The sequence below is a fragment of the Arenibacter nanhaiticus genome, assembly GCF_900141935.1.
GTDB lineage: Bacteria > Bacteroidota > Bacteroidia > Flavobacteriales > Flavobacteriaceae > Arenibacter > Arenibacter nanhaiticus.
The window spans coordinates 1-57,671 of sequence record NZ_FQYX01000021.1; the positions used below are offsets into that span (position 1 = coordinate 1).

Here is a 57,671-nt window from a genome sequence, read left to right on the forward strand (position 1 = left end):
AAGAGGCCAGCTTGCGCGTTGGCGATTTTAGGCTGTCTGAGCTAAACGAATTATCTTATTTAGCTGTTTTTCAAAAGCGAGTTCCTAAAATTTAGGTGCTGACAAAAAAATATTCTGAATGAATCATTTCGCAAGAAAGGCCAACGCTACGGCTGGCTCCTCCAGCCAAAGGTACACTGTACCTTTGGTTCTCGGCCCTGGTTCGTTTTTTATTCATGGCTTGTCTATTGTTTTTTAAAGGAATTCATGAATGCTCCGCATTTCATCAATGGAAAAAATGAACAGAATTAGTATTTAGGACAGAACTGGTCAGGAATCATTATTCCTCTAGGAGGTAATATCCTCCTTGTATAAGAATTTGGTCGCTATCTTTTACCCCTCCTTTATCGACAACTTCGGTATAGCCATTGTAATTTTTTCCAACGATTATTTTTTCTATGGCAAAGGAATAGGATTCCTTGGTTTCGGAACTCAGACGGAATACATATTGGTTGTTTTCCCTGTTAACTATAGCATCGTTGGGTAGGGCGCTAACACTGTCAGAATCGGTTATAATGCTAGCTTCTACAAACATGCCCAAGGAGAAATTATGGTCTTGTTGATCTGTCAAATGCCCATGGACTTTTACCGTACGGGTTTTGGTATCTATTGCAGTGCCCACTAAATGTACTTTGGCCTCGAAAATATCCGTGGTGGCTTCGGGAATCCTAAATTGTATTTTTTGATCTTTTTTAATGTTCATAATATCCTTTTCATACACGGACAGTTCTAAGTGAATATGGTCTGTATTCACAATTTCCATAATTTTATCGGCCGGGGAAACATGCATTCCCGTGCTGATATAAATATTGGTTATACTACCGTTCATGGGGGCAAAAATGGAAACTTGGGAGTTTAATATACCCTCTTCCACTTTTTTGGGATCTATATGAAGCATTTGCAATCTCTTGCGCAATCCGTTATAAACGGCTAGATTAATTTTGTAGTTGCTCTCGGCTTTTAAAAAGCTTTTTTCCGAACTTATTTTCTCGGAAAAAAGGATTTTTTGTCGTTCAAATTCAGATTTAAGGTAATGGAGTTGCTCGGCAGCTTCTAAATATTGTTGTTGCATTTCTATAAACTCAGGGCTTTCTAAGGTAACCAAGAGTTGTCCCTGCTTTACTGTATCGCCAATAAGTAGGGGAGTATCTTTTATATACCCTCCAGAAAAAGCACTGACGACTGCTTTGTTTTGGGGTGGTACATCAATGGTACCCGAGACTTCAATAGTGGTAGGGATGTTTTGTGAACTAAAAGCTCCCAAGGACATTTTTCCTTCTTTAAATTGCTCTTTGGAAATAGTTACCACGGTGTCACCGCTTAGGGGAGCAGAATTGTTTTCTAGGGTTTCTTTGTTGTTTTTTGCATCACCACAGCTGGTTAAATTTAGAAATAGGAGTGAGGCTATAAAAAGGAATACGATATGTTTCATGGATGTGTTTTTAAATAGATAAATAATTGATAGCAATAACGGTCAGGTTATAGGCTTTAAGGCTTTCTAAATAGGAAAGGGTAATACCATAAGCGTTTTCTACACTTTGGATATACTGGAAAAAGTCTATTTCCCCATTTTTAAAACTTAAAGTGGCAGTTTTTAATATTTCTTCCCCCAGGACTAAACCTTCGGATTCATAGTATCTAAGGTTTTCTTCATGTTGCCTTAGTTTTGCCATAAGAATGCGCTGTTTTGTCTGTAAATGTATGCGGTAGTCTTGTGCTTCGGCAATGGTTGTTTTTTCTGCTATTTTGGAAGCCTTTATTTTGGCGGCGTTTCCGTTAAAGAACAACGGGATTTTCACCCCCACCTGAAATCCATATAAATGATCGCCTAATGAAGGATTGGTCCCCTGAAAATAATTGAAACTTAGGTCGGGGAGCAGCTGTTGGCTTTCCAAGCCTTTTTTTGCTTGGTACAAATTTTTCTTGTGCTCATAATACTCCAGTCCTAGGTTCTCATCGGTACTGCTTTGAACGACCACAAGTTTTTCTAATGGGACAGTCTTTACTGAAAAAAGCCTGTCCGCCTGAACGGTTTTTTGCAAATTTAGAAAAGCGATTTCGGCATCTTCCTTTACTGTTTTGTATTGAGAGTGAAGTTCTTTTTGTTTTGCTTGTGCGGTTATTTTTTCCAAATAATTGCTTTCTCCCAATTCAAATTTACGTTGGGCCGATCGGGAAAAATTAGTATACAAATCGTTTAATTCCTTTAAGGTATTTTCTTTTTGTCTAGCATATTGTAATTCCTGATAATTGGCTGCTATTTGTTGCTCTAGAAGCTGTCTTTTTAAACGATAATTACTGTTTTCTAATTGATAGGCAGCTTTATTAACCCGTTTTTCTGCAAAATAAACAGAAGGAAAAAGGAAGTCTTGCTGTATCCCAAAAATCCGTAGTGGCTCATTGTTATAGGCAATATTATTTTGGTCGTATTGATAATAGACTTCCGTTTTATCAAAGCTAAAGGCAGTGCCAATGAATGCTTTGGATTCGTCTGCCCTTAAATGAGCCGCTTTTAGTTCGGCATTATTGGCCAAAGCCATGCTGCGAATTTCTTCATAGCTCAAGGCTTTTTCCTGTCCAAACGAAAGTCCGGAAATTAGAATAAGCACTACGGTAGCCCCTATTTTTTTACTTTTTATTTTCGTTGTCCACCTACTTTTTAAGTCGTCCTTTTCAAATATGGCATATAGAATAGGCAGTACTACTAGTGTCAAAATAGTGGCCGAGATAAGACCCCCAACGACCACGGTCGCCAATGGTCTTTGCACTTCTGCCCCCACATTGGTAGAGATGGCCATTGGTAAAAAACCAAGAGCTGCGGCAGAGGCCGTTAATAAGACTGCTCGTAAGCGGTCTTTAGATCCTTGTACGATCAATTCATTAATATTTTTCATTCCAGGTTGCTTTAATTCCTTAAAATGTTCTATTAAAACAATTCCGTTAAGGACGGCAATACCAAATAGGGCAATAAAACCAACACCAGCGGAGATACTAAAGGGCATATCCCTGACCCATAGAAGTAAGATACCACCAACGGCAGAAAGCGGAATGGCAGAATATATGATTAAAGCCTCCTTTACCGATTTAAAGGCAAAATACAAGAGGATAAAAATAAGCGCCAGTGCTATGGGTACTGCAATTTTTAATCGGTCTTTGGCACTTTGCAAATTTTTAAACTGCCCCCCGTAACTAATGCTATACCCCGCGGGCAAGTGTAAGTTTTTATCGAGAATGGACTGCACATCATCAACGACCGATTGTAGGTCCCTATTTCGAACATTAACCCCAACGACGGTCCTTCGCTTGGTATCGTCCCTAGAAATTTTTGCCGCCCCTGTAGTATAGGTGATTTCTGCAAGTTCGCTCAATGGTATTTTTCCGCCACTAGGAAGGTCTACATAGAGGTTCTTTAAATTTGAGATGTCTTTTCTACTATCTTGGTCTAACCTAAGGGTCAGGTCAAAACGTTTTTCGCCTTCAAAGACACTGCCTAAATTAGTGCCAGAAAAGCCCATGGCAATAATTTTGTTCAAGTCGTCAATATTCAAACCGTATCGGGCGATTTTAGCTCTTAAAAACTTGACGTTCATTTGGGGCAGGCCGGCAATTTTTTCGACACTTATATCGGCGGCACCATCAACATTTTCGATCAATTTTCTTACCTCGTTCGCCTTGGCGTTAAGAATGCCTAAATCTTCTCCGAAAATTTTGATGGCAATATCGGCCCGGACTCCCGTAATTAATTCATTAAAGCGCATTTCTATAGGTTGGGTAAATTCTACTTCTACCCCCGGTAGTACAGAAAGCGCCTCTTTAAACTTATCGGCCAATTCGTCCTTGGTTTCTGCAGATACCCATTCCTTTTTAGATTTTAAGGTAATAATAACATCGCTTTCTTCCATAGACATGGGGTCTGTAGGCACCTCGGCAGCCCCAATTCTTGTAACGACCTGTTTTACTTCTGGGAAGTTTTTTAAAAGTATTTTTTCGATCTTAGTGGTGATGTCGATGGTGGCACTGAGTGAAGTTCCGGTTTTGAGTACTGGTTGTATCACAAAATCACCTTCATCTAAAGTAGGAACAAATTCACCGCCCATGGTGGTAAAAAGATAGATAGATCCGGCCAACAGAAACATTGCGATACCCAATACTAATTTCTTGCTTTTTAATGCCCAACGAATAATCGGGTCGTAGCTGTTATTTAAAAAAGTCATCAGGCGAACCGAAATATTTTTTGAGGATAATTCCGTTGGCTTAATAAAGGTTGCAGCCATGGCAGGGACATAGGTAAAGCATAATATCATGGCTCCTATTAAAGCAAAGCTAAAGGTAAGGGCCATGGGTTTAAACATTTTACCCTCTACGCCGCTCAAGGATAGGATAGGAATAAATACGATAAGGATGATCAGCTGTCCAAAAATGGCCGAATTCATCATTTTAGAGGCCCCTTTAAAGGTGATCTGATTTTTAAGGGATTGTCTGTCCGCCCTGCTAAGGGATTTTAATTCCTTACTTTTGGCAGTGATTTGGAAGGCAATATACTCTACAATGATTACTGCCCCGTCTATGATGATTCCAAAGTCTATAGCTCCTAAGCTCATTAAATTGGCATCTACCCCAAAAAGGTACATTAGGGATAAGGCAAATAACAAACACAAGGGTATTACGGAAGCCACTACCAATCCGGAGCGCCAATTCCCCAATAATAAAACCACTACAAAAATAACGATCAAGCAGCCTAAAATTAGATTTTCGGCTATGGTAAAAGTGGTTTTTCCTATCAGTTCGCTCCGTTCTAAAAAGGCGTTGATAAATACACCTTCGGGCAGGGATTTAGAAATTTCTTCGACCCGCTCATGAACGGCATCGATAACCTTTTTAGAATCGGCATCTTTTAGCATCATTACTTGGCCCAATACCTTTTCACCCTCGCCATTCCCCGTAATAGCGCCAAAACGAGTGGCACTTCCAAAGCCTACGGAGGCAATATCTTTGATGTATATAGGAATACCATCGACGGTTTTCACTACAATATTTTTAATGTCTTCTAGGGAACCGATGAGGCCTTCGCCACGAATAAAATAGGCCTGATTTATTTTTTCGATATAGCCGCCACCAGAAACACCATTGTTTTTTTCTAGGGCCGTAAAAATATCGGCCGTACCAATATTCATAGCCATTAACTTCTCGGTCTTTATGGCTACCTCATATTGTTTTAAATAGCCGCCCCAGGTATTTACCTCTACCACCCCTGGGATTCCAGAGAGTTGTCGTTTTACGATCCAGTCCTGTATGGTTCGCAGCTCCATGACGGAATACTGGTCTTTGTAGCCCGGTTTGGTGTCTAATATATATTGGTAGATTTCCCCTAAGCCAGTAGTTATAGGACCCATTTCCGGGGTGCCAAAACCATTGGGGATTTTTTCTGAAGCCGATTTTATTTTTTCGGCAATCAATTGACGAGGCAGATAGGTCCCCATCTTGTCTTCAAAAACGATGGTGACTACCGAAAGTCCAAATTTAGAAATAGACCGAATTTCTACCACCCCAGGCAAGTTGGCCATTTCCAATTCGACCGGGTAAGTGATGAATTGTTCCATATCCTGGGTAGAAAGATTCTGGGAGGTGGTGATGACCTGAACCTGATTGTTAGTGACATCGGGAACCGCACCAATAGGAATATGGGATAGCGCAAATATGCCGTACCCAGCAATTAAAAGAGTACCTAAAAAAACAATTAATTTGTTCTTTATACTAAATTGTATAATAGAAGATAACATAATTCTTAATTAAAATGTGAAACAAGTCCTGCCTATAGTAAACTATAGGTGTAGAAAATATGTACGATTAAAATTATGCTTGTTTGGGAGGCTGAAAAATATCGGATTCCGATATTTGGGAATAGGTGTTTTTATAAAAAAAATAGGAAGTGGTATCCGTTATCGGAAGGGATTTTGGAAGGAGTACATCGTAGGAATGTAATACAAATGCATTGGCTGTATAGCATGTATTTTGTTGGTTAAATGGAAGTTTTTCATGCTCCTTTTGTTCCTCTCTGTTTTCTAAATGGTGTTGCTGCTTCAGATCGCCGTAATGTTTGGAAATAAAAACCAACAGGCTATCACCATATTTTTCTTGGTGAAATTTGGCGTGTTTCAAAAAATCGTCCAATTGTGCCAAGTCCACTAGATTCAAGCTAAAGCTTTGAACCATAATGAAAAGGGCTAGTGCTATGGAAAATAGTTTCTTCATTTCGTGGCGAAATATACGAATTTAATAGAGTATAAATTAGTACATAGCATAGAATAATCGCCATTAAGCTAAAATAAATCTATTGTATATTGCAGCTTAAATCCTAAAACCCAACCATATGGTTCCAAACGCTTTTATGAGATTATTGTTGTTATTTTTGCTATCCAATACTTTTATCATAAGTATTTCTGCCCAAAACACCCCTGATAAAACCACGGATCCTCCCAATATTTTATTTATTCTGTCAGACGACCATACTTCACAAGCATGGGGCATCTATGGAGGTATTTTAGAGGACTATGTTGTTAACGACAACATTGAGCGATTAGCACAAGAGGGGACTGTTCTTAACAATGTGTTTTGCACCAATTCTATCTGTACCCCCAGTAGGGCGAGCATCCTTACCGGGCAATACAGCCATAAAAACGAGGTATATACCTTAAACGAGCCACTACCTCGCAATCATCCTAATCTGGCGCGTACGCTTTCCCAAAACGGCTATGAAACCGCAGTCATAGGAAAATGGCATCTGGTGGGCCAGCCAGAAGGGTTCGATTATTTTAATGTCCTCCCGGGCCAGGGAAGGTACTGGAATCCTATTCTTAAGGAAAAAGAAAATTGGACCGATGGCCATGATGGGAGCAAAGGGAAGGTCCACCCAGGGTTTTCTACCGATGTTATAACCGACTTAACCATTGCCCACCTGGAAAAAAGAGACAAGGAAAAACCCTTTTTGATGTTCTGTAATTTTAAAGCTACCCACGAACCTTTTGATTACCCCGATAGGTTTAAGGAGCTTTATAAAAATATAGAAATTCCCGAACCGGCCTCTTTGATGGATTTTGGTCCAGAAACCACAGGGCGTACCTTTAAGGGACAGGTGTTGGAGAATTTGGCCGATCGCTGGGAAACGGCTACCAAGGATAGTACCTACTGGACAAATTACCCTGGACTTCCCTATGATTTGGAAGGCTTGGACCCCATACAAAAACGCAAAAAAATCTATCAGAAACTGGTGAAGGATTTTATGCGTTCCGGCGCAGCCATTGACGATAATATAGGGAAGCTTTTAGATTATTTGGAGCGAGAAGGACTAGCCGAAAACACCGTGGTGGTATACGTGGCAGACCAAGGTTACTTTTTGGGCGAACATGGATTCTTTGATAAAAGACTTATTTACGAAGAATCGTTGCGGATGCCTTTTGTTATCCGATATCCCAAGGAAATTAAAGCGGGGAGGCGTTTGGACGATCTAATTTTAAATATTGATTTTGCCGCATTATTGGCCGATTATGCAGGCTTGGAAAAGCCAGATTATATGCAAGGGCGCAGCTTTCGGGAAAATTTAAAAGGGGAAACTCCCGCAGATTGGCGCAATAGTATCTATTATAGGTATTGGTTGCATCACCCCGATAGGCCTGCGCATTTTGGAATCCGCAATAAGCGCTATAAATTGGCCCTGTTCTATGGCCAGGGACTGCAGAAAAAAGGCAGTTCCCAAGAAGTAACATCGCCTACATGGGAGTTTTATGATTTAGAGAAAGACCCTAAGGAAATACATAATGCTATAAATGACAAAGCTTATAAGGAGCAGATAGCAGACATGAAAAAAGAGCTTATTAAGCTCCGTGAAAAGTATGGGGATAAGGACCAAGAATTCCCAGAAATGCACAAGTTATTAGCAAAGGAATTTAAATAAAAGGAGTACCAAGAATTTGCTAATATCAAGGCCCGGGGCAATTTTAATGAACGGTGGTTATCGGTGACCATAAGTACTTTTTAAAGCCCCCCGAGCCTTGATATTTATAGCATTGCTATTAGCAGTTCTAAAACGGATTACAATTGAAAGACCTTTTCCATTGGAATCCATTTTTCACCTTTTTTGGCCCATGGCAAGGCTTGTTGAAAGGTCCACATAAGATCTTCCCACTCTTGTACCTTGGGGTTGTTGGCGTCCATGGCTGCTTTCTTTTCGGCATCAAAGGTTTCATCGACCTCCATGATCATAAACATGCGGTTTTCTACCAAGTAAATTTGGAGATCTACAATTCCGGAAACTTTAATACTTTTTATCACTTCGGGCCAAACATTTCCGGCCGAATGGTATTCTTTGTACTCTGCAATGAGTTCGGGATTATTCTTTAAATCCAAGGCAAAACAATGTCTGGTCGTTTTCATATGTAAATATTTATGGTGTTTTTAACGGTCATACTTCGGCTGCACGCAGTACAAGCATGTAAATGGCATAACTTCATTCGTCTTTGCGAGAGGTTTTCGTTCATGCTCATGTTATATTATTAATAGTACAAGCAATACCTTTAGGCGATTTAAATAGGATTTTTTTAAGGGTGATATATACTTTTCTCGAGGTATAAGCTTATTATAGATTATAAAAAGAAACAGCATTTTTTCCCATTATTTCCGCTTGTTCGTGGGGGCTGAGATTACTGATAAAATTAGTTACCACCGCTTTTGTCTTTTCGTAGTTTCCGGCGACTAGGCATACGGGCCAATCCGAACCAAATAGAAGTCTGTTGCTGCCAAAAGCATTAAGAACCAATTCCATATAGGGGGTAATCTGTTCGGCTGTCCATTGCTTATAATCGGCTTCCGTGGTCATGCCAGAAAGCTTACAGTACACATTTTCATGTTTACCGATTTCCTGCATCAACAAGGCCCAACCATCATAAAAGCCATCTTTTATATAAGGTTTGGCAATGTGGTCGATAACAAATTTTTGATTGGGGAATTTTTTGACGAATTCTAGCACCGCTCCCAATTGGTGCGGAAAAACAAGAATATCATAGGTGGCCCGATATTTTTCTAATAGGGAAATTCCTTTTAAAAAATTGGGACGCAATATAAAATTAGGATCGGCTTCGCCCTGAACTATATGTCGATAGCCTTTGAGTTTTGGATGTTTTGCATATTTAGAAAGATCGTCTTCTATTTCAGCATTTCTTAAGTCTACCCAACCTACGACTCCCTTAATAAAATCGTTTTCTTGGGCCAGGTCCAATAAAAAATCGGTTTCCTCCAAAGTTTGATCGGCTTGTACGGCCACACAGCCATCGATGCCATTGGCGCTATACACATTTTTGAGTTCGGCGGGTAAAAAATCTTTCCGGATAACAGACATGTTATCATCTATCCAAGTATGTTTTACGGCCTGGTACTTCCAAAAATGTTGGTGTGAATCTATTGTCATTATGGTTCAAATGTTTTTATATGGCCTTGTGCTAATTTCGTTAGGCGATTTTGCTTCTTTTATAGAAAACCACCAGCTTCCTCGCAAACAATGCAATCTATTAACGTATAAAAGTATAAATTTATAAGGAATATATAGCTTTCATTAGCTAGGTTGAACTTTTATTGTATATTTTGTTAATTCGTTTCCTGCCTATACGTTGTGAAGGGATCTATAATAAAAAAACACCTTTATATATAAATAATATAGAATTGGGTACTGGGGAAACATGGCAAGGGAGTAGGCCAGGGCCAAATTCCTAGAGGTAGGATACCTTCTAAATCCTATCGCATTGTGTAGCAATTGGCTAGTGTATAACCATAACAATAAATAATGCCAATATTTTAAAAAAAAAAAATCTACTCACTGAGCATTAGTAAACAAATAATATTCAATGGCCTACCTTAAAAAATCTACACTTTTTCTGTTTCTAGGAGTGTTATCCCTTGGTGTTGTTGGTAATTATATGGTACAACTGTATGTGGAAAAACGGCTAGGCGAGTTTCTAGATATAAACACACCGCCACATATGGAAATACAGTACCAAGAAATGGAGGTGAACCTTCTTCAAGGGAAGTTGCGCTTAGGTGACATTTCGGTAGCTGTTTTTAGCCGCGATTCCTTGGGCCTTAAACCTTCCAAAGAATTAACAATAGCGTCATTCCAGCTAAACGGTTTTAATCTATGGGAATACTACTATAAAAATACCGTATACATAAAAGAAGTGCTTGTCGATAAACCAGAACTACGCTCGTATTCCAGTGCTGATCTGCCTAAAAATAAATCCCATTCCGATAGTAATAATGTATCCTCTCCATCTATATCCATAGATAATTTTAATATTAAAGACGGCAGTTTTATTGAAATGGAAAGGGAGTCGGGTACGGTGCTTACCGATATAGAAAACTTCGATCTTGCCTTAATGAAGGTACAAACCGACGCCGCTATCTTAAGGAATAAAATACCAATTCGGTATGGGGAAGTGGGTTTGGAGGTCCATAAAATATATGCCCATATAGGAAACTATGAAGAACTTCGGCTAGAAAGGATTTCTTTGAAGGATAAGGAGTTGGTCTTTAGTGATATGAATATTAGATCAAAATACTCTAAACAACAACTTTCTAGAAAGCTGATCACAGAACGAGATTATATAGACTTAAAAATTCCACAAATAGCCTTACAAGAATTTGCGTTAGAGGAGCTGGAGGGGAGTATTTGGATTAAAAGTGTTAAGGGCGAAATTAAAGGGGCACAACTCGCGCTATTTAGGGATAAATTAGTGAACGACGATCTGGAAAAAAAACCTATGTACAGTAAGATGTTGAGGGAGTTGCCTTTTAAAATCGATGTTTCAGAACTTCTCATTATAGATGGCCATATAGAATATGAAGAATTAGTGAATGCCAATGTTAAGGCGGGGAGACTCTTTTTTGATGCGGTAGATGCTACTGTCAATAATCTTTCGAATACTTATGAGCCAGGAGAGAAAACCACAATAGTGGCCAAGGCTAATTTTATGGGCGCTGGAAAGGTGAATTTAGACTGGGATTTTGATGTGAATAATAAGAATGACGCTTTTATTGCTAGTGGGGCTTTCCAAAATTTTGAGGTAGAAGGGATCAATAGCTTTTTAGAAAACAACCTAAGGGTACAGGCAAAAGGGATGGCCTCGGAAATTTATTTTACAATCAGTGGAAATAATACTAGGGCCAGGTCGGATATGAAAATGAAATACAAGAATTTTGAGTTTGTAGTATTAAAAAAAGACGGACAGGGTATTAATAAATTAATTACCGCCTTAGGAAATCTCCTATTAAAAAAAGGATCAAAATCAAATAGTGACGGATACCGTTATGGCGCTGCACAAACAGAACGTGAGGAAACAAAATCCTTTTTCAATTACGTATGGATCAACCTGCGCGATGCCTTGGTAACTACCATCACGGGAAACGGGAAGAAAGATAGAAAATAGCCAAGTGTACATTGTTGTGAGGCTTCAGAAGCATACTGATTTATGATCGTCATCAGTTAGATGAAGCTACATTAGACCAATACATTTTCATATTCGGAATCGGCACAGAAAATAGCCGATATACGGGACTGGTTTACAATTTTTACCATGGTTTCAATGGGCATTCCGGGTTGAATGCAAAAGACATTGATATCTGAATTTTTTTCCATGTTCACATTGTCCATTAAATCGCCATGTTTAATATCAATGGTGGTTTTTTTGGGAAATCGTACCATAGTGCGTAAATCTTCAATATCGTTTGGGCTTAGGGTCAATTTTGGATTGTTGTTTAGGATATGGACTTCGATAAGCCCTTTCCAATTGCGGCAGATCAGCAGGGAAATAAGGGTCGATAAATTATTGTTGCCCACACTAAAGGTTTCCTTCCAATCTACCGGAATATTGGTCATCCATAGATTAATGGTTTTCTCTATTGCCAAACTTGCCGAAGAAAATGGGATGTAAATGATAGCGCCAAAACTATTTTTTTTGGCATCTAACAAAAGCCGATCATAATAGCTGTAATCGGTACTCAGGGAGTCGACACTTACAAAAACGATATTAGGCTTAAAGAAGGCCGCATTTAAAGATTGCATGCTTACATTAATGGTCGTATTAAAATCGGTATTGTCAATGACCGTATAGGAAGCCGATAATTCATTTTCCTTAAACTTTTTAATGGCATTGTTGAGAAAGCTTTCTATATTTTTTTGTTCTTCTTCATTTTCATTCCTAAGGGATAATACTTTTATGGACCCTTTCGGATAAATAATGGATTGGATGAGTTTATAAGAACTTCTTAATTCCCTTGGTGCTGTCACTGGAATAAGTAAATCTGGGCGCCAAGACCTTACTTCTCGCTGTGGTCTTAGCGCATTGGTTTTTTTGGTGGCCCATTCTGCCAATGCGGTAAACAAACCACTTCTAGAGTCCCCTGCGGCCGATTTAATATTCATTTTTACCAAGTACAGATAAAAAAGCAGAATAAAGATCAATGAAAACAAGGCTACAATAACATTTAAAATGAACATAATAGCAATAGAACCAAAGGCCCCGATAGCGGGGACAATAAGGGGGATTTTTAGCGTAGGCCTATAACTGGGAAGTCCCAAGGTCTGTTCTACCAAGGCTACTACATTTACCATGGCATAGGTAATCATAAAAAACATGGTAAGCAAGGGAGCTATGGTGTTCAGATTTCGCAAGGAGATACCAAACAATACTATGACGGCCGTTACTAACATGGCATTTACGGGCTCTCCTTTTTTTGAAAGTTTGGCTAGTTTCTGACTCTTGGGAAGGATGTTTTTTTCTCCCAAGGCCAATAGAATCCGGGGGGCACCAACAAAAGACCCCAATGCCGAAGATAAGGTAGCTCCCAATAGTCCTGCCAAAACAATGGGGCCAAACAAGGCTTTGTCTATAAAAACATTGTAATTTTTAGCGAGTTCATCGGGACTGGCAATAACGGCCGCAACAAATATAAGGCTGATGTAAATAATAGTGGTCAGAAGCACTGAGCTTAAGGTGCCCAATGGGATGCTTTTTCTAGGGTTCGTCAGGTCGCCAGACATATTGGCCCCGGCCATGACTCCGGTGACAGCAGGAAAAAAAACGGCAAATACGATCCAAAAAGAGGAGCCTCCAAAATCGTTTTCAATAGATCCGGGATAATTTCCGGTCCATTCAAAATTAAAATCGAGCTCATTCACAAAAAGAGAACCGTATATGGAGACAAGGGACAATACGATGATCCCTAAGATCACATATTGAATTTTAAAGGCAAAACTAGTACTGATAAAGGCAATAGCCATTACCAACCCAAAAACACAGAGGTCTAAAAGGACAGGATTTACATTGGGGATTAGGATTTGCAACCCCTCCCGAAAACCAAAAATATACATGGCAACGGCTATAGCCTGGGCAAAATAAAAGGGTATCCCTATGGCGCCCCCAATTTCCAATCCCAAAGACTGGGAGATAAGACTAAAGGCGCCTCCGCTTCCAATTCGTACGTTGGTGGTAATAGATGATAAGCTTAAGGCAGTGGTCAAGGTAATGGCTACCGCCAGCAGTACTATACCTATAGCCCCTAACACACCGGCGTTGCCCACAACCCAAGGTTGCCTTATATACATAATTACCCCAAGAATGGTCAAGGTGGTAGGGGTAAATACGCCCGCAAAAGTGCCAAATGTTTTTTTGTTCATTTTCCGCTGAGTTAAAAATATAAATGCATCAATAAGCGATACCAAGTAGACATCTTTCGCCCTATACTACTAAAATTAAGGAAATTTATACGGTATCGCAGAAAAGGAAAGTGTTTGTTGTTCTTGCAAATTGGTGGTAAACTCCTCATTTGTAAGGCTTTCTAAAAGGGGCTAATAGCGGTAGTGGTAAGGTAAGTGGTTTTAATTAGCCTTTTCATACGCTTCCTTTAACCATTGCAAAAGCTCCTTGTCTACTTCTTCTTGTTGGGATATTTTAACCCTATGGGTGCACATGGCTCCAAAGGGGCCAGAGTCCTCGAGCCGGGCCGTAACTGCTTTTCCGACTAATTTGAGTCCTAAATCTATCCTAGTTTTTGTAGCCGGTTTTATCAGGGCAAATTGCTTTTTTCTAATAAGGCTAACACTGCTCTTTTTTGGGGTAACCGTAACATCATCGCCAAAGGATTTAACGGTGGCCAATATTTTTTTATAGATAGGAATCAGGGACTCCTTACCTTGGTACTGCTTGGTCACCAAATCTTGGGGGGTATGGTTGTTATCGTTGGAAAGTAGTACAATGGTATTGGCAAAACCATGGGTTACCCCATATTCTGTTTTTAAGAACTCAAGGGCTTCCGTATGCTTGGAAAATGATTTTTTGCTCAATAGTTCTTTCCATTCAGGCAAGGATTTGCCTGTTTTTGCCAACATATTTTCAATCATGGTAAATAGGGCCTTGTCCATAATACAATAGTTTAAAATTATTGGTACTATATAGGCATAGCTAAGGTTCAGCTATGTAATTCCTGCCGATATGCCTAGAATTGAGTCTTTTAAAGTTACATATTTTTTTAAAATTCTATCTGTTAATCCCTATAATTTTGATAGCTATGGATTACAGTAAATTCAAATCGACTAAGTAAGAACTGAATGTGGTGGTTAAGGGGAGTGGGTTTTATATGTATATAAATAACAGAAATACTAATTAGGGCGTTCCCTCCTGCGTCGGGCGGGCCCTTCGCTATATCCCTTGCTACGCGGCGGGGATGCCGCCGCGGTCCCTAACGCAAAATAGCGCAAATCAGTAACCGTCTAGGGAGGGATTGATAATGTCAGCATGCATGAGGTAGCGCTGTGTATTCAGAAATACACCCAATCGACTACCCCTAAGGAGCCTTCAAAAGAAAACGGAATATTATTAAAGATTTAAACCAGATTGCTTTATATCGATTAAAGACAGCATTTAAACCTACTAATAGGTACTGATAAATTGTTTTTATAGTGTCCTTCTTTTAAAACTACAGAATAAAAAGTCTTGTTTTGTATTAAAGGGAGTAGTGTGCTCCTCCGTAATACAATGTTGTTTTTCAAAGTTGTTTTTAAATATTTCGGTTAAACTGTCCGCGCTGTATTGGGAAATATCCAGACCACTGCATTTTGTAGGGCCGTTTAAGGAGAAGGTCCCAATGATCAGATATCCGCTCACCGATTTTTCAGCAATGTTTTTATAGGCCAATAGCTGTTCCGGAGTAGTTAAAAAGTGAAAAGCGGCCCTGTCATGCCAAAGATCAAAAGGGGTGTCGGGTTGGTATTCGGTAATATCGCTGACCACCCAGTGGATTTTTCTAGATTTTTCTCCTAGGCGGATTTGAGCTTTTTCCAAGGCCTTGGCAGATATGTCCAAAACCGTAATATTCTCATATCCCTGATCCAATAAAAAATCGACCAATTTGCTGTCACCCCCGCCTACATCTATAATCTTAGCCGTTTTGGGCAAGTTAAAAGAATTGATGAAGTTAAGGGAGGTTTCTGGAACTTGCTGAGTCCAACTCACCTGCTCGGGATTTTTGGTTTCATATACGGTTTCCCAATGTTTTTTCCTTGCTGTTGTCATTACGAAGTTTTTAATTAATGAGGAGTATGTTCTTCTTTAAGTGTAGCACCCTAAACTTATAAAGGTATCGGGTCTAAAAGCTCCTGTCTTCTTTTCTTGGCAGCTTTTATTCTTTTGAATATTTAAATTTTTATGATATTATTACAAAAGCCTAACCCATAATCCTTTATAAATGCCCGTATAATAGGCAATTCCTCGAGCAATGTACAGCAAAAAAAAGAATTGGTAACCAACATTTTCATTTTAAGGAACTGTTTTAACTGAAATTAGCGATGCGTATTTAGGAATTTGTACGGGCCAATAATAGGATATTTTTAAGATTGGGGCCAATGTTTTAAGGGAAAAGGAAAAATAGAAAGCTTGTTTTTATTCCGCTTGGAAGACCTTATTTTTGAATTTTATCGGAAAAGATGGTGGTGTTCAAAGTATTGAAAAACCACTGTTTTTATTTCAGGGGATATGTTTTGGCAGGGCGAGCGCATTTCCTTTCAAATTAGAAACGAATAGACAGCTAACAATTGGTAAAAGAAAAAATTCAAAGAGGGGTAAGGGTATCTAGATATGTAATATATAAGGAAACCCTAGTAGATTTTAAAGAACATTTTTGGTCGTTTATAGGGACTTTTGTCGGGATGGGATTATTGGCTTTTGTACAAAGTTATTTCCTTGATAAAACAGAAAACGTCTTGCTCATAGGCTCCTTTGGCGCTTCGAGTGTATTGGTTTACGGAGCCATACAAAGTCCGTTGGCCCAACCCCGAAATTTAATAGGTGGCCATGTGATTTCGGCCATCATAGGGGTGACGGTTTTTAAATGCTTACCCGATATTATTTGGCTTACGGCTCCTTTAGCGGTAGCCCTATCTATAGTACTGATGCAAATAACCAAAACCTTGCACCCCCCGGGAGGTGCTACGGCCTTGATAGCGGTAATGGGAGCTCCCAAAATAGCAGCCTTAGGGTATTATTATGTATTCTCACCAGTACTGAGCGGAACGCTTATATTAGTGTTAGTAGCCTTGGTATTTAATAATATGACGAGCTATAGGCAATACCCTACCAGCAAAAAATTCACTTACTTCAAAAAGAAGAAACTAAAATTATTTTCAAAAAAGGATCGCTGATAGAATTCTTATTTCCGATCTAGAATTTTACTACCCCATCTTGGGCTACCTTATTCCAAATTTCTATGTCATAATAAGGGGGGGCAATTATTTTGACAAAAGCCCTGCTTGCTTGTCTTTGTTTTCTACTTTTATACTACCAATACTGGAGTAGGCCCCGTGGTTCTTTAAAAAAGAATCCAGATGCCTAAACTCCGCATATTTTTAGGATTGTTTAACGTATTCATGGCCTGAAAAACGCCAATAATAGATGATTTTTGTAGTAAAATTATATGAGCGAAAAGAAGTGGTATCATAACAGTGTTTTTAGAGTTCTTTCCAGGTTGGTAGGGATTATCTTGTTATTGTTTGGAGCAAGCCTTCTTTTTGTACGTAGCTCCTGGGGGCAGGATATTATTATCGACAAAGTGGTGGGGTACTTGGCTGACAAAACCAAAACAAGAGTTGAGGTAGAAAAGTTGTATATCACTTTTAACGGGAATATTCTTCTGAAGGGACTTTATCTGGAAGATCAGCAAGGAGATACTTTAATATATTCTAAGGAATTAGAAGCTTCACTGGCGTTGGTGCCCTTGATACGGGGAGATAAATTCCACCTAAAAAAATTAGCATGGTCTGGGGTAAAAGCAAGGATAGCTAAAGAACAGGGCGCTTTAGCCTATAACTACGAGTTTTTAGTGGACGCCTTTTCATCACCTACAGATACTTCGGTCACAACAACCCAAGCCCCTACGGAGCCAATGGCGATGGAGATAGGGAGTGTGGTCTTTAGTGATTTTGATATTGCCATAAAAGATGAGGTCTCGGGAATGCTAGGAAACCTTCATTTGGGGGGGGTGATACTAAAAATGAAGGAGATAGATCTTGCGAGCATGAAATTTCATCTGGGAGAAGCTTCTATATCCAATACATCCATTTTCTATGAACAGTCAAAACTAATCGCATCGGTACAAGATACCACTAGTACTGCCTTGCCCTATATAGCAATAGATGCGTTGATGTTAAACAATGTAAAAGCTACCTATAAAGATCAACCACAAGAAATGGTCGCCGAGATAGAAATAGGTGATTTTCTTTTGAAATTGCCCCAGGCCGATCTTGCCCAAAAAAAGATAGAACTTAGCAGTTTGGCCATTAATAAGTCTTATTTTCACTTAGAAACTGCGACCAAGGCCAATCCTACCTTAAAAGATTCCGAAGAAAAGGAAACTTTACCAAGTTTTATATGGCCAGATTGGGATATAAGTGTAGCCGAAATAAGCCTTAATGATAACCAGTTCTCCTATAAGGATGGAGATGTTTCCGCTACCAAAGGCCTTTTTAACGCCCAGGACATGGGTTTCTCAGTAGTGTCACTTCATCTCTCGGAAATATCCTTATTAGATAAAAATGCCCAACTTGTCTTGGATGATTTTTCCTTTAGGGAGAAGAGCGGTTTCGCCATAAATGAGCTTGGCTTTAAACTTATGGCAGGCCAAAGGGACCTATCCTTGACGAATCTTGTCATGGGGACAAACAATAGTAGACTTCAAGGCAAGGTGTTACTGCAATACGAATCTATTGATCACCTTATACAAACGCCAGAAAAAACAAGAATTAACGCAGGTTTTCCAGAAATCCAGCTAGGTGTTTCCGATGCTTTTGTATTTCAGCCAACCTTGGAAAAGAATCCTTATTTTAAAAGTTTGGGACTTCACCCATTAAGAGCGCGCGTTACGGCCGGCGGTACTTTAGAAAATTTACAAATAGACAATACCGCTATAGCTTGGGGCAAGGCTACTACTATCGATATTAAGGGAAGTGTACATAATCCTATGGAACCTAAATCCTTGAACTTCGATATTTCCAAATTGAATTTTAGGACCGATAAAAAGGCCATTTCAAGTTTTGTTTCTGAATCCCAATTGGGGGTGGATATTCCCAAAACCCTAATAGTAAAGGCACAATTCAAGGGAAGTCTAGACGATGTTGTCTCAAAACTAACCATAAATATGCCAGAAGGAGATCTGCTGTTTGATGGGCAACTAACGTCTAAAAACACATTGGCCTTTAAAGGGCTACTTCAGGTAAAAGGATTGGAACTAGACAAATTGTTGCAAAACGATGCCTTGGGGAAAATTAGCTTTACCGCCAATACATGGGGAAAAGGAAAGGATGTAAATAGTTTGGATGCCGGAGTTCAGGTAGATTTTTCCGAGCTGCAATTGTTACATTATAATTATGCCAATCTTACCCTAAATGGGGAACTAAAGAAAGGGAAGGGAGCGGTTCGTTTAAATTTTAAGGATAACAACCTAGACCTTTTTGCGAATACCATAGTTGCCTTAGATAGTGTATCCCCAGAATTTGATGTCTTTATAGACCTAAAAGGAGCCGATTTTGCAGCCCTGGGCATTACCAAGGACGATATTCGGGCAACTTTAAAATTAAAAGCCAATTTTAAAGGCAGTGCCGAGCAGTTTGATTTCCGAGGGACTATTACCGATGGGGTGACCGTTTACAACAAAACCTCATATCCTATAGATGATGTTGCCATCAACACAAGGGTTGATGACAGGGGAACCCTTCTAAACATGACGGGTAAAATGCTAATGGTAGCCTTGGAATCTAATAAAAATCCCGAATACCTTTTGGCAGCCCTTCGGCAGCAGTTTAATAGTTATTTGGAGGATAGTACAAAAAGAGAGGAGGCAATAGTGCCTACGACCATGAAAATGGATCTAAGGGTGCACAAAACCCCCATGTTGGAAAAGGTTTTATTGCCGGGATTGGAAAGGATGGAAGATATTAAGCTTCACTTCGATTATAAGGAAGCCGATAATACCATCACAGCCAATTTACAGGCTCCTTTTATACAGTATAAGGAAAGTAAAGTAGACAGCCTGCATTTAAACCTAGAGGGGGTAGGTGCTGCCCTAAAGTTTACTTTCGGGATTGAGGGCCTTGAGTCTGGTCCATTGTTGATCAAAAAAACTTATTTTGATGGAGAGGTAAAAGACAAGACCTTGTTCTTGGATTTTAATGCCATGGACCATAGTGAAAAATTAGTGTATCTAGCGACCCAAATAGAAAAACAAGGCGACACTTTAGCGCTTCATATTAATCCTAAATCTTTAATATTTAATAAAAAACAATGGCAAATACCCGCTGAAAACCAGCTGTTGTATGCTCCAAATTATATAAGGGCTAAAGATTTTATACTGAGTAGAAACCAACAGGAATTGGCTGTCAGTTCAAGCTTTTCCGACCAGAAAAAAGAACATATTGGGGTTCTATTTTCAAATTTTAGACTATCGACCTTTAGCAGTTTGTTAAATCCGGATGAGTCCTTGGCCAAAGGAACCCTAAAAGGAAACTTTATCCTCGAAGACCCATTTGGAAGTACTGGTTTGGTAACGGATTTAGATATAGAGCAACTAGAGATTACCGGGATTCCGATGGGCCATTTGGCTACTAGGGCTACTTCCAAAAATGGAAATAATTATGATTTTGACCTTAGGGTAAACGGAGGCGATTTGGACCTATCCGTAAACGGCGGTTTCCTAGCGGCCGAAAGTGGGGCAGAATTAAATTTAGACCTCGTACTAAACGAGTTAAAAATAAAAGCCTTGGAGCAGTTTGCCCAAGGGGCTATCACTGAGACTACCGGTAGTGTCAACGGAAAGTTTAAAGTTTTTGGAACCCTTGAAGAACCCTTGTACCAAGGCAGCTTTAATTTTGACCAGGCAGGGCTGTTATTGAAGAGTTTAAATACCAGGTTTACCATGGCCCATGAAACGGTAAGTCTAGATAACAAAGGTATATATCTCCGTAATTTTACCATTACCGATGCCAATAGCAACCGCTTTGCCTTAGATGGGGAAGTGGGTACAAAGAACTTGCTAAACCCCACCTTTGCCCTAAAGGTGAAGGCTAACGATTTTCAAGTCATCAACGCTACCATCGAAGATAACCAACAGTATTACGGGAAGGTAAAAATGGATGCAGATATGACCCTTTCGGGAAATTTGAAAATGCCAAAAATAACCGGTATCCTTAGGATTAACGAAGGATCCGATTTTACTTTTGTTGTTCCAGAATCCCAGTTAGACATCACCGAGCGAGAAGGGGTAGTCATTTTTGTCAATAAAGAAAACCCCAATGATATTTTAACAAGGAACAAAGACGATGGGGCTTCTTCTGCCATACTCACCGGCTATGCCATAGATACTCAGCTGTCCGTAGAAAACAATGCTACTTTTACCATTGTTATCGACGAACGCAGTGGCGACAATTTTCAGATTTCTGGAAAAGGCGATTTTATAGTGGGGGTAGAACCTAGTGGAAGAACAACCCTTTCGGGTAGGTATGAAGTGAAAAAGGGCCATTACGAAGCCAGTCTCTATAATTTGGTAAAAAGGAGGTTCGAAATATCACCGGGAAGCAGTATTATTTGGAACGGGGATCCTTTGGATGCGTCCTTGGATATTAAGGCCATTTATAAGGTTGAAACCTCGGCCGCCCCCTTGATGGCCACAAAAATATCGACCCAAAATGCCGCTGAAAGTAGCAAATACAAGCAAAAAGTACCTTTTTTGGTTTATCTAAATGTCGACGGCTCCCTATTGTTACCGGAATTGTCTTTTAATTTAGATATTCCAGAAGCAGAACAAGGGGCATTTGGAGGAGCGGTTTACGGGCAGGTACAACAGCTGAACAAACAAGAGGAAGAACTTAACAAACAGGTGTTTTCCCTATTGGTGCTCAATAGGTTCTTCCCCGGAGCTACAAGTGATGGGAGCTCGGGAGGGGCAGCGTCTATAGCCCGCGACAATGTAAACAAAGTGCTGTCTGGTCAGCTGAACAATTTTTCGGAAAAATTGATAGGCAAAACCGGAGTGGATCTCGATTTTGGATTGGACAGTTTTACCGATTATCAAGGAGATGCTCCCCAAGACAGGACGCAGTTAGATATTAGTGCCAGCAAGCGTTTATTTAATAATAGATTAATAGTCCAAGTCGGTAGTGAAGTAGATTTAGAAGGGAGTAGTCAGGTCTCTGGTGAAGGTACCCCCGTCATTGGAAATGTAAATTTGGAGTACTTGTTGACAGAGAACGGACGTTTTAGAATAAAAGGGTTTCGAAAGAACGAATTCGAAAGTGTCATCGACGGACAGCTGATCGTTACTGGGGTAGCCCTTATTTTTAATAGGGAGTTTAATAAATTCAAGGAGCTTTGGTCACGACAATTGAAAGATGATGAAACCCAAAAAGCACCACAAAAGCAAGAAAATGGTGGACAAAAGGAATAAAATAATGTGGGTAGGGATACTCCTTTTGGGGCTTGTACTGCATTCTTGCAGTGTAAAAAAGTACATTCCAGAAGGAGCACAATTATATGCAGGCGGGAAATTGGAATTGACTTCGGAAGAGCCCGTAAAAGATCTAAAAGTGGTAGCCGGGGAATTGGACGCCTTATTGCGTCCTGTGCCCAATTCCAAAATTTTGGGAATCTATTTAGGGCTCTATGCCCATTTTAAAGCACAAGGAGAGAAACCGGGCTTTATCAATAAGTTCCTAAATAAAAAAATAGGGGAAAAGCCGGTGTACTTATCAGATGTAAATGCCGAAAAGACCAAAGAGCTTATTCAGAATAGGTTGGAAAATCGCGGTTTTTTTTACAATGATATTTCTTCAAAGGAAATCAGTAATAAAAACAGCGCCTCGATAGTGTATCAGGTAGAGGTCAGTCAGCCCTATACCATGGAAACCTATCAATTGGACACGGATTCCCTCCCTATTTATAAGGCCATCCAAAAGAGTTTAGGTGCCAGCGTCCTTAAAAAAGGAAATCGTTATGATTTGGCTTCTTTGAAGCAGGAACGCGAACGTATAGATGCCGATTTAAAATCTCAGGGATATTATAATTTCAATGGCGATTTTTTAATTTTTGAAGCGGATACCAATCGTTACAAGAACAGGCGTTTCGATCTTTTCTTAAGACTAAAGAAAGAGGTACCTCAAAAATCCCAGATTCCCTATATTATCAAGGACATTACCGTTTATCCTAATTACATGATTGATGAAAAGGGGCAAGCCCTGGATTCCGTACGTTTAGATGGTATCGATTTTCTTCAGCAACCCTTGTTTTTTAAACCAAAACGGTTGTCTCCCTATATTTTATTAGAAAAGGGAAAACGCTATACCCCAAGTGCATCTAGGCTTAGCAGCAATCGACTGTCTTCTATCGGGACTTATAAGTTTGTCAATATCAGATATAACGAGCTGGTTGCCGATAGTCTAATTAGCACGGACAGTATTGGGGCCTTGGATGCCCGGATATATCTATCGCCTTTGAACAAAAGGTCTATCCGTACAGAATTACAAGCGGTATCAAAATCTAATAATTTTGCTGGTCCTTCCCTAGCGGTAACCTATAGCAATAGAAATTTATTTCAAGGCGGGGAAACCTTAAATTTAAGTGTCGATGGGGGATACGAAACGCAGTTGGGAGGCAAAGAGAATGCGGGGCTAAGCAGCACGAAAATTGGTCTAAAAAGCAGTATGGTCTTTCCGCGTTTGTTAGCGCCTATAAGAACGGAAGGACGTTTTAAATACGGGGTGCCCAAGACAAAAATAGAAGTGGGGGCCGAATTTTTTAAACGGAGCCAATTATATAATGTACACTCCTATAATACCTCTTTTGGATATTTGTATAATGCCAATAAATATGTTTTTCATGAACTGGTGCCATTGGGTTTCAATTATGTAAAGCTTTCTAAAAGCAGCGCAGAATTTGAAGCTATTTTAAATGAAAATCCGTATTTAAAAAGCAGCTTTAGACAGCAGTTTATCGCTGGTCTCAGCTATTCTTTTACTTATAATGAGCTCCTAAGACAAAAGAGGAAGCATTCCGTCTTTTTCAATTTTAATCTTGATATAGCGGGAAATACCTTGAGTTTGCTCAGCAAGAAAAAAAACGATACCGGAAAAAATACCTTTTTAGGATTGGAATACGCCCAATATGCCAAGTTTGATGTAGATTTTAGACATTACTTGAAACTGGGGAATTCCCAAACCTTAGTCTCTAGGGTTTTTGGCGGTATAGGCCTGCCTTACGGAAATTCTACGGCCCTTCCTTTTTCCAAACAATATTATTCCGGGGGGCCTTATAGTGTCCGTGCCTTTAGAATAAGGTCTTTAGGGCCAGGGAGCTACCTGCCGAGCACTGATAACCAAACCAATTACTTCGATCAGTCTGGGGATATTAGGCTAGAAGCCAATATTGAGTACCGTTTTCCCATATATTCGTTTTTTAAAGGAGCTTTGTTTGCCGATGCTGGTAATGTTTGGTTGATCAAAGAAAATGAATCTTTGCCAGGAGGAAGGTTTACTTCCGATTTTATAAACGAGCTAGGGGTTGGCGTAGGGGCCGGATTGCGGGTAGATATTCAGAGTTTTGTCATTCGATTAGATGTGGCCGCCCCTTTTAACAAACCGTATTTGCCCAAGAAGGATCGTTGGGAAGTAGGGATTAAAGAACCCATCTTAAATTTTGCTATTGGATATCCATTTTAGTAAGCGTTATGCAAATGGGGTGTTGTTTAAAAAGATAAGTAGCTGTTTTTATCCTTCTATTTAACGAAAAACACCATGATACGGTATGATGTAGGTCATATGTATCTCTGCCTGACTAGGTTATATTTGGGTGTAATAACGCTAATACGGCATATGGTGTATGGTTATGGGGTCTCACATAGTGGTAGGGATAAGGCAATTCTTTGAACAAATAGGGGAGTTGTCCTTTTTCTTTGGCCGCTTTTTAAAGGAAGCCATCAAGCCCCCATTCGAATTTTCCGAGCTCTTGCACCAATGTTATAGCGTTGGAAACCGTTCCCTGCCATTGGTAGGCATTACAGGTTTTATTATAGGTTTGGTTTTAACGCTACAGACCAGGCCCACTCTAGAAGAATTTGGAGCAGTGTCCTGGATGCCTAATATGGTTGGGATATCTATTATTAGAGAAATAGGCCCCGTAATCGTTGCGTTGATATGTGCCGGACGTATTGCCTCTGGGATGGGAGCAGAATTGGGCTCTATGCGCGTTACCGAACAAATAGATGCCATGGAAGTCTCTGGTACCAATCCGTTTAAATATCTGGTGGTCACCAGAATTATCGCTACGACCATGATGATTCCGATTTTGACCATTTTTGGCGATGTGCTGGCTTTGTACGGCTCTTTTTTGGTCGAAAATTTTAAAGGAAACGTTTCGTTTCAACTCTATTTCAACCAAGTATTCGACGCCTTGAGTTTTGGTGATCTTATTCCCGCAATAGTCAAGTCCTTTTTTTTTGGAATGGCCATTGGTCTGGTCGGTTGTTTTAAAGGATATAATTGTAAGAAAGGTACGGTGGGCGTAGGGGTAGCAGCCAATACCGCCGTGGTAATGGCTTCTATGCTCATTTTTATACTGGATTTTATAGCCGTGTTTATTTCCGATATTTTTTATGATCTATGAAAGCTACTCAAAACATAACCTCCGTACAGCAATCCAGGGCCATGCCCGAGGCCGTCATTGCGATCAAGGATTTGCGAAAAAGTTTTGGGGATAATCACGTCCTGAACGGATTTAATATGAAACTCTACAAAGGAGAAAACTTGGTCATAATGGGCAAGTCCGGCTCCGGAAAATCTGTAATGATCAAGTGTTTGGTAGGCCTTATGCAAGCCGATAGTGGTAGTATCATGGTCATGGGCAAGGAAGTGGCCAAACTGAACCGAAAGCTGCTTGATGAGTTACGGGCCGAAATAGGGTTTCTTTTTCAGGGGAGTGCCCTGTACGATTCAATGACCGTTCGCGAAAATTTAGAATTCCCCCTACGACGGCATCAAAAAAAAATGGGGAATAATCTAGATACCAATTCTTTGGTAATGGAAGCCCTGGAAAACGTTGGTCTGGCCCATACCGTCGATATTATGCCCGAAGAATTGTCGGGCGGAATGAAACGACGGGTGGCCTTGGCCAGGACTTTGATCATACAACCTAAAATTATATTATACGATGAGCCTACCAGTGGGCTAGACCCTATTACCTCTAAAGAAATTATAGAATTGATGTTGCGGATTCAAAAGAAATACCAGACCTCCTCCTTAATTATTACCCACGATGTGGATTGTGCCCGGGTGATTGCAGATCGTATGATATTGTTAATTGATGGAATAAATTATATAGAAGGAACATTTAATGAGTTAATACAGATAAACGACCCAAAGGTGAAAGCCTTTTTTAAATAAACAGTCATGGGAAAGACAGCATCTGAAAAATTAAAGCTAGGGGTTTTTGTGATCATAGGAACTATTTTAATTGTTGTGGGCGCGTACCTAATAGGGAATAATCAGAGTCTTTTTAATAAAACCTTCGTCATTAATACGGTTGTCAGTAATGTAAACGGACTTCAAGTAGGGAACAACGTTCGTTTTTCCGGAATCAACGTAGGTACAGTAAAGAGCATTGAAATGGAAAATGATACCAGTATCAGGATTCGTATGGTCATCGATGAAAATATGCTCCAATATATTAGGAAAGATGCCGTGGTAACGATAGGATCTGATGGTTTTGTAGGGAGTATGATCGTCAATATCATTCCTGGAGAAGGCGCTAGGCCTTTAATAGCACCAAATGACGAACTTCGGTCTTATAGTCGAATCGCTACCCAAGATATGCTCCGTACCTTAAATGTCACCACAGAAAATGCCGCCATGCTCACCTCCAATTTATTAAAGGTATCAGAGTCCATGGTGAAGGGAAATGGTACCTTGGGAAAACTTCTGAACGATACCCTTATGGCCAGGGATCTTCAGCAAACCATCACCAATCTTAAACATAGCAGCAATACGGCCATTAGTGCTATTGCAGGCTTAAACAATATGATAGGGAGTATGAATTTTGAAGAAAGTACTGCTGGACTTTTCTTAAGCGATACCCTATCGGCCCAAAAAATACGGACTATAATAGATCATTTGGAAACCTCGGGGGGAGCAGTAGAAGAAATGCTGAAGGAGCTCAATGTAGTTATAAGTGATGTTAAAGAGGGGCGGGGGGCCATTCATTATTTGTCCCAGGATACCACCTTGGTACATCATCTGCAAAATACCATGAAGAATGTCGATGAAGGCAGTCGGCGTTTTAATGAAAATATGGAAGCTCTAAAACACAGTTTCCTTACCCGTAGGTATTTTAGGAAATTAGAAAGAAAGCAGAAAAAAGAAGCGGAACAAGCGCTCGAAGGCCAATTGTAGACACTATTGCGTTCACTGTGTGTACGTTAAAAATATCAGGGCTTATTTTTCGAGTTCAATCAGCGTAATTTCCGGGCGCATTCCCAGCCTACCTGGAAATCCCAACCATCCTAACCCTCTATTAACATGCAGGTACTGATGGTTTTGCCTATACAGGCCAGCCCAGTGTTCATATTTATATTTAATAGGGCTCCATTTTTTGTTTTTTAGCCGTATTCCGGCTTGCATACCATGGGTATGGCCCGATAGGGTAAGGGCAATATCCGTAGCTCCCACCACCTCTTCTGTCCAATGGGAGGGATCGTGGGATAGCAATATCTTAAAAGGAACCTCCTGCACCTTCTTTAGGGATTTTTCAAGGTCTCCGTATTGTTTGAAGGGTGGATTGCCCCAATTTTCCACACCGATAACCGCTATCTCTTCTCCGTTTTTGTCGATAAGGACTGCTTGATTGAGCAATAATTGGAAATCTATGGTCGCAAAGAAATTTTTAATAGCCTCAAAATTTTCCTTTTTGGCACTTTTAGACTCCCATGTGCTGTAATCGCCATAGTCGTGGTTCCCCAATACAGCGTACTTTCCGATCTTGGCCGATAGTTTTTTTAAAACTTGGTCCCACCCCCTTAACTCCCATGAATAGTTATTGACCAAATCGCCCGTAAAAAAAATAATATCGGGGTTTAAATGGTTGATGGTGGCAATGGCCCTTTTTAAAATGTGGTATCTATAATTAAAACTGCCCAAATGCAGGTCCGATATTTGAACGATCTGCAAGCCTACAAAACTTTTGGGCAGCTTTTCGCTTTTTATTGTAATACGATGGACTTTAAAGCGGTACACCGCTTTAAAAACCGCATAGAGAATGACGAAAAACGGTAAAAATCCTGAAAAAACACCTATGAGTGGAATGATAATAAGCGAATCTGTTTCGGAGAACATATAATTGGTAAAGTAAAGTACCGAAATAACGATCACAAAAATCAGTTTAGGGATAAAGGACGATACCGTCAATCCGTATAGGGAAGAAATTAAGAGATGCTTGCGCTGGGGGGAAATACTGTCTATCCGGATTTTTAATACCAATATGGCGGTGACCAATCCGATTGTAAAAAACCAAAAGCTGCTATAAATAAAGGTTTTAAAACCGGTAGAAGAAATCGGATAGGAGATAGCCTGCAGCCAATAAAAGGCCAAGGAATCGACCAACAGCAGTACCAAACACAAAAGAAAAATGGCAAAAAGAGAATACGAACGCATACGGTAGTATTATGGTTTAATAGCATTAGTATTGTTAAACCTTCTTTTATCCTTAATAGCCCAAAAGATACCTTTGACATCTTTTACCCAATTTTTGTACATATAAATTAGCGTTATTTCTTCGATGGTTTCTAAAACCCCCAATACGATCATGAGGTAAAACAACCAATAAAGAGGACCAAAAAACAGGAGCCACAAGATAAAAGCCCCTTGGGCCACTGCCGATAATTTTGCCAAATAGGTGTGAAAAGCCGTAGCCTTTCCATATTTTATAAAGGCAATAGCCATTTGAATGAGGTAGGGAACAAAGGCTATGAGAATAAGGAGGTAGTTTTCTTTTATAAATGGAAACTCAAAAACCAACAGGCCTATGAGTCCAACCACTAGGGTGATTTGGTCCCCCATAGAGTCTAATTGAGAACCTCGTGCACTGGATATCTTAAATTTCCTGGCCAAGTAACCGTCAATGGCATCGGTGCTATAACTAATGAGCAAAAACCACGAAAACAACGCTCGTTGTTCAAAGGCAATAAGGCTTAAAAGCAATGGAACGGCCAAAATGCGGTAAAATGAAAACCAATCCGCAATATTATATTTTTTAAAATTAAACATATGGGTTACAACGAGTCACTGATTTATACGAGTCCCCTTAATTTACAAAATTACCACCAAGTAAAGAGTCTAGTTTTTTGGTAATAGTATTTACATAATACGGAATGTCTTCTAATATAGATTCTCCGGTGATTGCATCGACCTCCTTCATTTTAGAGGTTCCTTTCCCGGAGGTAGTTAAAATAACCATTCTATCTAGGAGTTCTTGTTGTCTTTCTATATATAATTTCACTTCGGTTGGAGGCTTCCAGTACTCCCAGGTATGTAAAAGTAGGATAGCATCGTAATTGATAGGGTTTATACGCTCTAAGGAGGATACATCGATGACCTTTATATATACTTCCTTCATTTTGTAATAGGCCACGACTTCTTGGGTAAGCCGATTCTTAAATTCGCTTCCTTGGGTGGCAATCAGGAGCTTGGAGTCTAAGGAAATGGAATTTTCATCATATTCACTGGCCTCGCTCATTGCGTAAGTATTATGGTACCACATTAAAAAAATAAGGAATAGGAGTAGCAAAGAAAAGATCACCGGCCATATTTTATTAAATGCTTTCATAAATTTTCGGGCTATTTTTTAGTGGAATCCAAACTGTGTTTTAGGATTTGTTTTAGACTGTCTAAATAATCTTTCATGACCTTTAAGGTAATATCCGGATGGTCCTTTGTCGGTATGGTGATAGGGTCTTCATCCAAGAATTTATAGAGCTGGGGGTGTTCTGCCTTTATGGTATTGGTCAACTGGGTGATTTCCGTAAGTATACGTTGTAATTTGTCCATGATAGTAAATGATTTAGTCTGCTAATATCCGATCGGTTTATTGGGTTGTTTATAAAGGAATTGCATTGTAATTAATTAGTTTTTAAAGTGTTTAGGTGCTTTTTTTTTAATGTCTTTTAAGCGTGTTAAAGTAAATCTATGACTTTCCTATCCGAAAAAGAATGACACAAATCATATAGGGGACATATTTTAAGCTACTGATGAATATCATTTTATGTGTTGGCCCTAATTGGTAGTTTCATGTTTCATAAGGGGGTCGAACAGCGCTAATGAAAAAAGATAGAAACCTTTGAAATGAGCATGACCGAAATCTGGTACCAAGTACGCATGCTGCTATGTGAATTAGATGCTTGTACTGAGCGCCTCCGAAGTTTGACCATTATGAAACAATAAAAATCCGCATATGAAAACCATATTGTACGCCACGGATTATTCCCAAAATTCGGTTACTGCTCTGCACTATGCCGAAGCATTGGCGAAGAAAAGTAATGCCCAAATGGTAATGTTACATGTTTTTGATATGCCATTAACCTTGGCAAGTACGGTATCTATTTCCTATATCACTAAAGAAAAACGCTTGTATACGGAACATAAAAATAAATTAATGGACTTTTGTTTGGCACAGATGAAGAGTGAAACAAACAGGGAACAATTACTATGGGAAGTACATGAAGAAAGTTCTGTAGTAGACGGGATTCGGGAAAAGGCAGTTGAACTTGGGGCCGATTTGATAGTAGTGGGAACCAAAGGGGAACGGATATTAAAGGAAATGTTGTTCGGTACCACTGCGGAAGGCCTTATAAAGAAAACTCCTTGTCCGGTCTTGGCCGTGCCAGAGAATAGTTCTTTGGAAAGCCTGAAAACCATGGTGTACGCGACAGATTTTGAAGAGGCCGATATTTATGCGATTCGAAAATTTGTCCAAATTGCCGGTTTATTCGACGCCCAGCTAAATGTTGTTCATATTACTTCCCAGAAAGAAAAGAACGGTCAGGACCAAATGGATTGGTTTAAAGAAATCCTACAACAGAAAGTAGTCTATTCTAAATTGGAGTTTCATTTGTTATATTCAGAAAATATATTGGAAGCCTTGATACGGTATCTGATAGATTCGGATGCGGGTTTGTTGGCTATGTTAGAAAGAAAGGACAGTGGGTTTTTTCAAAGGTACTTTCAATCCGATCTGGTGAAAAAAATGGAAAGAAATACCCCTGTGCCCCTCTTGAGCTATAACGTTTCTGGACTTTAGGCAGACTGAAAAATGAGTTCGTATATTGTTCTATTAAGGAAAGTTTTTCTGATGTAAAATGGACTTTCTGATAGCAGTAGCTTTAAATTTCTCTTTTTTGTTTCTCAGGACCTAGTGGTTAAAAGTATGCACAAACCGAATGGTGAATGTAGCAATATAGATAAAACCAAAGCAATAAAACTCCCGATGACCGACTTGTTTTAGTACTGTTATAATTAATAATGGCTACATTTTTAGATTAATACGCGTTAGGGACCGCGGCGGCATCCCCGCAGCGGAGCAAGGGATATAGACAAGGGCCCGCCCGACGAAGGAGGGAACGCCCAAATAACTACAAAAAGGGGCTAAAAGAAGACGGGATTTCTACCCCTAAAGAAAAAAATCACAATATTTAACTCAATTATAAGGTGTCCGTCAACGAAAAAATGAGCTATGCCGTTTGTCATAAAAGAGGCGATTACAAAAATAAAAGATGGTGTCTTATAAAGATCAGCAATGGATTTGGTATATTTATGAAGGTCCAAATCCGGGTAATTGGGAGGGAACTGATAACGATCATTAATTAAATGAGGAGGATAATTTAAATTTCGTAAATATTTTAAATCATTGAGAATGTTACACCAGGGAAATACATCGGAAGAAATCCTCAAAGACTTTCATAGTGATACGATGCTATGGAAATCATTGGTAGGGTATATGGAAAAAGAAGCGGTTTTCCTAGGTAGCTTATTGAATACGGGAATATACCAGGATGTCATGACCGATCATAATCAACGGTTCAAAAACTACAAGACCGCCTTGGAAACCAAGACGAAAGAAATACACCTTCTTAAAAATGAGGTATTGGAGTATGAAGATGAGTTAAGGGGGATTTTAGAATGCGAGGATATTTACTGTGATACCTTTTATATGGAAAATCACACTACCTTTAAACAGCGATTCGAGCAGTTGTTTATCGCCTTCAATGACTATAAAGTAAGTGTGTTTCAGTATGTCGGAAATCTATTGTAATACTCCAGGACTCAAAAAAAAATACATCTCATAAAGAACCAGAACGTATTCTCTAAGGATTTATAAGGGTTTTTGTCCTTTTTAGTAATGATTCTTGAAATTAGCGCTAGCGATGGCCATTATTTTAAAATGCTTATAGCCTGTGATCGGCGGCACGTATATTGAAAGGGTTTGGTTGTTTCCTAAACCTGTTTTTGGGTTTGTTTTAGATACTTTGAACTTTTTTATAGCGTCAATGATGAAAAATTTTCCTTTCCATCTTTCTCTTCCTAGTAAGGATTTACAGAAGACCAAAAAATTTTATTTAGAAATTTTAGGAGCTTCTTTGGGAAGGAGTACGGATCAATGGATAGATATTGATCTGTATCAAAATCAAATAACATTTACCAAGGCCGGCGATTTTAATTTTGAATATAAAAGTTATCGCTTGGGGACCGAAATACTGCCTTCTTTTCATTTTGGTATCATAGTCGATACGGATTTATGGTGTAAATTATATGCCCGATTATCGCCATTGGACCTGGATATTACTACCGAAGTTACTTTTTTGGAAGATAAGGTAGGCGAGCACCTTTCTTTTTTTATCCAGGATCCCAATGGGTATATGGTAGAGTTTAAAAGTTTTAAAAATAATAATGAAATCTTTAGCACGGCATAAGATACCAAGGAGGAACTATTTTTGAAGTTTCGTCTAGCCGTTCATTGAGGGGATTATTTTACCGTCTTCCATTTCTATGATCCTATCGGTTCGTTTGGCAAAATCCAAGTCGTGGGTAACGACCAATAAAGATAGGCCTTGTTCTTCCTTTAATTGCTTAAAAATCTGGAATACATTTTCTGAGTTATAGCTGTCCAAATTCCCCGTAGGCTCATCGCCCATTAGAATAGAGGGGTTGTTGATCAGGGCCCTAGCGATGGCTACCCGTTGTTTTTCGCCTCCCGATATTCTAGACGCCCTTTGTTTGGCCAAATGTCCTATATGGAGCATTTTCAGTTTTTCCATGGCATCGTGCTCTATTTCGGCAGTGGATTTCTCAGCCAATTTTTTTGCAGGGAGCATTACATTTTCTAGTACACTAAACTCGGATAATAAATAGTGAAACTGAAATACAAAGCCTATGTTCTTATTCCGAATTCTAGATAGTTCACTCGCTCGTTTCCCGGTAACCAGCTCATTGTTAAGAAACAGCTCACCCGTATAATCGGTATCCATGGTAGATAGAATGTATAGCAAGGTCGATTTTCCCGAACCCGATTTCCCCATAATGGAGGCAAACTCTCCCTTCTTTATTTGAAAAGAAATATCCTTGAGTACATGGAAAAGCACCGGTTTTTTAAAATATTTATCAATGTTTTTTGTGGCTAAGACTAGGCTCATAGGTTGGTTTTAGGTTCCTCGGATAATACGTACAGGGTCTATTCGTTTTGCTTTGGCTGAGGGCAGATAGCCCGCGATAAAGGTAGCGATCAGGGCAAAGGCTATGCCAATAAGGTAATACCATGGATTGTAATTTATGGGGTAAGTGGTAATGGTAGGCAAGGCCTCGGTCTTAAAAGGAACCGTATCGATGAGGCGCGAAAGGATAAACCCGAGCAGGAGTCCCAAACCACCGCCGAGGACACCGATGATCATGGCCTGACTCATAAAAATGAGCTGTACATCCACTCCGGAAAAGCCGGTGGCTTTTAAGATGGCAATATCCTTCATTTTTTCATAGATAAGCATGTTCAGGATATTGTAGATTCCAAAACCAGCTACTATTAACAGGGTAATGGATACAGCATAGGTGATAAGGTTCCTGATATTGGATCCGGTCTCGAACTGTGCATTGGCCTCATTGATATCTACCGCTTGTATTTGAAACTGTTTTTCCAACCTATGGGCTATTGCAGGAGCCATTTCTATATGATGGAGTTTAATGTTTATATCGGTAATGTAATTTTCGACTTCCCCGGTAATGCGCTGCACGGTAGACAGATTGGCATAGCTTTGAATATTGTCTATATCGGCAATACCGCTTTGATAAATCCCCACTATTTTTAAGGGAAAGACATGGCCTCTTATGGTGCTGATCTGCACCCTGTCTCCGGTAGTCAGGGACATTTTTTTTGCCAGGCCTGCACCTAACAAGATGCCATTCTCATTGTTTTTTAGGGCCTCGGGGCTTCCATCGACAATATAGTCGCGAAAATTGGAGAGGCGTACCTCTTCCATGATATCTACGCCCACCAAATTCCCTCCCAATTCTATAGAACCAGAAAGGTAAAATAGCTGTTCGCGGAGTTGGGGGGTAGCGCCCTTTACATTTTTATCGGCCTTTAAATAATTTAAGATGGGCAGGGCATTATGAATTTTCTTTTGACCTTTTTTAGGTTTTATATGGTGAACCATATGAACGGCATCCCTGTATTCCGCGTACAAGGATACCGGCTGTTGTGTAGAGGGCGCTATTTCATTGTACATATGTATATGGGGGGTCTGGTTAAGGATCAAACTGTCGAGCATCTGGTTGAGTCCAGTCATAAAACTCACCAAGGTAATATAGGCCCCTATACCAAAAGTGACCCCCAAGGCAGCGGTTACCGTAGATTTCATCTTGGTGATAAGATGGGTCTTTGCGATGTTCAATATGACCTTCCAGTTAATCATTCCTTTGGTTTTAGCAGGCTAGTATGTTCGTTTATGCCCTTTAAAATCTCCACCCTTTCCAAGTTTTGAAGTCCTACCGTCACTTCTACGATGCCATGATCGGTTTGCACCTTGTTTCCCGGCAACAGGTATTCTTTAGGGATGGTAAGGGCGTTATCCTTTTGGGCAATAATGATATTGCCTTCCCCTGCCAATCCAGGATATAGTACTTTGGGCATCTGGTTAAAAATAGCTTCGACCTTAAAGGTTTGCGACCTTTCGTCTTTTCTAGGGTATATTTTGCTGACTGTTGCGGTAAAAACTTGGTTCGCATAGGCATCCAAGCTTATGAATGCTTTTTGTCCCAATGCCAGTTTTACAATATCGACCTCGTCTACCAGCATATCTATGATAAAAACAGAATCACTGCCTATGGCCGCCAAGGGCTCCATCGTATTTACAATCTCGCCCTGATTTTTGTATAATGCGTAGACCTTGCCATTTATTTTGCTCCTTATTGTAAAATCCTGGGAGCTTATTTGGGCACTTTTATAGGTGTTGTCAGCTTGTAAAACCTTGTTTTCCAATTCTTTTTTGGTACGACCATAATTGCTTTTTAACAGGTTTAATTTGTTTTGTGACAGTGCATAGGCAAGTTTTCTGCTATCGAATTCTATTTTAGATCCTATTCTTTGATTCCAGAGTTTTTTTTGTCGCTCATAGTTAATGGAGTCATTTTTTAAGGTCGATGCCGCCGCCGCCATCTCTTCCTCCAGATCTTTTAAAATAGGGGAAGGGCCTTTATAATTCTCCCTACTTAATTCAAGTGCCAGCCGTGCATTTTCAGTACTTAAAAGCAGGGCCGAATTGATTATTTGAAGAATAGGATCGCCTTTTGCTACCTTATGGCCCTCTTCAACCAGGTTGCGCTCTACAATTCCCACCACAGAAGCATAGGCCTGGTAAAGGCTGTCGGGCTGTATGGTGACCGAGGCGTAAACGGATTCCGTAAGCATTCCCTTTGTGGGGTGCATCCGCTCTTGTTGGTCGCCACATGATAGCAAGTTATAAATCAAAAGAACACAGAATAGGTACCTCATCATCAATAGTTTGGCAATAGGTAAAAATAAAGAGAAAAAGTAGCTCGGAAACATGAGATAAGTCATCCCAAGGGCCGATTGTTAAAAAAAGATGGCTGTTATGATGAAAATCATAGTATAAGTACTAGGTTCTGGAGTACTTTATGGGCGAATAAAAAATACTAGTATGCCTAGTTACCAAGCCGCCATATCCATTAAAATGCAAGACCTTAGTCTACTTGGTAATTTGACGATTCCGGAGGGGGCCGTTGGTATCGTTATATTTTCTCATGGCAGTGGTAGTAGTAGGCTAAGTCCTCGCAACAATTATGTTGCAAAGGTTTTACAGGACCACGGTTTGGCCACACTTTTACTGGACCTGCTTACGGCAGAAGAGGATCTGGTCTATGAAAATAGGTTCAATATAAATTTATTGGCCAAAAGATTGATAGCGGCTACGCATTGGGTTAAAAACCAAGAGCATACCAAAGCCTTGGCAATGGGGTATTTTGGTGCGAGTACTGGTGCAGCATCGGCATTAAGGGCCAGTGCATTTTTAGGGAGCGACATCCAAGCGGTGGTATCTAGGGGCGGGCGGCCAGATTTGGCCATGGCTGTATTATCGCGCGTTGAGGCACCTACGCTTTTTATTGTAGGGGGATGGGACCGTGAGGTCGTAGCCCTTAACCAACAGGCATTTTCGGAACTAAGAGGAGATCACCAATTGGTAATAGTTCCCGAAGCCTCCCATCTTTTCGAAGAGCCGGGAAAATTAGAAGAAGTTGCAACCCTTTCAACCGCTTGGTTTAAAGAGTATCTCACCTAAAAATTGGATCTTATGTTTAAGGACAGAATAGATGCAGGAATTCAGTTGGCAGAAAAACTACTACCGCTGAAAAATGAAGATGTCTTGGTTTTGGCAGTGCCTAGAGGCGGACTTCCTCTGGGGGCCATTATCGCAAAATCCTTAGACGCCCCACTGAACATTGTCTTCTCCAAGAAAATAGGACATCCTAGCAATAGGGAATATGCCATAGGAGCCGTGAGCATGGATTACAGTGTCCTTGGCGATGTTGGGGGAGTATCCCAAGAATACATAAAAGAGGAAACGGCCCGATTACGGCAAAAAATGAAGGCGCGATATCTTCAATATTATAAAAATATAAGGCCAGAATCATTGGCAGGTAAAACGGTGGTAATCGTAGATGACGGTATTGCTACTGGAAATACCATGTTGGTTACCGTAGCCTTGGTAAGCCATCAAAAGCCAAAAAAGATTATAGTAGCCATTCCTGTTGCACCTTCCTCGGCAATTCGAAAATTAAAAGAGCTGCCAGAATTGGAGGAAGTGATTTGCTTGGAAACACCGGTTATCTTTAAGGCTGTGGGGCAGTTTTATGAAAATTTCCATCAGCTAAGCGATGCCGAGGCTATCCGTATTTTAGAAGAAAGCAATTAGGTTCCTTGCTTTAATTAGGACATAATTGGTATTAATAGAAGCAGCTAATTATTTTAAGAGGAACCTTATCCGATTTAAAAACAAATCCAATATGGTTTTTGATGGTACCAAAGAGATGCAAAAAATAATAACACTGACGGTAAACCCTTTGGTAGATAAAAACACTACTGTTGTCGGTTTAAGACCCGATACGAACTTAGCTGCCACACAAGCTTTTTATCATGCAGGAGGAGGTGGAATTAATGTATCCAGGGCCATTCACAATTTAGGGGGTAGTTCGATGGCCTTATTTTTAGAAGGCGGCCGAACTGGGGCCCATTTAGCAAACTTATTGGGTAGCGCTGGCATTCCAATAAAAACGGTACACATTTCTGGGCATACCCGTGAAAATTTTGCCGTAAAAGATAGGGTGACCCAATTGGCCTACAGATTTAGTATGCCCGGACCTTTTGTGAAGGAAGCCGAATGGAAGGCGTGTTTAACAGCGGTAGAGGGTATTTTAAACCCGGGCGATTACTTAGTAGCTAGTGGAAAATTAACCACAGGGATTCCCGACGATTTTTATCTACAACTAGCCGATATTGCCGAAGCAAAAGGAGCTAAACTGGTCCTAGATACCAAAGGTAAGGCCTTGTTGGAAGCCATTAAAGGGAGAATATACTTATTGAAGCCCAATTTGGCCGAACTCAGTGAGCTCTGCGGGGTATCTTATATTTCCTATTCTGAACTCGAACCTTTGGCCAAGAACTTTATAAACCGACATTCCTGTGAGTTTATGGTGGTTTCCCTTGGGGCCAAAGGAGCCCTTTTGGTAAGTGCCCAAAACATAGCGTACATTCCAGGGGTAGTGGTTTCCCAGCAAAGTATTATTGGGGCAGGGGATAGTATGGTTGCCGGGATGGTATGTAGTTCATTTCAGGGGGCTACCCCTTTGGAAATGGTGCAATATGGCGTGGCCTGTGGAACAGCCACCACCATGCGGGCGGGGACAAAACTGTGCAAAAAAGAAGATGTTGAAGGTATTTATGAATGGATACAGCTCCGAGAAAAAGAAACAAATAAAAGTTTCTAAAAAAGTCAAACCTGACTTTTGTCATTTTATACCCTCTATGCCCCCTCTACCTTCGCAGCATTATTAAAAACATAATAGTGGATTAAAAAACAGCAAGGATAGCGAAGGAATCGATGTTGTTTTTAAAAGGTAGCCAATTGGGGGAATTATAACTGTTTATACAAATCTATTTGGGGGTACTCCTACTGTAGTAAAAATATATTGCCGCGACCACCCTTAGTGAAATTTCCTGCTAGGCACTTTTGATTTATGGAATTCTGCTATTAAACGAATTAAAAATTTATGAGTAAAGCGATTTATATTGCCACAACCGGACCTAATACGGGTAAATCTATTGTTTCATTGGGCCTTATGCATATGTTGCTGGGCAAGACAGCAAAGGTTGGTTATTTTAGGCCCATTATAGACGATTTCAGTCCAGGTGGTATGGACAACCATATCAATACCATGCTACATCATTTTGATCTGGATTTGAAGTTTAAAGAGGCCTACGCCTATACCAGATCGGAGATCATCGCTATGAAAAACAAAAATAGGGATGAGGAAATTATAAGTACCATCATAGCAAAATACAAAGCGGTAGAAGACCGCTACGATTTTGTGTTGGTAGAGGGAACCAGTTTTTCCGGGGAAGGATCTATTATAGAATGGGATATCAATGTGCTTATAGCCAAAAATTTGGGTATTCCGGCCATTATAATCAGTAGTGGGGTAGGGAAGACCATGGACGATTTTGTGGGTACCATGCATATGGCCTATGATTCTTTTAAGGAAAAAGGCGTTGAGGTACTATCGGTTATCGCCAATAAGGTACAACCAGAAAACCTATCATGGGTTATCCGAGAGCTACAGGGACATTTGCCTAATCAGGTGCTGATCAATGCTATTCCTATGAATCCTGCTTTGGCAAATCCTTCTATCAAGGAAATTGTCAAGGAATTAAATGGGAAGGTTTTGTTTGGAAAATCTTTTGTCAATAACCAGGCAGGTGCTTTTAGTGTAGGAGCCATGCAATTGCGAAATTATATTATTCACCTTAAAGAAAATAGCTTGGTGATAACACCGGGAGATAGGGCCGATATAATATTAGGAGCTTTACAGGCAAACATATCTGCCAATTACCCCAACATTTCCGGGATTGTCCTCACCGGAGGCTTAATGCCCGAGGAGCCCATAATAAAATTGATAGAAGGCCTGTCTGAGGTAGTTCCTGTTATTTCGGTTCCGGGAGGGACTTTTGCGGTCACCAATAGCATAGGCAATATAAAGCCGATGATCTATGCAGAAAATACCCATAAGATTACGGCCTCTATCCATGACTTTGAAAAATATGTGCCGGTAGAGGTGTTGGCAGAGCGGCTCATTACTTTCCAGGCGAACGGTATTACCCCAAGAATGTTTCAATACAACCTTTTGAGAAGGGCACAGGCCAACAAAAAACACATTGTGCTCCCCGAAGGATCGGACGATCGAATTTTAAAGGCAGCCTATAAGTTGGTAGAATCCAATGCGGTAAGGTTAAGCTTGCTAGGAGATAAAAAACAAATAGAGGAATCCTTATCCAGATTGGAATTTTCCTTGGATCTGTCGGGCATAACGATCATAGACCCTAAAAAGTCGCCTGATTTTGAGGACTATGTGCAGACGTTGTACAGCTTGCGGAAACATAAAAACGTCAACTTGGCTATGGCCCGCGATTTAATGGAAGACGTTTCTTATTTCGGGACCATGATGGTTTATAAGGGACACGCGGACGGGATGGTCTCTGGGGCAGTGAATACCACCCAGCACACCATCAGACCGGCATTACAGTTTGTAAAAACCAAACCAGGGGTATCGGTAGTATCCTCTATATTTTTTATGTGTTTAGACGACCGTGTCACCATTTTTGGCGACTGTGCCATTAACCCAAATCCGACCGCCGAACAATTGGCGGAAATTGCCATTTCTTCGGCGGAGAGCAGTCTCGCTTTTGGGATAGAACCCAGAATAGCCATGCTATCGTATTCTTCCGGGGCCTCGGGACAAGGGGCCGATGTCGATAAAGTACGTACGGCAACGGAAATCGTAAAAAAATTACGCCCCGATTTAAAGGTAGAAGGTCCTATTCAATACGATGCGGCCGTAGACGAAAAAATAGGGCAGAGTAAAATGCCGAATTCCGAAGTGGCGGGAAAAGCCAGTGTATTTATTTTTCCCGACCTGAATACCGGTAACAATACCTATAAGGCCGTGCAACGAGAAACAGGAGCTATGGCTATAGGACCTATGTTACAGGGCCTCAATAAACCGGTAAACGACTTAAGCCGAGGCTGTACCGTAAACGATGTGATCAATACGGTCATTATAACAGCCATCCAAGCACAGGGCATTTAAAAACAAATAATTAAGAGGCTGTATATAGGCTCTTAACATTAAAAAATAAGCATGAAAATATTAATCCTCAATTCTGGTAGTTCGTCCATTAAATATCAACTGATCCAAATGCCGGCAAAAAAAGTTCTTTGCAAGGGAATGATCGATGCGATAGGCAATAAAAATGCGGTTACGAGTTATAAATCCGATGCTGTAGATATTAAAGAAAAGCAGGAAATTCCCAATCATAAAGTAGGTTTGCTAAAAATAGCAGATCTATTATTAGACAAAGATAAAGGAGTGATAAAAGACAGCAATGAAATTGCTGTTGTTGGGCATAGGGTGGTTCACGGCGGAAATTCTTTCTCTAAAACGACCCTGATAGAGAAGGCGGTAAAAGATAAAATTAAACAACTATGCGCCTTGGCGCCATTGCACAATCCGCACAATTTGGAAGGCATTATCTTGGCCGAAACTATATTTACTGCTGCCAAACAGATCGCGGTTTTTGACACCGCCTTTCACCAGACCATTCCGGTCAAGGCAAAAAAATATGCCATTCCCAATGAGTTCTATACCGAGCACGGAATACAAGTGTATGGTTTTCATGGAACCAGTCATAAATATGTTTCAGAAGTGGCCAACGATTATTTGGAAAACAAAAAAGCTAAGGTTATTACGGTGCATTTAGGCAATGGCTGTAGTATGACTGCGGTATCCGAGGGAAAAAGCATAGATCACAGTTTGGGGTTTACCCCTTCGAACGGACTTATTATGGGGACCAGGTGCGGGGACATCGATCAGACCATAATTTTTCATTTGGTCAAAACATTGGGCTACAGCCTAGAAGAAGTAAACACACTTTTGGTTAAAAAAAGTGGTATGTACGGACTCACTGGATATTCCGATTTAAGGGAGATAGAAGCTGAAGCCGAAAACGGAAATAAGGCCTGTATGCTGGCCCTAGAAATGAATGCATATCGCATAAAAAAATATATTGGGGCTTATACGGCTGCTATGAACGGATTGGATGCCTTGGTTTTTACGGCCGGAATAGGAGAAAATTCCGCTACCCTTAGGGCCATGGTATGTCGTGATATGGACTATATGGGACTTCATTTAGATGCTGCTAGAAATGACGCTAAAAAAGCAAGTATAAGGGAAATAAACACCCCTACAGCGAAGGTGAAAATTTTGGTGATCCCTACTGATGAAGAATTGGAAATAGCGAAACAAGCCCATGAATTATTAGGGCAGTTGGTGTAGTGTTTTAAAGGAGACGAGCATGACCGAAAACTGTTCGCAAACACGAATTCAATTATGCTTATTACATGCTTGTACTGAGCGAAGCCGAAGTATGACCTTTAAAAAATAATAAATAGCTACCTAGAAATCAACGTACAAACCATTTATAATAGGATTTTGCTAGAAACTATGAAATGACTTAAATCATATCATATAAAAATTAAAACGAATAGTTTTGAGATGAATTTTGAGTTAATAACAGCGGGTATATATATAAGGAAATATGGATAGTGAGGGAATTACCGGGGCAGCATTGCATTTAGAATACCTACAATGGAAAAAGGAATTAGACCATTGGGAAGAAGAGCTATATTCTTTAGAGCACCGTTTGGAAGAATTGAGAAAACGCTGGAAAAATCAAAATTTATTGGCCCAATTAGAGCATTATCAAGGTGAGTTTATATTGCAAAAGGAAGATTTAAACGGGTTGCGGCAAGATATCGGAAAACACAAAGCTATGGTCAGCGAACAGCAAGTTCAGGACGATAAGCCAATCCATACGCATCTACACGAGAGTCATCTCGAAATAAAGAGTGTAATAGCTTTAAAATTACCTGAATACATGAAACTCAAAAAGGATTTTTTCTACTTTCTGAGCAAACATATGTAGGATGGGAATTAGGCCGATTTATCGAGGTCTTGAAGGGAGTTTTCAATATATTTTAATTCTTCATCAAAGGCCCTCACTACTATTAAGTATCCTCCTTTGTGCAAGGTCCTTAGGAGCCTTAGGGCTTCCTCTTCCTTAAAGTCAAGCCCACGCAAAATTCCATAGGGGCCACTGGACATAGCGCCTAGTTTTTTGCCATCTACCTCGTGTAAAAAAATAGGAGCCAATGGTCCGGCTATATAGATGGTTCCTATTTCTGGATTGTAGAAAAAACCGAAATGCTTCGTGGTTCTTAAGGTTTTTTTCCAATGGGTCTCCAAGGATATTTTTTCATTTAAAAGCGTAGTTTCATCACTAAAGGCCTCGGTGTCCAATTTCCCAAGAACAGACAGTTTTGAGTCCATAGCGCTATTTTCCCTTATGATCATAATAGCTTGTTCTATTTGCCATAAATGGTGAAACGCTTTTATTAGAAAGTGTTTTTTTTTCCTTTTTTTGGTGCTTGGTTTCATAATTTTTGTGGTATAAAAAACCAATTGGGGCAGTATTTCATTGTTAAGATAAGAAAAAAGTTCGATTTTTTGAATGATTTTGAGGATTTACATTCCTTATAGTACCTGATAAAAATCATTCCAAGTTGTTCTTTTCCCTTGTAGTTTTGTGATAACAGAGAAAGTAATATATCCATTTTAAAACCAAACAATCATGCAAAACGATAGCGGTAATATTTTATTGGCTTTATTGACAGGAGCTGCCATTGGAGCTGGAATAGGCATTTTATACGCCCCGGATAAAGGGTTGGAAACAAGAGGAAAAATAAAAAGAAAGGTTTCCAGTGCTACACACGATATCCAAGAACGTATCCATCATGCCAAGGATGAGTTGACAAAATCTGCTCATGAAAAAAAAGTAGCCTTTGAACAAAAACTAGAAGAAAGTATGTCCAATATGAGCTATAAGGCAGACGATATGATAGCGACCTTGGAGCGTAAGCTAGAAGAGCTTAGAAAGAAAAATGCCCAATTCCAAAAATAATGCCATCTGGCTAGGCTAGCCTTGTGGTAAAACCTTTTTAAAAGAAAGGGTGTTTTACGGTCATACCTAATTTCCCCTTAGCTACTAAGGGTAAAACTGTTATTGGTCGTATGGATGTATTAAAACAACGGTTTCCTTTCCCCTAAGGAGTACTCCTAGAAATAGTTTTTTTAAATTTAAGAAGCTGCAAATCAGGTAGTAAACCTGTTTAAGGACCTTATTTTTTTAGGAATGAACATTCAAAAAATTTTCTATTGGTCCCTTATTCCCCTTTTTTTACTAATAAATATAGGTCTTGGATCTTGGGGGCTTACAGAAAGTAGCGAGGCCAGATATGCGGAAATTAGCCGTGAAATGGTATTGAACCATGAGTACCTGCATCCTACACTGTTAGGGATAAAACACTACCATAAACCGCCCATCACTTATTATATTACGGTAATGGGGTATCAGATTTTTGGGATCAACGAGTATGGAGCCCGATTTTTTCTGAGTGTGGCCTTGGTGTTTCAGCTGTTATTGGTCTTCAAAATTTCAAAACTTTTATTTAATGATCTAAAGGTAGCCCTCGCTGCTGCCATCATATATTTTTCTTTTCCCATAGTGCTGATTGCCGCTAGGGTATTGACTACAGATGCTTATATGGCAACCTTTGTTATATGGAGTGTTTATTGGATATTGTGTTATAAAAAAAACCGAGCTCCCCGCTATTTATATGGGTTTTTTATAGTATTGGCACTGGCCTTTTTAACAAAGGGACCCGTGGCAGTGCTACCGGTGGTAATATTCCTGGTGGTGTGGAAAGTGCTATACAAGGAGACTATTGCTTTAACGATTCATCATTATCTCGGATTTGTTTTGTGCTTGTTGTTGTCTAGTTCTTGGTTCCTTGCCGTTATGACCAATACCCCTCATTTTTTAGACTATTTGATCAATGACCAAATCATAGCACGGTCCTTAACTGCCGAGAAATTCCATAGAAACAAACCTTTTTGGTATTACCTGATCTTGGCGCCATTGGTGGGGTTTCCATGGTTGCCCATTATGGTTGTTTGTACTGCCCGGGCGTATAAAAAATATTTAAAGAATAAAACCCTTCCTTTAGTGTTGCTTTGGACCATTGGGAGCTTGTTTATACTATTTTCGGCCTTTTCATCGAAGCTAGTACTTTATATTTTACCACTGTTTTCGTTTATGGCCATACTGTCGGGATACCTTTTCTTTTTAATCCCCTTCGATAAAATTAAGAATTACAGCCTATTTTACGGGCTGCTAATAGTGGTGTTGTCGCTCTTTTTGATCTTAGGGGATTTTATAATGGAGATACGTATAGATGTTAGGTACTCCCTTATGCTGGCAGTGTTTTTAATCTTGGGTCTTGGGATACTTTATTATAATACGAGCTTGCAAAGACATTATAAGTTGATGGCCTTTAGCCTGCTTTTTACCATTGGCCTTGTCCTAAGTTATCCGTTATTTGGGTCAAAAAATCCGAATACTATTAATACGATCAAGAATATAGTAGCCTTGGCCAAGGAAAAGAAGGGCGATTCTATTGGGCACCTCATAGCCTTGGACGTTTTTATACCCTCGGCATCCTTTTATCTAAACCAAGATATCATCACTGTCAAGGGCAATACTACGAGGGTAAGGAGGGATATACAATTTGAGGAGGATACCTTGTATCGGGAAAATTTATTGGATATTTCCCATGAGAAAGAACTGCGAAAATTACAGCAATTGATGCAAGCGAAAAATACGGTGTTACTAGTTCGAAAAAAAGATACGATTTCCGATTTCCTATGTGATCAGATAGAGAACTTTAAACATCAAATCGAAATTGATCAATGGCGTCTGTATTATTGATCCCTTGTTAAAAAAATAAAACCCTTATAGTACTTTTGTTTCTATTACAGAAACGGGAATACTGTAAGGGCCGTATTCAAAGTTTGGAAATACTATGAAATTTCTATTTTTTTAGGTTTGTTGGTTTTATTTCCTTCTTTTTTAGAGAGAATACATGTAAGAATTCCGTCCTTATAAGTAGCTTTAATTTCTTCATCAAGGACATTCTCGGGTAATTGAAGCGATTTTTTAAAGGAGGTATAGCTAAATTCCCTTCGACTGTAATTCTCCTCTTCCCGCTCCTTGGAACTCGAATTTTGTGCCGAGATATTGAGACATCCGTTGTCTATCTCAATTTCAAAATCCTTTTTGGAATAGCCCGGTGCCGCCAGCTCTATTTCAAAACCATCCTTTAGTTCTTTAATGTTCATGGCCGGTTCTTCCATGATATCCCACCATCTTCTGTCGGTAAAGAACTCATTTGTATTAAAAAACTCTTGGGGCAAAAGATTGGCCCAAGGTCTTCTGTTGAACTTTATAAGTGACATAACATAATATTTTAGGTTAAACAATTCTTTCTTTAGGTATCGCAAATTACTACCAACAAGGAAGATATAATATGATATGGGTCAGTTGATAGGGCTGTTTTTACCGTTATTTTTGAGTTATCTTCAGCGGCAGCGGCCATTAGTTCCATTTTATAAACTTTACGAGGGCCTGTATTTGCTGTTACAAACTTTATAACGGTCGTATGTCTATAGACAATTTTGGAATTAACGGACTTACCGATGACGAGGTACGCCTTTCTAGGGCTACTCATGGCCAAAACCGATTAGATTACAAGAAGGAGAATCGATTTTTAAGTATCCTAAAAAGTTTGGCCAAAGAGCCCATGGTCATATTATTGTTGGTGGCCTCCTTTATTTATTTTATCAGTGGCAACCTCGGCGATGCTATCTTTCTTGCCATGGCCATTGTATTGGTAGCATCTATCTCTTTGTACCAAGATACTAGAAGCCGCAATGCTTTGGAGAAGTTAAAACAGTATACCCAGCCTCATTGCAAAGTCATACGAAATGGGACGGTCATTGAGATAAGGAGCGAGGAATTGGTCATCGACGATTGTCTTATGGTAGCGGAAGGCAGTATTATCACTGCCGATGGGCGCATTCTACATTCCAATGATTTTTCAGTGAACGAAGCTACCCTTACGGGGGAATCTCTTTCGGTATACAAGGATGCCGGCAAGAAAGACAATATAGTGTATTGTGGTACTACGGTAGCCAGCGGTTTGGCCATTGCCAGGGTAATCGCCATAGGAAACAATACCCGATGGGCTGCCATAGGCCAAGGCTTACAAGACATGCAAGAAGAAAAAACACCCTTGGAGTTACAGATTCAAAATTTTGTAACAAAGATGGCGGGAGCGGGAACGGTAGTTTTTCTAATTGTGTGGGGACTCAATTTTTTCTATTCCCAAAACCTATTGGACAGTTTATTAAAGGCACTGACCTTGGCAATGAGTATTTTACCAGAAGAAATTCCCGTTGCCTTTACCACTTTTATGGCTTTAGGAGCTTGGCGATTAATGAAAATGGGGATTGTAGTAAAGCAGATGAAAACCGTTGAAACCTTGGGGAGTGCTACCATTATCTGTACCGATAAAACGGGGACTATTACAGAAAACAAAATGGATTTAGCCAGAACTTATGATATGTCCACTCAAAAGGTGCGGAGTTTGGAAGGGCCAATGGATGCTGCCGCCGAACACTTGATAGCGATGGCTATGTGGGCCAGTGAACCTATACCCTTTGACCCAATGGAAAAGGCACTTCACGACTGCTATTCGCAGCGGATACCGGTAGACGAGCGCGTACATTATAAAATGGTGCATGAATACCCTTTAGGGGGTAAGCCGCCGATGATGACCCATATCTTTGAAAATGCTGCCGGCAATCGCATCATTGCCGCAAAAGGGGCTCCCGAGGCTTTTTTAGAGATTTCCCAGCTAACAAAAGAACAGCAACAACAGATTATAGAAACGATTCGGCAATTGGGCCAAGATGGGTATCGGATATTGGGGGTGGGGGAGGCACAGTGTAAAGAGCATCATTATCCCAAAAACCAACAAGACTTTCCTTTTCATTTTATAGGGCTCGTCGCCTTTTACGATCCTCCCAAAAAAAACATCCCATCGGTATTGGAAGATTTCCATAAGGCCGGAATTGTGGTAAAAATAGTGACCGGGGATAATGCGGTAACCACCACAGCCATCGCTAAACAAGTGGGGTTTAGAGGGTACGAAAAAAGTATGACAGGAGACCAGCTCATGGAGCTCAGCGATGCCGCATTACAGGAAAAAGTGATAGAAATTCAGGTGTTTACCAGAATGTTTCCCGAAGCTAAACTACGCATCATAAATGCCTTAAAGGCCAAAAATGGCGTGGTGGCCATGATAGGGGATGGCGTAAACGATGCTCCGGCACTCAAAGCATCTCATATTGGCATTGCGATGGGCAAAAAAGGAACGGAAATAGCCAAAGAGGCTGCCTCCTTGATTTTGGTCAATGACGATTTGGCGAAAATGATCGATGCCATTGCCATGGGAAGAAAAATATATACCAACCTAAAAAAAGCCATACAATACGTTATTTCTATCCATATCCCCATTATTCTGGTGGTGTTTGTGCCCTTGGCACTGGGGTGGACCTATCCCAATATTTTTACCCCTGCACATGTCATCCTTTTGGAGCTGATCATGGGGCCTACCTGTTCTATTATTTATGAAAACGAACCCATGGAAAAAAATACCATGGTTCAAAAACCCAGGTTATTTACCACCACTTTTTTTAAATGGAAAGAGTTGATAACGAGTATTGTTCAGGGGCTTGTAATAGCGCTGGGTGCTTTGTGGGTCTATCAACTGGCCATAAAGTACCAATATAGCGAAGAGAGTACCCGTACCATGGTATTTGTGGTATTAATTACGGCCAATATATTCCTAACCCTGGTGAACCGTTCCTTTTATTTTTCTATTTGGGATTCCTTGAAAAATAAAAATAAGCTGCTGCCTGTCATGATCGGAATAACCATCCTTATTACGGCCCTATTGCTCTTTGTAAAGCCTTTTACCCAGTTCTTTAAATTTGAAACCTTAACTATTTTTCAATTTTTCTGTAGCAGTATGGTTGGTTTTATAACCACCATCTGGTATGAAATAGTAAAATGGAGGACGCGTATAACAACAGCAGCAGTCTCCTAATGGCTGTTGTTAAACGAATCGGCTTTTTACAGTTTTATCCCGTAGGCCAAATCACCTGCATCGCCAAGGCCTGGATCAATATAACCCCTGTTGGTCAATTTTTCATCGATGGCGGCAATCCATAAATGGGTGTCCTTTGGGAAGACTTTTTTGATGTGTTCAATACCTTGTTCCGAGCCAATTATGGCAAGAATATGGATTTGTTTGGGTCTTCCGTATGCTTCAAGCCCCTGTAGGACATTTTCCAAAGACCTACCAGTGGCCACCATAGGATCGGCCAAGATCAGGGTTTTATTTTCTAGAGATGGCGTAGCGAAATACTTGACAATGACTTCAAAATCATCTTCATCGCCTTCGTGATGTCTATAGGCAGAAATAAAGCCATTTTCGGCCCCGTCAAAATAATTAAGAAGCCCTTGGTGCAGGGGAAGTCCGGCTCGCAGTATAGAACAAAGCACCAAATCGTCCGTAGGCAAGGACATTTCCTTGGTCCCCAGGGGAGTCTGCACCGTTTTCTTGCTATAACGAAGTTCCTTACTTAACTCATAGCTTAGAATTTCACCAATACGCTCAATATTACGCCTAAACCGCATGGAGTCTTTTTGGATGTTTACATCTCTGAGTTCGGCTACGAATTGATTAAGAAGGGAGTTTCCCTCGCCAAAATAGTGGACAGTCATAAGAAAATGAATTTTGGCTAAAATACAATTTTTTAAAAGGTCCAAAAATTGTTTAACCTCCTTTTATATTATAAAAAGCCAGGGTGCCATAAAACCTGATAGACTCCCAATTCCTTCATCAATTTTATTGTTTTTGTTTTGGGCGTTCCCCTAACGGGGCGCTCTTTCCGCTGTATCTTTTTTAGCCGGCAGGGCCGCCCAAAAAAGGATGCCGCTGCAATAGCTAACGCTTTTTCAATAAGCAATAAACAGTTAACAATAAACAATTAACAGTAAACAATTATCAGTGTTGTACAGGAAGTACAGATTGACAAAAAAAGAACTTACATATCCCGTGTGGAAAATAATGGAAGTAACCTGACCTTAAAAACCCTCTACGATATCGTAGAGAAAGGACTAGGAGGAAAGGTTAAAATTTCAATCGAATTATAAAAAGTAAATTTTACGACAACGGCTTCCGAGGGTTGTCATTGCGCTAATGGTTGTTTTTCTATAAATAATTACCGCTGAAGTCAGGGACTACCGTTCAAAATGACTTTTGGTAAATATTGAACAAATACATTTTTAGTTATATGATAGAAATAAAGTAACCAGCAAGCATTGAATGGTAAGCAGTTTTCAGAAGGACCGCACGAAAAATGCAACGACTTACATTTGTAGTAAGGAGCCAGATGGCGCGGTGGCCTTAGCTGCAGTCATTTTCAATAAACAATAAATAGTTATCTTGTTATCCTGTTATGAAGTTATACGGATAACCTGCAGCTCATCAAAAAGTTGACCGATCCTATTTACTAAAAGGTTGAATCATACGGATTCCCCCTGACCGTGTGTCGCCAAAGCTTTTGCATCGGCGCAAAGGGGGAGCAATCATTACGTCAGGAGTGATTTTCCGTAGCGTAGCAAGGAAAATAGTATCGAGAACAGGATTACAACATGTCTTTTATTAGAACTGAAGACATAAATGCCCCTAAAAGTCGGGAGACTTTGCGGAGCGGGAAGGGCGTTGATTTGAAAATTAGGGATTATAAAAATGCCGCAATTGTTCTATGTAACCATTAATTAGATTAAAAAAGAAATTGACCGCTAGTGCGAGCGTCACGCTCGTACCGGCAAGAGTAAGCCGTGTAGGAAGTAGAAAATGAAATTCACATAGCCGAAATCGTGTTTGCGACGCGGTCTCAGTCATGCTCATTTCAAATTAACCCATTATCAAATCTTCAAATGAACCAATTGATTCATTCCCTCATTGTTACATTGATTCATGAACCCCGCGTTAGGGATCGCGGCGGCATCCCCGCAGCGGAGCAAGGGATATAGCCAAGAGCCCGCCCGACGAAGGAGGGAACGCCCAAATTAAAAAGCAAATGGGCAGCTAAAACATAAAGGGCCCAGTTTTAGGAAGCATGGGTTCGTAGCAATATAAATTCGCTGATATTGGTAAGGTCGATAGCACCGCTGAATTTATTCTTATCGGTGACCGGAAAAAAGTTCCTTTTCTCGCTAGCGATCATCTCCATAACCTGTACCAAATCTGTGGAGGCTTCAAGGGTCTTAAAGGAAGCCTGCATAATTTCTTTGACCTTTATAGAGGGGGTGTGGGCATGTTTTATAATGTCTTTGTGATATACGACACCAACGATTTTTTCATGGGCCATGACAACAAAATCCTTTTCGGTCCCGGCCAAGACAACATCAATCACTTCCTGTAAGGTGTTGTCGGGGTGTAGAAGGGTTATTTTGGTAAGCATGGCCTCTTTTATTGTATGCCCTTGAAGGAGCGATGTTTGTTTCACCATTTTATTCTCCCCATAGGCGCTGATAAAAATAAAAAAGGCAATCAATATTAAAAAGGGATTGATGAGCACCCCTAGCATAAAAAAGAATACTGCCAGTAATTGCCCCAAACTGCTGGCTATGGCGGTAGCTTTTACCCGCCCCATTTTATAGGCCAATAGGGCCCTAAGCACCCTGCCGCCATCCATGGGGAAGGCTGGAATTAGGTTAAAGAGTACCAACATGGCGTTGGCCAAAAACAGGTAGAAAATAAACCCCTGAAAATTGGGTGTTTTTAATAGGAGCTCTATTCCGGCCTGATCCATGCTTAAATATTTTGTAATGGGAAACAACAAGATCAACAACAGGGCTATGACCACATTAACGGCCGGTCCGGCCAGGGCGACCAACAATTCCTGACCCGGTTTTTCGGGCATTTTTTCGAGAGAGGCGACACCTCCTATGGGTAAAAGGGTAATTTGATGGGTCTTTATCTGAAATTTTCTGGCGGTTAGGGCATGGCCCAATTCATGGAGTACCACACAGAAAAAAAGTACCAGCACAAAACCTATATTGAATAAGGCGCTGAGCAGGTTTCCACCTCTTTGGGAATCGAGAAAAACGACCCAGAGCAACAATAAACTAAAGGTCCAGTGTACCTCAATTTTTATGCCTGCCATCCTACCCAATTTTAAAGTGCCTTTCATAGTATATTGCTTATGCCGGTTTTACAAGCGGTTTTCGAGGCATCACAGGAATATAGCCCCCAACCAATATGGTAAAGGAGGCTAAAATACTACGGTACCTATTTAAACGGCGCTTGATTTTTGCCAAAGTTATTTTGTCAAATAGCTTATAATCAAAAGTTAAAGTATAGAAGATACACCCTTGGTACAATGACTTTAATCATATGCAAGGTAAGCGGATAGGTTTACATTTGAGAAATACGAATTTAAAATGAAAAATATTATCACTCTTACCGTAAATCCGGCGATCGATAAGAGTACTACGGTTGCTGGTTTAAAACCTAACAGCAAATTGCGCTGTACTAGCCCGGTGTTTGAAGCTGGGGGAGGTGGAATTAATGTGTCCCATGTGCTGAAAGAGCTGGGAGGATCGTCCTTATGTATGTATATGGCCGGAGGGGCGACCGGCAATCACCTCAAGGACATTTTAATAGATCTGGACATTTCCCAAAAGGTGATCCCTATAAAGGGGTGGACAAGAGAGAACCTTGCCGTTACCGATACCGTTCAGAACCATCAATACCGTTTTGGAATGCCAGGGCCCGAAGTGTCTGAAGGGGAATGCCAGGAGGTGTTACAGGAATTGGAGTTGTTATTGGAGGAGGGCGATTTTTTAGTGGCCAGCGGCAGTCTTTCACCAGGTATGCCCATTGATTTTTACGCCAAAGTTGGACTAATTGCCCAAAAGAAAAAGGCTAAGTATGTCTTGGATACTTCTGGCGAAGCATTGGTTAAAGGTGCCACGGCGGGGGTATATATGTTAAAACCGAATTTAGGGGAACTCAGCACTCTTTGCGGGGTACAGACCATGTCTTTTAGGGATCTGGAGGCCTCGGCAAAAGTGTTTATGGACCATACTCCCTGCGAAATCCTGGTTGTTTCTTTAGGGGCACAAGGTGCGCTTATGGTTACCAAAGATGAGGTAGCCTATATTACCGCTCCTATTGTATATCAGCAAAGTACCATTGGAGCCGGAGACAGTATGGTTGCCGGCATGATTTTTCGATTGGCCATGGGCGGTAGCCATATGGAAATGGCCCAATTTGGTGTCGCCTGTGGTACGGCAGCGACCATGAGTGCGGGAACACAGCTCTGTAAAATGGATGATATAGAACCCCTATACCAGTGGATTCAGAAAAATACCGATAAATCTTCGAGAATAAGATTTTAAAGTTGAGGTGTTTTGTGGTGGCTCGTATTGCCAAACTGACGGTTCTCTTAATCTAGCTAATAAACCTAATACATGAAAGCAATGGAGTATTATTATCATACTATACTTAAGAATACCAACTTTGAAGAAGCTATCGCCACCACCAAAAAGGCTTTACAAAAAGAAGGCTTTGGGGTGTTGACCGAAATAGATATGAAGGAAACGCTAAAGAAAAAATTGGATGTTGACTTTTATAACTATATGATATTAGGCGCCTGTAACCCTCCCTTTGCCTACCAGGCCCTGCAAGCCGAAGATAAAATAGGTACCATGTTGCCTTGTAACCTGATCGTACAGGAAAAAGAAAAAGGCCTCATAGAGATCGCTGCTGTAAATCCGGCTGCATCCATGATGGCGATAGAAAATAACAGTTTGACTAAAGTAGCCCAAGAAGTAGGGGAGAAACTGCAAAAGGTTATTACAGGCTTAGGACAAGGCTACCTTTAAAAACTTTCCAAAAACAATTTTCGTGGTCTGTAGTGAAGTCACAGAGGTTTACTTTTGTGCTACTGATCGGGAAGGTGGCGACGATGAGGGCTGCCCTTCTTTATAAGCTTTGAAAGGTAGTCAGCAAGGATTTATACTTACAATCATACTTTAATTCATAGGTCTTAAGACAAATTTGGGCAATACCTTCTAGGCTTTCCCAAAGGAAGCACTCCCAATAGTAGGCTAGGAAAATCATTTTATAAAAATATAGGGACGATGGTAGTAGCCATGATGTCCCATCTTCTTCTTTTTCTTAGGGGCTAATTGTTCTTATCTCCCATCCCTTGTTTTCTACCCATACTGCAATAAGGTCTTTGGAGATAATTTTTGCGCCAATAAAGGGTGTTTTATATCTTTTTTTGGTCATTTGTATGTTATCTCTTTTAGTGTAAAATTCTAGGATTTCCCCCGAGGAATCTAACAAAACATCATGAAATTTAAACTCATAAATTTTAAGCTTAAACTCGTTTTCTCCTTTTAAAGTTTTGTCAAAAAGCACTCCGGTTGTTTTGCCGTTTTCGAAAGGATATATATTTAAATATTCCGCTGCTACCACTATATTTCCTTTGGTATCGATAAATCCAAATAGGGGAATGCCATCTTCCATTTTTTTAATCATACATCGTCCATCCCTAAACATGGGGTATCGTACCCCGAGCACATTTAATTTGTCGTCTTTGGCATCCTTTGTCCAGTGTAAATCGTTTCTAAAATCAATGACCAAGGCACCTTTTTTGTCAATAAACCCCCATTGGTTTCCTTTTCTTACGGCCGAAAGACCCTCGCTAAACGGGGCAATCTCATCTATTTCGGTAACCATCTGGCCCAACATAAAGAAAGGCACTGTCAGTAGCATTGCTAAAAAGAAGTGTAAACGTTTCATAATATCCGATTTTTTAAGTTAAACTAAAATTAAGGGGACGCGATAGTCAAGACGCCGTCAGTAAAGCGGGAAAGTCTTGATTTAACAAGGCCTAGAGCGTTAATGCCGTTTGTCTGGTTGTAAGGTCTATGGTTGGTTTTAGGAAGGTAAGTAGGCTGTAATCTGATCAGTAAATAATATTGGAAAAAATCATATTCTTCAGCCCTTTAGGCAGTCCGTCACGGATATCCTCCAATTCTCCTAAGGAGACGTGTTTCCTAAGGAATAGAAATGTATTTCGTACATATTTTTCTGCCACTTCATCGCTAAATTCAAAATCGTTTACCGCAGATGGACCGTCATATGCCCTCACCAAATCTAAAAAAGAGGCCATATGTTTAATTTTGGGTTTCTTATTGTGTATATGCGTCCATCCATTAGCGTAAATGGCTTTTAAAAACATGGGCAATTGCGCCATTAATTGCAGGGACTCTTCCATGGGGATAATGTCTCTTAAGGCATGTAAGATAGACGACAAAATTCTACCCGCCTTGTCACGATCTTCGCCAAGATTCATTTCTTGGGCATACGATTTTAGAAACGTATTTCCTTCCGCAGCATATTGATTGAAATTTAGTGACATGAGTTGTAATTTTATTGAATACTAAGGTGGAGAAACTCTGGGAAGGATGAAATGATATTGGTCATTTTCAGTGTTAATTCTTCCTGCTATTTTTAGCTATTGGCACATTTATTTTTGAATTTCCCCGAAAATGCACCTTTAACAATAAGATTGTAAAGTGCTTGGTCACTAAATTCTTGGAAAGAATGCTAAAAACTGATGTTATGAAATTAGCATGACGGGGAACTGCTCGCAAATATGGATTTAGCTGTGCGAATTAGATATGTCCGTTAAAAAACTATAAATAGAAAAAGATGAAAAAAATATTGGTACCCGTAGATTTTTCCGAACATTCCGAATATGCCTTGGAAGTGGCCTGTAGAATGGCCAAACAAAATGCGGCAGAGATCGTAGTGCTGCACATGCTGGGCATTACGACAGTAGTCTATAATACTGGGGAAGCACAAGAAATGGCAGAAGCCAATTACTATATGAAATTGGCAAAACAGCGGTTTAAAAAATTCTTGGACAAGGAGTATCTAAAGGGGATTAAGCTTACCGAAATCATTCAAAATTACAAGATATTTAGCGAAATAAACCAAGTGGCCCAAGAGCAGCAAATAGACCTTATTGTAATGGGGTCTCATGGCAGCAGCGGCTTAAGCGCTCTTTTTGTGGGCTCTAATACCGAAAAGGTAGTACGTACTTCCCGAGTGCCTGTTTTGGTGATTAAAAAGCATTTGCCCGATTTTAAACTGGAAAGAGTGGTCTTTGCCTCCGATTTTGAAATGGAAAGCATTCCGGCCTACCGAAAGGCCGTGAGTTTGCTTCAAAGCTTGGGGGCCAAGCTACACCTGCTATATGTAAACCTTCCCAACGGAAAATTTAAAAGCAGCAAAGAAATGGAACTGCTGACAGCGGAATTTCTACAGGAAGCGAATAAGGGCGATTTTAAAGAAAATCCGCCTGTGGTATATGAATGTGCCTTTAGTATAGAACGGGGTATTTACCACTATAGCCATAAAATAAAAGCCGATCTAATTGCGCTGACCACCCATGGCCACAGGGGGATGACCCATTTTTTTAAAGGAAGTATTGGGGAAGATATTGCTAATAGGGCCGATGTGCCCGTGATGACTTTTCTAATTTATTAGTACCGGTAGCAGGGATAACCATGCTTTATGGTTTAGGAAATATTCAAGGCCATATGAATCATTTCTGTAAAGGAGCTTTCCCGTTCATTGGCCGTCGTTCGTTGGCCAGTGACCAGAGAATCGGAGATGGTTAATATAGCGAGCGCCTGAACCCGGTGTTATGCTGCTATGGTATAGAGGCCGGCCGCCTCCATTTCTACACAAAGCACACCATAGGAGGCCCATAGTTTATAGGATTCGGGGTCGTCTTCATAGAATTCGTCAGAAGTAAGGACATTGCCCGCTTTTACATTTAAATTATTTTTGTTGGCATAGTTGGCGGCTTTTAGCAACAACCCAAAATCTGCAGTCGGTGAAAAATCGGCATTGATAAAACGGGAATTGTTGATGCCCGAAGTAGACGAGGCCGACATGGCCAATACGATATCCCTGATATGCACATCTTCCTGATATGACCCGGCAGACCCTACCCGGATAAGACGTTTTACATCATAGTCCGTTATGAGTTCATGACAGTAAATTAAGGCCGATGGGATTCCCATGCCACTACCCTGTACCGATATTTTCTTTCCTTTAAAACTGCCGGTAAACCCTAACATTCCCCTGACATCATTGTAACAAAGTACATTTTCCAAAAATGTCTCGGCAATCCATTTTGCCCGCATAGGGTCACCGGGCAATAATACAGTCGAGGCAATGTCTCCTTTTTTGGCTTCAATATGAATACTCATACCCTTATCTTAATTTAAGGGGGAAATCATGCTAGTTTCTCATGGGACTTCTAAAAGTGAAGCCGCTGCCCCCCAATTATATTTAATTTTTCTTCCTGTTTTGATTTTTGTTTTCTTCAATAGTTAAATGGTCGGTACTACTAGCTACTGTACCGTGAATTCCTTGTATAGGATTGTTTATTAGTACTATGCGGATGCCCTTAGGCTGCATGAACTAGCGTATACAGTTATTGCATGGGGCATATAAATAGGATTTTGAATGCTATCAGGCTAATACAAAAAGACTATGATAGCGGATTTTTAAAATAAAGAAGGCCTAATTTTGTATATTGATTGTTTTTTTACCGGATTTATTAAGAAAACTGCCCCTATTGTATAAAAATAGGACGTTCCTATGGGGTAATTCATGATTGTAATCAGTTCCTCCCCCGCTAAACCGCGGGAATACCGGACGATATGACTTTTTGCTACAATAAAAGATACTACTCACCTCAATTGGTTAAAATCAAAAGAACCCGGCCTATTTTAATTTTCGTAAAAAATCAAGTGCTTTTCACAGCGGCTGCCGGAAGCCGTCCAAAGAGCATTTCACCCTTGTGAAAGCGGCCTGGGCGGTGCGGCCGTGCAAAGTGCGTAGAATTGTCCAATGAAGGGGCTAATTAGCAACCTGGCCATCGCTACAGCTGGCTCCTCATTCCAAAGGTACACAGTACCTTTGTCTATCGGCCCTAGTTCGTTTTTTATTCATGGCTTGTCTATTGTTTTTTAAAGGAATTCATGAATGCT

At 40.2% G+C, this 57,671-nt stretch carries 45 protein-coding genes and 2 pseudogenes; 24 read left to right on the forward strand and 23 right to left on the reverse strand.

The genetic code is table 11. The features are described from left to right. Window positions 1-91: 91 nt before the first annotated feature. The 4 genes from BUA16_RS19080 to BUA16_RS12360 all read right to left on the reverse strand — a co-directional run bounded on the left by BUA16_RS19080 (window position 92) and on the right by BUA16_RS12360 (window position 6,291). Window positions 92-217: a hypothetical protein gene (locus BUA16_RS19080; RefSeq protein WP_262482962.1), complete on the reverse strand. Its 126-nt coding sequence runs from the start codon at window positions 215-217 to the stop codon at window positions 92-94. Window positions 218-319: 102 nt separating this feature from the next. Beyond that, a complete protein-coding gene (locus BUA16_RS12350) occupies window positions 320-1,471 on the reverse strand; it encodes an efflux RND transporter periplasmic adaptor subunit (RefSeq protein WP_072765064.1) in 1,152 nt (383 codons plus the stop codon). Between the two features lie 10 nt (window positions 1,472-1,481). Further along, a complete protein-coding gene (locus tag BUA16_RS12355; protein WP_072765065.1) occupies window positions 1,482-5,819 on the reverse strand; it encodes a CusA/CzcA family heavy metal efflux RND transporter in 4,338 nt (1,445 codons plus the stop codon). A gap of 73 nt (window positions 5,820-5,892) precedes the next feature. Further along, the gene (locus BUA16_RS12360) at window positions 5,893-6,291 is read right to left on the reverse strand and encodes a hypothetical protein (RefSeq protein ID WP_072765066.1); all 399 of its coding nucleotides are present in this window, start codon (window positions 6,289-6,291) and stop codon (window positions 5,893-5,895) included. Window positions 6,292-6,409: 118 nt separating this feature from the next. Between BUA16_RS12360 and BUA16_RS12365 the strand changes: the two genes are divergently transcribed. After that, window positions 6,410-7,990, forward strand: coding sequence for a sulfatase family protein (locus tag BUA16_RS12365; protein ID WP_245795558.1), 1,581 nt, complete (start codon window positions 6,410-6,412; stop codon window positions 7,988-7,990). Between the two features lie 137 nt (window positions 7,991-8,127). Here the strand turns inward: BUA16_RS12365 and BUA16_RS12370 are convergent, their stop codons facing one another. Together BUA16_RS12370 and BUA16_RS12375 are read right to left on the reverse strand one after the other, a co-directional pair. Next, window positions 8,128-8,469: an L-rhamnose mutarotase gene (locus BUA16_RS12370; protein WP_072765067.1), complete on the reverse strand. Its 342-nt coding sequence runs from the start codon at window positions 8,467-8,469 to the stop codon at window positions 8,128-8,130. Between the two features lie 202 nt (window positions 8,470-8,671). Further along, window positions 8,672-9,499, reverse strand: a complete 828-nt coding sequence (locus tag BUA16_RS12375; protein WP_072765068.1) for an amidohydrolase family protein — start codon at window positions 9,497-9,499, stop codon at window positions 8,672-8,674. Window positions 9,500-9,932: 433 nt separating this feature from the next. Here BUA16_RS12375 and BUA16_RS12380 point away from each other — a divergent pair, with 433 nt between their 5' ends. Further along, complete coding sequence (locus BUA16_RS12380) at window positions 9,933-11,510, forward strand: hypothetical protein (RefSeq protein WP_072765069.1); 1,578 nt, start codon at window positions 9,933-9,935, stop codon at window positions 11,508-11,510. A 71-nt stretch (window positions 11,511-11,581) separates the two neighbouring features. Here the strand turns inward: BUA16_RS12380 and BUA16_RS12385 are convergent, their stop codons facing one another. The 3 genes from BUA16_RS12385 to BUA16_RS12395 all read right to left on the reverse strand — a co-directional run bounded on the left by BUA16_RS12385 (window position 11,582) and on the right by BUA16_RS12395 (window position 15,653). Continuing rightward, window positions 11,582-13,759: an amino acid permease gene (locus tag BUA16_RS12385; protein ID WP_072765070.1), complete on the reverse strand. Its 2,178-nt coding sequence runs from the start codon at window positions 13,757-13,759 to the stop codon at window positions 11,582-11,584. A gap of 201 nt (window positions 13,760-13,960) precedes the next feature. Further along, a complete protein-coding gene (locus tag BUA16_RS12390) occupies window positions 13,961-14,503 on the reverse strand; it encodes a DUF5655 domain-containing protein (RefSeq protein ID WP_072765071.1) in 543 nt (180 codons plus the stop codon). A 532-nt stretch (window positions 14,504-15,035) separates the two neighbouring features. Then, window positions 15,036-15,653 carry a class I SAM-dependent methyltransferase gene (locus BUA16_RS12395; protein ID WP_072765072.1) on the reverse strand — a complete coding sequence of 206 codons (618 nt, stop codon included), beginning with the start codon at window positions 15,651-15,653 and terminating at the stop codon, window positions 15,036-15,038. A gap of 518 nt (window positions 15,654-16,171) precedes the next feature. On the opposite strand from BUA16_RS12395, the gene BUA16_RS12400 reads away from it, so the two are divergent. From BUA16_RS12400 to BUA16_RS12425, 6 genes are all read left to right on the forward strand, one after another. After that, on the forward strand, window positions 16,172-16,777 hold the full coding sequence (locus BUA16_RS12400; RefSeq protein ID WP_072765073.1) for an HPP family protein: 606 nt from the start codon (window positions 16,172-16,174) through the stop codon (window positions 16,775-16,777). 272 nt (window positions 16,778-17,049) lie between these two features. Next, complete coding sequence (locus tag BUA16_RS12405; RefSeq protein WP_072765074.1) at window positions 17,050-22,068, forward strand: translocation/assembly module TamB domain-containing protein; 5,019 nt, start codon at window positions 17,050-17,052, stop codon at window positions 22,066-22,068. Then, complete coding sequence (gene tamL, locus BUA16_RS12410) at window positions 22,013-24,334, forward strand: translocation and assembly module lipoprotein TamL (protein WP_245795559.1); 2,322 nt, start codon at window positions 22,013-22,015, stop codon at window positions 24,332-24,334. Before BUA16_RS12405 ends, tamL begins: the two co-directional genes overlap by 56 nt. 160 nt (window positions 24,335-24,494) lie before the next feature. Further along, the gene (locus tag BUA16_RS12415) at window positions 24,495-25,277 is read left to right on the forward strand and encodes an MlaE family ABC transporter permease (protein ID WP_072765075.1); all 783 of its coding nucleotides are present in this window, start codon (window positions 24,495-24,497) and stop codon (window positions 25,275-25,277) included. A 41-nt stretch (window positions 25,278-25,318) separates the two neighbouring features. Continuing rightward, window positions 25,319-26,053 carry an ABC transporter ATP-binding protein gene (locus BUA16_RS12420; protein WP_072765124.1) on the forward strand — a complete coding sequence of 245 codons (735 nt, stop codon included), beginning with the start codon at window positions 25,319-25,321 and terminating at the stop codon, window positions 26,051-26,053. Window positions 26,054-26,059: 6 nt separating this feature from the next. Further along, the gene (locus tag BUA16_RS12425) at window positions 26,060-27,058 is read left to right on the forward strand and encodes an MlaD family protein (protein WP_072765076.1); all 999 of its coding nucleotides are present in this window, start codon (window positions 26,060-26,062) and stop codon (window positions 27,056-27,058) included. 42 nt (window positions 27,059-27,100) lie between these two features. Here the strand turns inward: BUA16_RS12425 and BUA16_RS12430 are convergent, their stop codons facing one another. Genes BUA16_RS12430 through BUA16_RS12445 form a run of 4 tightly spaced genes read right to left on the reverse strand, consistent with a single transcriptional unit; the run spans window position 27,101 to window position 29,707 of the window. After that, entirely contained in the window at window positions 27,101-28,315 is a 1,215-nt protein-coding gene (locus BUA16_RS12430) for a metallophosphoesterase (RefSeq protein WP_072765077.1), read from the reverse strand. A 9-nt stretch (window positions 28,316-28,324) separates the two neighbouring features. After that, the gene (locus BUA16_RS12435) at window positions 28,325-28,927 is read right to left on the reverse strand and encodes a CDP-alcohol phosphatidyltransferase family protein (RefSeq protein WP_072765078.1); all 603 of its coding nucleotides are present in this window, start codon (window positions 28,925-28,927) and stop codon (window positions 28,325-28,327) included. Window positions 28,928-28,964: 37 nt separating this feature from the next. Then, a complete protein-coding gene (locus BUA16_RS12440; protein WP_143150506.1) occupies window positions 28,965-29,486 on the reverse strand; it encodes a hypothetical protein in 522 nt (173 codons plus the stop codon). Window positions 29,487-29,497: 11 nt separating this feature from the next. Further along, the gene (locus tag BUA16_RS12445) at window positions 29,498-29,707 is read right to left on the reverse strand and encodes a hypothetical protein (protein ID WP_072765080.1); all 210 of its coding nucleotides are present in this window, start codon (window positions 29,705-29,707) and stop codon (window positions 29,498-29,500) included. A gap of 403 nt (window positions 29,708-30,110) precedes the next feature. On the opposite strand from BUA16_RS12445, the gene BUA16_RS12450 reads away from it, so the two are divergent. From BUA16_RS12450 to BUA16_RS12460, 3 genes are all read left to right on the forward strand, one after another. Then, complete coding sequence (locus tag BUA16_RS12450; RefSeq protein ID WP_072765081.1) at window positions 30,111-30,956, forward strand: universal stress protein; 846 nt, start codon at window positions 30,111-30,113, stop codon at window positions 30,954-30,956. A 612-nt stretch (window positions 30,957-31,568) separates the two neighbouring features. Next, on the forward strand, window positions 31,569-31,967 hold the full coding sequence (locus BUA16_RS12455; RefSeq protein WP_072765082.1) for a hypothetical protein: 399 nt from the start codon (window positions 31,569-31,571) through the stop codon (window positions 31,965-31,967). Between the two features lie 235 nt (window positions 31,968-32,202). Then, window positions 32,203-32,625 (forward strand): VOC family protein, encoded by a 423-nt coding sequence (locus BUA16_RS12460; protein WP_245795561.1) that lies wholly within the window; start codon window positions 32,203-32,205, stop codon window positions 32,623-32,625. Window positions 32,626-32,658: 33 nt separating this feature from the next. Here the strand turns inward: BUA16_RS12460 and BUA16_RS12465 are convergent, their stop codons facing one another. The 3 genes from BUA16_RS12465 to BUA16_RS12475 are packed head-to-tail and all read right to left on the reverse strand — an operon-like array spanning window position 32,659 to window position 35,699. Further along, window positions 32,659-33,345: an ABC transporter ATP-binding protein gene (locus tag BUA16_RS12465; RefSeq protein WP_072765084.1), complete on the reverse strand. Its 687-nt coding sequence runs from the start codon at window positions 33,343-33,345 to the stop codon at window positions 32,659-32,661. Between the two features lie 9 nt (window positions 33,346-33,354). Then, window positions 33,355-34,617, reverse strand: coding sequence for an ABC transporter permease (locus BUA16_RS12470; protein WP_072765085.1), 1,263 nt, complete (start codon window positions 34,615-34,617; stop codon window positions 33,355-33,357). Further along, window positions 34,614-35,699: an efflux RND transporter periplasmic adaptor subunit gene (locus BUA16_RS12475; RefSeq protein WP_245795562.1), complete on the reverse strand. Its 1,086-nt coding sequence runs from the start codon at window positions 35,697-35,699 to the stop codon at window positions 34,614-34,616. The genes BUA16_RS12470 and BUA16_RS12475 overlap by 4 nt, the downstream gene beginning before the upstream one ends. A gap of 163 nt (window positions 35,700-35,862) precedes the next feature. On the opposite strand from BUA16_RS12475, the gene BUA16_RS12480 reads away from it, so the two are divergent. The 6 genes from BUA16_RS12480 (at window position 35,863) to BUA16_RS12505 (ending at window position 42,476) form a co-directional block, all read left to right on the forward strand. Then, window positions 35,863-36,501, forward strand: a complete 639-nt coding sequence (locus tag BUA16_RS12480) for a dienelactone hydrolase family protein (RefSeq protein ID WP_072765086.1) — start codon at window positions 35,863-35,865, stop codon at window positions 36,499-36,501. Between the two features lie 12 nt (window positions 36,502-36,513). Next, a complete protein-coding gene (locus BUA16_RS12485) occupies window positions 36,514-37,134 on the forward strand; it encodes a phosphoribosyltransferase (protein ID WP_072765087.1) in 621 nt (206 codons plus the stop codon). A 25-nt stretch (window positions 37,135-37,159) separates the two neighbouring features. Then, window positions 37,160-38,206, forward strand: a complete 1,047-nt coding sequence (locus tag BUA16_RS12490) for a 1-phosphofructokinase family hexose kinase (protein ID WP_245795563.1) — start codon at window positions 37,160-37,162, stop codon at window positions 38,204-38,206. A gap of 282 nt (window positions 38,207-38,488) precedes the next feature. After that, window positions 38,489-40,582, forward strand: coding sequence for a phosphate acetyltransferase (gene pta, locus BUA16_RS12495; protein ID WP_072765088.1), 2,094 nt, complete (start codon window positions 38,489-38,491; stop codon window positions 40,580-40,582). A 51-nt stretch (window positions 40,583-40,633) separates the two neighbouring features. Further along, window positions 40,634-41,827, forward strand: coding sequence for an acetate/propionate family kinase (locus tag BUA16_RS12500; protein ID WP_072765089.1), 1,194 nt, complete (start codon window positions 40,634-40,636; stop codon window positions 41,825-41,827). A 262-nt stretch (window positions 41,828-42,089) separates the two neighbouring features. Next, a complete protein-coding gene (locus tag BUA16_RS12505; RefSeq protein ID WP_072765090.1) occupies window positions 42,090-42,476 on the forward strand; it encodes a hypothetical protein in 387 nt (128 codons plus the stop codon). 8 nt (window positions 42,477-42,484) lie between these two features. Here BUA16_RS12505 and BUA16_RS12510 read toward each other — a convergent pair whose 3' ends face one another. Beyond that, window positions 42,485-42,988 carry a hypothetical protein gene (locus BUA16_RS12510; protein ID WP_072765091.1) on the reverse strand — a complete coding sequence of 168 codons (504 nt, stop codon included), beginning with the start codon at window positions 42,986-42,988 and terminating at the stop codon, window positions 42,485-42,487. A gap of 193 nt (window positions 42,989-43,181) precedes the next feature. Here BUA16_RS12510 and BUA16_RS12515 point away from each other — a divergent pair, with 193 nt between their 5' ends. Both BUA16_RS12515 and BUA16_RS12520 read left to right on the forward strand, forming a co-directional pair. Then, window positions 43,182-43,511, forward strand: a complete 330-nt coding sequence (locus BUA16_RS12515) for a YtxH domain-containing protein (RefSeq protein ID WP_072765092.1) — start codon at window positions 43,182-43,184, stop codon at window positions 43,509-43,511. A 231-nt stretch (window positions 43,512-43,742) separates the two neighbouring features. After that, complete coding sequence (locus tag BUA16_RS12520) at window positions 43,743-45,377, forward strand: ArnT family glycosyltransferase (RefSeq protein ID WP_072765093.1); 1,635 nt, start codon at window positions 43,743-43,745, stop codon at window positions 45,375-45,377. 92 nt (window positions 45,378-45,469) lie between these two features. Here the strand turns inward: BUA16_RS12520 and BUA16_RS12525 are convergent, their stop codons facing one another. Next, window positions 45,470-45,904, reverse strand: a complete 435-nt coding sequence (locus BUA16_RS12525; RefSeq protein WP_072765094.1) for an Hsp20/alpha crystallin family protein — start codon at window positions 45,902-45,904, stop codon at window positions 45,470-45,472. A gap of 203 nt (window positions 45,905-46,107) precedes the next feature. Here BUA16_RS12525 and BUA16_RS12530 point away from each other — a divergent pair, with 203 nt between their 5' ends. Then, window positions 46,108-48,618 carry a cation-translocating P-type ATPase gene (locus BUA16_RS12530; RefSeq protein ID WP_072765095.1) on the forward strand — a complete coding sequence of 837 codons (2,511 nt, stop codon included), beginning with the start codon at window positions 46,108-46,110 and terminating at the stop codon, window positions 48,616-48,618. Between the two features lie 26 nt (window positions 48,619-48,644). Here BUA16_RS12530 and upp read toward each other — a convergent pair whose 3' ends face one another. After that, the gene (upp, locus tag BUA16_RS12535) at window positions 48,645-49,298 is read right to left on the reverse strand and encodes a uracil phosphoribosyltransferase (protein WP_072765127.1); all 654 of its coding nucleotides are present in this window, start codon (window positions 49,296-49,298) and stop codon (window positions 48,645-48,647) included. Between the two features lie 306 nt (window positions 49,299-49,604). On the opposite strand from upp, the pseudogene BUA16_RS19155 reads away from it, so the two are divergent. Then, window positions 49,605-49,730, forward strand: a pseudogene (locus BUA16_RS19155) (transcriptional regulator); the annotation flags it as partial. 962 nt (window positions 49,731-50,692) lie between these two features. On the opposite strand, the gene BUA16_RS12545 reads toward BUA16_RS19155, so the two are convergent. Beyond that, window positions 50,693-51,751 carry a site-2 protease family protein gene (locus BUA16_RS12545; protein ID WP_245795564.1) on the reverse strand — a complete coding sequence of 353 codons (1,059 nt, stop codon included), beginning with the start codon at window positions 51,749-51,751 and terminating at the stop codon, window positions 50,693-50,695. A gap of 277 nt (window positions 51,752-52,028) precedes the next feature. On the opposite strand from BUA16_RS12545, the gene BUA16_RS12550 reads away from it, so the two are divergent. After that, window positions 52,029-52,988, forward strand: a complete 960-nt coding sequence (locus tag BUA16_RS12550) for a 1-phosphofructokinase family hexose kinase (protein ID WP_072765098.1) — start codon at window positions 52,029-52,031, stop codon at window positions 52,986-52,988. Window positions 52,989-53,069: 81 nt separating this feature from the next. Beyond that, complete coding sequence (locus BUA16_RS12555) at window positions 53,070-53,474, forward strand: DUF302 domain-containing protein (RefSeq protein ID WP_072765128.1); 405 nt, start codon at window positions 53,070-53,072, stop codon at window positions 53,472-53,474. Between the two features lie 295 nt (window positions 53,475-53,769). Here BUA16_RS12555 and BUA16_RS12560 read toward each other — a convergent pair whose 3' ends face one another. Continuing rightward, window positions 53,770-54,399: a WG repeat-containing protein gene (locus BUA16_RS12560; protein ID WP_072765099.1), complete on the reverse strand. Its 630-nt coding sequence runs from the start codon at window positions 54,397-54,399 to the stop codon at window positions 53,770-53,772. A gap of 166 nt (window positions 54,400-54,565) precedes the next feature. Further along, window positions 54,566-55,021, reverse strand: coding sequence for a DUF2267 domain-containing protein (locus tag BUA16_RS12565; RefSeq protein WP_072765100.1), 456 nt, complete (start codon window positions 55,019-55,021; stop codon window positions 54,566-54,568). Between the two features lie 293 nt (window positions 55,022-55,314). Here BUA16_RS12565 and BUA16_RS12570 point away from each other — a divergent pair, with 293 nt between their 5' ends. Next, window positions 55,315-56,154 carry a universal stress protein gene (locus BUA16_RS12570; protein ID WP_072765101.1) on the forward strand — a complete coding sequence of 280 codons (840 nt, stop codon included), beginning with the start codon at window positions 55,315-55,317 and terminating at the stop codon, window positions 56,152-56,154. Window positions 56,155-56,186: 32 nt separating this feature from the next. Here the strand turns inward: BUA16_RS12570 and deoD are convergent. Next, window positions 56,187-56,885 (reverse strand): annotated as a pseudogene (deoD, locus tag BUA16_RS12575) (purine-nucleoside phosphorylase). Window positions 56,886-57,671: the final 786 nt, after the last annotated feature.

What these genes read in the sequence shown, in the direction of transcription:
- BUA16_RS12360 (WP_072765066.1), bottom strand. Translation starts at nt 6,291, where the DNA reads ATGAAGAAACTATTTTCCATAGCACTAGCCCTTTTCATTATGGTTCAA.
- BUA16_RS12375 (WP_072765068.1), bottom strand. Translation starts at nt 9,499, where the DNA reads ATGACAATAGATTCACACCAACATTTTTGGAAGTACCAGGCCGTAAAA.
- BUA16_RS12545 (WP_245795564.1), bottom strand. Translation starts at nt 51,751, where the DNA reads ATGGCAGGCATAAAAATTGAGGTACACTGGACCTTTAGTTTATTGTTG.
- tamL (WP_245795559.1), top strand. Translation starts at nt 22,013, where the DNA reads ATGATGAAACCCAAAAAGCACCACAAAAGCAAGAAAATGGTGGACAAA.
- BUA16_RS12565 (WP_072765100.1), bottom strand. Translation starts at nt 55,021, where the DNA reads ATGTCACTAAATTTCAATCAATATGCTGCGGAAGGAAATACGTTTCTA.
- BUA16_RS12510 (WP_072765091.1), bottom strand. Translation starts at nt 42,988, where the DNA reads ATGAAACCAAGCACCAAAAAAAGGAAAAAAAAACACTTTCTAATAAAA.
- BUA16_RS12465 (WP_072765084.1), bottom strand. Translation starts at nt 33,345, where the DNA reads ATGAGCCTAGTCTTAGCCACAAAAAACATTGATAAATATTTTAAAAAA.
- BUA16_RS12530 (WP_072765095.1), top strand. Translation starts at nt 46,108, where the DNA reads ATGTCTATAGACAATTTTGGAATTAACGGACTTACCGATGACGAGGTA.
- BUA16_RS12470 (WP_072765085.1), bottom strand. Translation starts at nt 34,617, where the DNA reads ATGATTAACTGGAAGGTCATATTGAACATCGCAAAGACCCATCTTATC.
- BUA16_RS12500 (WP_072765089.1), top strand. Translation starts at nt 40,634, where the DNA reads ATGAAAATATTAATCCTCAATTCTGGTAGTTCGTCCATTAAATATCAA.
- pta (WP_072765088.1), top strand. Translation starts at nt 38,489, where the DNA reads ATGAGTAAAGCGATTTATATTGCCACAACCGGACCTAATACGGGTAAA.
- BUA16_RS12505 (WP_072765090.1), top strand. Translation starts at nt 42,090, where the DNA reads ATGGATAGTGAGGGAATTACCGGGGCAGCATTGCATTTAGAATACCTA.
- BUA16_RS12485 (WP_072765087.1), top strand. Translation starts at nt 36,514, where the DNA reads ATGTTTAAGGACAGAATAGATGCAGGAATTCAGTTGGCAGAAAAACTA.
- BUA16_RS12450 (WP_072765081.1), top strand. Translation starts at nt 30,111, where the DNA reads ATGAAAACCATATTGTACGCCACGGATTATTCCCAAAATTCGGTTACT.
- BUA16_RS12380 (WP_072765069.1), top strand. Translation starts at nt 9,933, where the DNA reads ATGGCCTACCTTAAAAAATCTACACTTTTTCTGTTTCTAGGAGTGTTA.
- BUA16_RS19080 (WP_262482962.1), bottom strand. Translation starts at nt 217, where the DNA reads ATGAATAAAAAACGAACCAGGGCCGAGAACCAAAGGTACAGTGTACCT.
- BUA16_RS12385 (WP_072765070.1), bottom strand. Translation starts at nt 13,759, where the DNA reads ATGAACAAAAAAACATTTGGCACTTTTGCGGGCGTATTTACCCCTACC.
- upp (WP_072765127.1), bottom strand. Translation starts at nt 49,298, where the DNA reads ATGACTGTCCACTATTTTGGCGAGGGAAACTCCCTTCTTAATCAATTC.
- BUA16_RS12415 (WP_072765075.1), top strand. Translation starts at nt 24,495, where the DNA reads ATGGTTATGGGGTCTCACATAGTGGTAGGGATAAGGCAATTCTTTGAA.
- BUA16_RS12515 (WP_072765092.1), top strand. Translation starts at nt 43,182, where the DNA reads ATGCAAAACGATAGCGGTAATATTTTATTGGCTTTATTGACAGGAGCT.
- BUA16_RS12425 (WP_072765076.1), top strand. Translation starts at nt 26,060, where the DNA reads ATGGGAAAGACAGCATCTGAAAAATTAAAGCTAGGGGTTTTTGTGATC.
- BUA16_RS12430 (WP_072765077.1), bottom strand. Translation starts at nt 28,315, where the DNA reads ATGCGTTCGTATTCTCTTTTTGCCATTTTTCTTTTGTGTTTGGTACTG.
- BUA16_RS12370 (WP_072765067.1), bottom strand. Translation starts at nt 8,469, where the DNA reads ATGAAAACGACCAGACATTGTTTTGCCTTGGATTTAAAGAATAATCCC.
- BUA16_RS12555 (WP_072765128.1), top strand. Translation starts at nt 53,070, where the DNA reads ATGGAGTATTATTATCATACTATACTTAAGAATACCAACTTTGAAGAA.
- BUA16_RS12550 (WP_072765098.1), top strand. Translation starts at nt 52,029, where the DNA reads ATGAAAAATATTATCACTCTTACCGTAAATCCGGCGATCGATAAGAGT.
- BUA16_RS12440 (WP_143150506.1), bottom strand. Translation starts at nt 29,486, where the DNA reads ATGAAAGCATTTAATAAAATATGGCCGGTGATCTTTTCTTTGCTACTC.
- BUA16_RS12525 (WP_072765094.1), bottom strand. Translation starts at nt 45,904, where the DNA reads ATGTCACTTATAAAGTTCAACAGAAGACCTTGGGCCAATCTTTTGCCC.
- BUA16_RS12570 (WP_072765101.1), top strand. Translation starts at nt 55,315, where the DNA reads ATGAAAAAAATATTGGTACCCGTAGATTTTTCCGAACATTCCGAATAT.
- BUA16_RS12475 (WP_245795562.1), bottom strand. Translation starts at nt 35,699, where the DNA reads ATGATGAGGTACCTATTCTGTGTTCTTTTGATTTATAACTTGCTATCA.
- BUA16_RS12405 (WP_072765074.1), top strand. Translation starts at nt 17,050, where the DNA reads ATGAGCGAAAAGAAGTGGTATCATAACAGTGTTTTTAGAGTTCTTTCC.
- BUA16_RS12460 (WP_245795561.1), top strand. Translation starts at nt 32,203, where the DNA reads ATGATGAAAAATTTTCCTTTCCATCTTTCTCTTCCTAGTAAGGATTTA.
- BUA16_RS12520 (WP_072765093.1), top strand. Translation starts at nt 43,743, where the DNA reads ATGAACATTCAAAAAATTTTCTATTGGTCCCTTATTCCCCTTTTTTTA.
- BUA16_RS12350 (WP_072765064.1), bottom strand. Translation starts at nt 1,471, where the DNA reads ATGAAACATATCGTATTCCTTTTTATAGCCTCACTCCTATTTCTAAAT.
- BUA16_RS12455 (WP_072765082.1), top strand. Translation starts at nt 31,569, where the DNA reads ATGTTACACCAGGGAAATACATCGGAAGAAATCCTCAAAGACTTTCAT.
- BUA16_RS12435 (WP_072765078.1), bottom strand. Translation starts at nt 28,927, where the DNA reads ATGTTTAATTTTAAAAAATATAATATTGCGGATTGGTTTTCATTTTAC.
- BUA16_RS12445 (WP_072765080.1), bottom strand. Translation starts at nt 29,707, where the DNA reads ATGGACAAATTACAACGTATACTTACGGAAATCACCCAGTTGACCAAT.
- BUA16_RS12560 (WP_072765099.1), bottom strand. Translation starts at nt 54,399, where the DNA reads ATGAAACGTTTACACTTCTTTTTAGCAATGCTACTGACAGTGCCTTTC.
- BUA16_RS12390 (WP_072765071.1), bottom strand. Translation starts at nt 14,503, where the DNA reads ATGGACAAGGCCCTATTTACCATGATTGAAAATATGTTGGCAAAAACA.
- BUA16_RS12395 (WP_072765072.1), bottom strand. Translation starts at nt 15,653, where the DNA reads ATGACAACAGCAAGGAAAAAACATTGGGAAACCGTATATGAAACCAAA.
- BUA16_RS12355 (WP_072765065.1), bottom strand. Translation starts at nt 5,819, where the DNA reads ATGTTATCTTCTATTATACAATTTAGTATAAAGAACAAATTAATTGTT.
- BUA16_RS12420 (WP_072765124.1), top strand. Translation starts at nt 25,319, where the DNA reads ATGCCCGAGGCCGTCATTGCGATCAAGGATTTGCGAAAAAGTTTTGGG.
- BUA16_RS12365 (WP_245795558.1), top strand. Translation starts at nt 6,410, where the DNA reads ATGGTTCCAAACGCTTTTATGAGATTATTGTTGTTATTTTTGCTATCC.
- BUA16_RS12480 (WP_072765086.1), top strand. Translation starts at nt 35,863, where the DNA reads ATGCCTAGTTACCAAGCCGCCATATCCATTAAAATGCAAGACCTTAGT.